The 57671-nt window shown below is 45.2% G+C and carries 49 protein-coding genes (1 of these 49 cut by a window edge); 10 read left to right on the top strand and 39 right to left on the bottom strand.

Annotated features, from left to right (window positions below; genetic code table 11):
* The 5 genes from ACJJIY_RS02810 to ACJJIY_RS02790 all read right to left on the bottom strand — a co-directional run.
* Window positions 1–231, bottom strand: partial view of a hypothetical protein gene (locus tag ACJJIY_RS02810; RefSeq protein ID WP_445359051.1) — the 5' portion only. Its footprint begins 69 nt before the window's first position; the window shows 231 of its 300 coding nt (coding positions 1–231); the start codon lies at window positions 229–231; the stop codon falls past the left edge of the window.
* A 287-nt stretch (window positions 232–518) separates the two neighbouring features.
* Complete coding sequence (locus ACJJIY_RS02805; RefSeq protein WP_445359050.1) at window positions 519–2198, bottom strand: VCBS domain-containing protein; 1680 nt, start codon at window positions 2196–2198, stop codon at window positions 519–521.
* Between the two features lie 289 nt (window positions 2199–2487).
* Complete coding sequence (locus ACJJIY_RS02800) at window positions 2488–4659, bottom strand: tetratricopeptide repeat protein (RefSeq protein ID WP_445359049.1); 2172 nt, start codon at window positions 4657–4659, stop codon at window positions 2488–2490.
* A 3-nt stretch (window positions 4660–4662) separates the two neighbouring features.
* Entirely contained in the window at window positions 4663–6660 is a 1998-nt protein-coding gene (locus ACJJIY_RS02795) for a DUF3857 domain-containing transglutaminase family protein (protein ID WP_444895938.1), read from the bottom strand.
* A gap of 398 nt (window positions 6661–7058) precedes the next feature.
* Window positions 7059–7907 carry a DUF3014 domain-containing protein gene (locus ACJJIY_RS02790; protein ID WP_413663508.1) on the bottom strand — a complete coding sequence of 283 codons (849 nt, stop codon included), beginning with the start codon at window positions 7905–7907 and terminating at the stop codon, window positions 7059–7061.
* Window positions 7908–8177: 270 nt separating this feature from the next.
* Here ACJJIY_RS02790 and ACJJIY_RS02785 point away from each other — a divergent pair, with 270 nt between their 5' ends.
* On the top strand, window positions 8178–9824 hold the full coding sequence (locus tag ACJJIY_RS02785; RefSeq protein WP_444895939.1) for an alpha-amylase family glycosyl hydrolase: 1647 nt from the start codon (window positions 8178–8180) through the stop codon (window positions 9822–9824).
* A gap of 67 nt (window positions 9825–9891) precedes the next feature.
* On the opposite strand, the gene ACJJIY_RS02780 is transcribed toward ACJJIY_RS02785, so the two are convergent.
* Window positions 9892–10743, bottom strand: coding sequence for a universal stress protein (locus tag ACJJIY_RS02780; protein ID WP_108734685.1), 852 nt, complete (start codon window positions 10741–10743; stop codon window positions 9892–9894).
* Between the two features lie 1576 nt (window positions 10744–12319).
* Here ACJJIY_RS02780 and ACJJIY_RS02775 point away from each other — a divergent pair.
* The gene (locus ACJJIY_RS02775; RefSeq protein ID WP_444895940.1) at window positions 12320–14869 is read left to right on the top strand and encodes an alpha amylase C-terminal domain-containing protein; all 2550 of its coding nucleotides are present in this window, start codon (window positions 12320–12322) and stop codon (window positions 14867–14869) included.
* 86 nt (window positions 14870–14955) lie between these two features.
* On the opposite strand, the gene ACJJIY_RS02770 is transcribed toward ACJJIY_RS02775, so the two are convergent.
* The 6 genes from ACJJIY_RS02770 to ACJJIY_RS02745 form a co-directional block, all read right to left on the bottom strand.
* The gene (locus ACJJIY_RS02770; RefSeq protein WP_444895941.1) at window positions 14956–18036 is read right to left on the bottom strand and encodes an FG-GAP repeat domain-containing protein; all 3081 of its coding nucleotides are present in this window, start codon (window positions 18034–18036) and stop codon (window positions 14956–14958) included.
* A gap of 509 nt (window positions 18037–18545) precedes the next feature.
* Complete coding sequence (locus tag ACJJIY_RS02765; protein ID WP_445359048.1) at window positions 18546–19496, bottom strand: IS5 family transposase; 951 nt, start codon at window positions 19494–19496, stop codon at window positions 18546–18548.
* 424 nt (window positions 19497–19920) lie between these two features.
* Window positions 19921–23034, bottom strand: coding sequence for a PQQ-binding-like beta-propeller repeat protein (locus tag ACJJIY_RS02760; RefSeq protein WP_444895942.1), 3114 nt, complete (start codon window positions 23032–23034; stop codon window positions 19921–19923).
* Between the two features lie 467 nt (window positions 23035–23501).
* Window positions 23502–24140: a hypothetical protein gene (locus ACJJIY_RS02755; RefSeq protein ID WP_445359047.1), complete on the bottom strand. Its 639-nt coding sequence runs from the start codon at window positions 24138–24140 to the stop codon at window positions 23502–23504.
* 215 nt (window positions 24141–24355) lie between these two features.
* On the bottom strand, window positions 24356–26269 hold the full coding sequence (locus ACJJIY_RS02750; protein ID WP_445359046.1) for an alpha-amylase family glycosyl hydrolase: 1914 nt from the start codon (window positions 26267–26269) through the stop codon (window positions 24356–24358).
* A 51-nt stretch (window positions 26270–26320) separates the two neighbouring features.
* The gene (locus ACJJIY_RS02745; RefSeq protein ID WP_445359045.1) at window positions 26321–28762 is read right to left on the bottom strand and encodes a glycoside hydrolase family 31 protein; all 2442 of its coding nucleotides are present in this window, start codon (window positions 28760–28762) and stop codon (window positions 26321–26323) included.
* Between the two features lie 186 nt (window positions 28763–28948).
* On the opposite strand from ACJJIY_RS02745, the gene ACJJIY_RS02740 reads away from it, so the two are divergent.
* Together ACJJIY_RS02740 and ACJJIY_RS02735 are read left to right on the top strand one after the other, a co-directional pair.
* Complete coding sequence (locus ACJJIY_RS02740; RefSeq protein ID WP_445359044.1) at window positions 28949–30466, top strand: MFS transporter; 1518 nt, start codon at window positions 28949–28951, stop codon at window positions 30464–30466.
* 177 nt (window positions 30467–30643) lie between these two features.
* Window positions 30644–32047 carry an alanine/glycine:cation symporter family protein gene (locus tag ACJJIY_RS02735; RefSeq protein WP_108734679.1) on the top strand — a complete coding sequence of 468 codons (1404 nt, stop codon included), beginning with the start codon at window positions 30644–30646 and terminating at the stop codon, window positions 32045–32047.
* Between the two features lie 67 nt (window positions 32048–32114).
* Here the strand turns inward: ACJJIY_RS02735 and ACJJIY_RS02730 are convergent, their stop codons facing one another.
* The 3 genes from ACJJIY_RS02730 to ACJJIY_RS02720 form a co-directional block, all read right to left on the bottom strand.
* Window positions 32115–32561, bottom strand: a complete 447-nt coding sequence (locus tag ACJJIY_RS02730; RefSeq protein ID WP_238152069.1) for a L,D-transpeptidase family protein — start codon at window positions 32559–32561, stop codon at window positions 32115–32117.
* On the bottom strand, window positions 32519–32791 hold the full coding sequence (locus ACJJIY_RS02725) for a hypothetical protein (protein ID WP_445359043.1): 273 nt from the start codon (window positions 32789–32791) through the stop codon (window positions 32519–32521). The genes ACJJIY_RS02730 and ACJJIY_RS02725 overlap by 43 nt, the downstream gene beginning before the upstream one ends.
* Before the next feature lie 636 nt (window positions 32792–33427).
* Window positions 33428–33679, bottom strand: coding sequence for a hypothetical protein (locus ACJJIY_RS02720; protein ID WP_445359042.1), 252 nt, complete (start codon window positions 33677–33679; stop codon window positions 33428–33430).
* A 43-nt stretch (window positions 33680–33722) separates the two neighbouring features.
* Between ACJJIY_RS02720 and ACJJIY_RS02715 the strand changes: the two genes are divergently transcribed.
* Entirely contained in the window at window positions 33723–35123 is a 1401-nt protein-coding gene (locus tag ACJJIY_RS02715) for an aryl-sulfate sulfotransferase (RefSeq protein WP_445359041.1), read from the top strand.
* Between the two features lie 80 nt (window positions 35124–35203).
* On the opposite strand, the gene ACJJIY_RS02710 is transcribed toward ACJJIY_RS02715, so the two are convergent.
* On the bottom strand, window positions 35204–36262 hold the full coding sequence (locus ACJJIY_RS02710) for a hypothetical protein (protein WP_445359040.1): 1059 nt from the start codon (window positions 36260–36262) through the stop codon (window positions 35204–35206).
* A gap of 299 nt (window positions 36263–36561) precedes the next feature.
* Between ACJJIY_RS02710 and ACJJIY_RS02705 the strand changes: the two genes are divergently transcribed.
* Together ACJJIY_RS02705 and ACJJIY_RS02700 are read left to right on the top strand one after the other, a co-directional pair.
* Window positions 36562–36876, top strand: coding sequence for a cupin domain-containing protein (locus ACJJIY_RS02705; RefSeq protein WP_445359039.1), 315 nt, complete (start codon window positions 36562–36564; stop codon window positions 36874–36876).
* Between the two features lie 884 nt (window positions 36877–37760).
* Window positions 37761–39566 (top strand): Ig-like domain-containing protein, encoded by a 1806-nt coding sequence (locus ACJJIY_RS02700; protein WP_445359038.1) that lies wholly within the window; start codon window positions 37761–37763, stop codon window positions 39564–39566.
* A gap of 90 nt (window positions 39567–39656) precedes the next feature.
* Here ACJJIY_RS02700 and ACJJIY_RS02695 read toward each other — a convergent pair whose 3' ends face one another.
* The 10 genes from ACJJIY_RS02695 to ACJJIY_RS02650 all read right to left on the bottom strand — a co-directional run bounded on the left by ACJJIY_RS02695 (window position 39657) and on the right by ACJJIY_RS02650 (window position 47716).
* On the bottom strand, window positions 39657–40490 hold the full coding sequence (locus tag ACJJIY_RS02695; protein WP_445359037.1) for a polyphosphate kinase 2 family protein: 834 nt from the start codon (window positions 40488–40490) through the stop codon (window positions 39657–39659).
* A 39-nt stretch (window positions 40491–40529) separates the two neighbouring features.
* Window positions 40530–43055, bottom strand: coding sequence for a plasma-membrane proton-efflux P-type ATPase (locus ACJJIY_RS02690; protein WP_445359036.1), 2526 nt, complete (start codon window positions 43053–43055; stop codon window positions 40530–40532).
* A 732-nt stretch (window positions 43056–43787) separates the two neighbouring features.
* Window positions 43788–44435, bottom strand: a complete 648-nt coding sequence (locus ACJJIY_RS02685) for an outer membrane beta-barrel protein (RefSeq protein WP_445359035.1) — start codon at window positions 44433–44435, stop codon at window positions 43788–43790.
* A gap of 693 nt (window positions 44436–45128) precedes the next feature.
* Window positions 45129–45551: a hypothetical protein gene (locus ACJJIY_RS02680; RefSeq protein ID WP_445359034.1), complete on the bottom strand. Its 423-nt coding sequence runs from the start codon at window positions 45549–45551 to the stop codon at window positions 45129–45131.
* 144 nt (window positions 45552–45695) lie between these two features.
* On the bottom strand, window positions 45696–45914 hold the full coding sequence (locus tag ACJJIY_RS02675; protein ID WP_445359033.1) for a hypothetical protein: 219 nt from the start codon (window positions 45912–45914) through the stop codon (window positions 45696–45698).
* 81 nt (window positions 45915–45995) lie between these two features.
* Window positions 45996–46274: a hypothetical protein gene (locus tag ACJJIY_RS02670; protein WP_445355571.1), complete on the bottom strand. Its 279-nt coding sequence runs from the start codon at window positions 46272–46274 to the stop codon at window positions 45996–45998.
* Between the two features lie 56 nt (window positions 46275–46330).
* Window positions 46331–46669, bottom strand: coding sequence for a hypothetical protein (locus ACJJIY_RS02665; RefSeq protein ID WP_445359032.1), 339 nt, complete (start codon window positions 46667–46669; stop codon window positions 46331–46333).
* A gap of 109 nt (window positions 46670–46778) precedes the next feature.
* Window positions 46779–47081, bottom strand: coding sequence for a hypothetical protein (locus ACJJIY_RS02660; protein ID WP_445355573.1), 303 nt, complete (start codon window positions 47079–47081; stop codon window positions 46779–46781).
* 46 nt (window positions 47082–47127) lie between these two features.
* Window positions 47128–47391 carry a hypothetical protein gene (locus tag ACJJIY_RS02655; RefSeq protein WP_445355574.1) on the bottom strand — a complete coding sequence of 88 codons (264 nt, stop codon included), beginning with the start codon at window positions 47389–47391 and terminating at the stop codon, window positions 47128–47130.
* Window positions 47392–47497: 106 nt separating this feature from the next.
* On the bottom strand, window positions 47498–47716 hold the full coding sequence (locus ACJJIY_RS02650) for a hypothetical protein (protein ID WP_445355575.1): 219 nt from the start codon (window positions 47714–47716) through the stop codon (window positions 47498–47500).
* A gap of 304 nt (window positions 47717–48020) precedes the next feature.
* Here ACJJIY_RS02650 and ACJJIY_RS02645 point away from each other — a divergent pair, with 304 nt between their 5' ends.
* Together ACJJIY_RS02645 and ACJJIY_RS02640 are read left to right on the top strand one after the other, a co-directional pair.
* Window positions 48021–48353 carry an IS110 family transposase gene (locus tag ACJJIY_RS02645; protein WP_444895963.1) on the top strand — a complete coding sequence of 111 codons (333 nt, stop codon included), beginning with the start codon at window positions 48021–48023 and terminating at the stop codon, window positions 48351–48353.
* A complete protein-coding gene (locus ACJJIY_RS02640; protein WP_444895964.1) occupies window positions 48323–48934 on the top strand; it encodes a transposase in 612 nt (203 codons plus the stop codon). The genes ACJJIY_RS02645 and ACJJIY_RS02640 overlap by 31 nt, the downstream gene beginning before the upstream one ends.
* Before the next feature lie 56 nt (window positions 48935–48990).
* On the opposite strand, the gene ACJJIY_RS02635 is transcribed toward ACJJIY_RS02640, so the two are convergent.
* From ACJJIY_RS02635 to ACJJIY_RS02585, 11 genes are all read right to left on the bottom strand, one after another.
* Window positions 48991–49353, bottom strand: coding sequence for a hypothetical protein (locus ACJJIY_RS02635; protein ID WP_445359031.1), 363 nt, complete (start codon window positions 49351–49353; stop codon window positions 48991–48993).
* A 91-nt stretch (window positions 49354–49444) separates the two neighbouring features.
* On the bottom strand, window positions 49445–49786 hold the full coding sequence (locus ACJJIY_RS02630; protein ID WP_444895966.1) for a hypothetical protein: 342 nt from the start codon (window positions 49784–49786) through the stop codon (window positions 49445–49447).
* Between the two features lie 74 nt (window positions 49787–49860).
* Window positions 49861–50181: a hypothetical protein gene (locus ACJJIY_RS02625; RefSeq protein ID WP_444895967.1), complete on the bottom strand. Its 321-nt coding sequence runs from the start codon at window positions 50179–50181 to the stop codon at window positions 49861–49863.
* Window positions 50182–50298: 117 nt separating this feature from the next.
* Window positions 50299–50697 carry a hypothetical protein gene (locus ACJJIY_RS02620; protein WP_444895968.1) on the bottom strand — a complete coding sequence of 133 codons (399 nt, stop codon included), beginning with the start codon at window positions 50695–50697 and terminating at the stop codon, window positions 50299–50301.
* Between the two features lie 476 nt (window positions 50698–51173).
* Window positions 51174–51575, bottom strand: coding sequence for a hypothetical protein (locus ACJJIY_RS02615; protein WP_444895969.1), 402 nt, complete (start codon window positions 51573–51575; stop codon window positions 51174–51176).
* Between the two features lie 51 nt (window positions 51576–51626).
* Window positions 51627–52472 (bottom strand): IS3 family transposase, encoded by an 846-nt coding sequence (locus ACJJIY_RS02610; RefSeq protein ID WP_445359030.1) that lies wholly within the window; start codon window positions 52470–52472, stop codon window positions 51627–51629.
* 8 nt (window positions 52473–52480) lie between these two features.
* The gene (locus ACJJIY_RS02605) at window positions 52481–52789 is read right to left on the bottom strand and encodes a transposase (protein ID WP_444895975.1); all 309 of its coding nucleotides are present in this window, start codon (window positions 52787–52789) and stop codon (window positions 52481–52483) included.
* A gap of 134 nt (window positions 52790–52923) precedes the next feature.
* Window positions 52924–53334, bottom strand: coding sequence for a DUF6896 domain-containing protein (locus tag ACJJIY_RS02600; RefSeq protein WP_444895976.1), 411 nt, complete (start codon window positions 53332–53334; stop codon window positions 52924–52926).
* A 115-nt stretch (window positions 53335–53449) separates the two neighbouring features.
* Window positions 53450–53728: a hypothetical protein gene (locus tag ACJJIY_RS02595; protein ID WP_444895977.1), complete on the bottom strand. Its 279-nt coding sequence runs from the start codon at window positions 53726–53728 to the stop codon at window positions 53450–53452.
* A 116-nt stretch (window positions 53729–53844) separates the two neighbouring features.
* On the bottom strand, window positions 53845–54225 hold the full coding sequence (locus tag ACJJIY_RS02590) for a hypothetical protein (protein ID WP_444895978.1): 381 nt from the start codon (window positions 54223–54225) through the stop codon (window positions 53845–53847).
* Between the two features lie 78 nt (window positions 54226–54303).
* On the bottom strand, window positions 54304–54726 hold the full coding sequence (locus ACJJIY_RS02585; RefSeq protein ID WP_444895979.1) for a hypothetical protein: 423 nt from the start codon (window positions 54724–54726) through the stop codon (window positions 54304–54306).
* Between the two features lie 330 nt (window positions 54727–55056).
* On the opposite strand from ACJJIY_RS02585, the gene ACJJIY_RS02580 reads away from it, so the two are divergent.
* Window positions 55057–55998 carry an IS110 family RNA-guided transposase gene (locus ACJJIY_RS02580; protein WP_444894991.1) on the top strand — a complete coding sequence of 314 codons (942 nt, stop codon included), beginning with the start codon at window positions 55057–55059 and terminating at the stop codon, window positions 55996–55998.
* Window positions 55999–56040: 42 nt separating this feature from the next.
* Here ACJJIY_RS02580 and ACJJIY_RS02575 read toward each other — a convergent pair whose 3' ends face one another.
* Window positions 56041–56310 carry a hypothetical protein gene (locus ACJJIY_RS02575; RefSeq protein WP_445359029.1) on the bottom strand — a complete coding sequence of 90 codons (270 nt, stop codon included), beginning with the start codon at window positions 56308–56310 and terminating at the stop codon, window positions 56041–56043.
* A 137-nt stretch (window positions 56311–56447) separates the two neighbouring features.
* Complete coding sequence (locus ACJJIY_RS02570) at window positions 56448–57026, bottom strand: hypothetical protein (protein ID WP_353376764.1); 579 nt, start codon at window positions 57024–57026, stop codon at window positions 56448–56450.
* Window positions 57027–57671: the final 645 nt, after the last annotated feature.

The following is a 57671-nucleotide window of genomic DNA, read 5'->3' as shown; positions in this document are numbered from 1 at the left end:
ACCACGAATTTTAACCCGATCTCCAGATTTCATACCTTTGAGCTTGGCCTCATCGGCATCCAGGAAAAAGTAGCGGCCAGTCTGCTCATCTTTCAGGGAAAACTTACGCTCGGATTTTCCCGTTTCAAAATCTTCAGAGATAATTTCTTCCAAGGTGCCAGTTACAATCTCCTCTGCTTGTACAAACAGGGAGAAGCTCAATGCAAACGCTATTAGAATGAACTTTTTCATAGTATTTATCCTACGGTAACGGATTTACAGTCTAATCACTGTAACTGACTAAGATAGTGGCCGACTGTTTGTCTGAGGCCACAGATTGAAACTCAATGGTTAAGCCAATATTTGAGTCGCTAAAGCTATCTCCTGGCTCCTTGAGTTCTGCTACATGGTTAAAGAGTCTATTATCGAGATAATGAACGGATACTGAATTTTCCATATGAGACGATGGGTTCAGTATGTCATGGCCTACATGGTAGTTCACGTAGTAGTAGTCTTCCCCATTCTGACTACCCGCACTCTCAACTTTCAGCTGCTGGGGCAGATTTCCTGAGAGCTTCTCCCGCAGTCAGCTCAATAGCCTCAATCTCCACCTCTTCTGTGCTGCCGGCGGTTTGGGTTACCGTTTGGGTATATTCGGGGAATAAATCATACCAGCCCATGTACTCTCGGTGACCACTGCCAAACAAGCGCGAAGTCCAGGCATTCCCCATAAAGCTCCCATCTGTTCCATACTCGCTTTCGCCACTATCGAGGGTATCGCCATCATTATTGTCGTCATTGCCGGCATGGCTGAGTCCAATATTGTGGCCGAGCTCATGGCCCATGATTATCTGGTCTGTATAAGCGGTAACGATGCTCCACTTACCACCAACAGAGGCGACACCAGCCCCAACCAGCCCAGCACTTTTGGCCTCCGGCGGGTAGATGTAAACACGGTGGCGCCAGTCGCTTAGGTTGATAGGGTTGTTATTGTCATCAACTAAATTGGCTTCCGCCCATTCTGTTGCATTGTCACGCCAAGTATATCCTCCGTCTGTATATTCTCCTCCCTGGCTGGAGCGGGCTGCCGCATTGTCAACACTTAAAGTGCCACCGTCTTGGTTATCTGGAATGTTGTAACTGATACAGTCAATGGAGCTATCTTCATTGCTAGCTTCCCCATAGCAGTAATGCTCCAGGGAGCTGTCGCTGATACGATGGCGCAGGAATTTTAGTTGTCCCAATGAATTCTTTAGGTAGGTATTGTCGAGAGAATCCTCATCGTTAAAGACCATATCTGCAATATCAGAGATATCAGTGGTATCTGTAGGTGCAGCATCAGAGAAGTTCATGAAAATGAATACGATACTGCTTTCATCTGGCTCTAAAGTGACGACTGAAAAGGTAATCGATTGAGTAGTGCCATCGCTAAGTTGAAATGAAATGGTATCTTCTGTCGTTTCACCATTGTTTAAACTGTCTGCAGAATCATTCAGGCTGTATTCCCAATCCCCGTTGCTGTATAACTTGAAATCGCCGTAGGATCCGTTAAGAGTTTCCTCGACAAACTCCGGAGTATTGCCATCGACATCCTCCAAAAGGAATGTTCCTGAAGAAAATTCCTTGCCTTCAACAATCAAAGTGGCCAGTGGGCTGGCGGGGTTGAACGTGTAGGCATCATCGTAACCGGTTATGGAAATGGATATAGTGGCTTCTGAATCACTGGAGCCGATACCTAAATTAAATGCGTCGGTCACTAACTCTGAGCCAGCAATTGGATCGGATAGTTCACTGTCCAGAGTATAGGTCCAGCTGCCATCGCTGGATATTTCCAGCTCTCCATAGGTCCCTTGGAAATTTCCGGATTCAAAGGTTTGATTTCTGTTTGAGTTATCGACTAGTTGCCCTGAAACTGTTGTCTCGACATCTTCGCTGACGCTGCCGCTGTCCCCGCTTATGCTGGGGGAATCATCGTTGTCAGAGTCGTCGTCATCCGAATCTGAATTGTCATTATCATCAGAACTGGAGCTGTCATCATCAGAGCCAGTATTGCCATCACCATCATCACCATCATCGCCGTCAGTGTTTGCTCCTGAATCGCTATCACTGCTTACTGGACTGCCGTCAGGCTCGTTGTCATCGGAGCTTCCGCCCCCACCGCAAGCACTAAGAAATACAGATAAACTGATAGCCGTGAGTAACTTCAGTGAATAGGTCATATCGCCTCGATAGATCCGTTAAATCAAATAGAATTGGCGCGGAGTATAAAGAGCTGTGAATCATATTCTGTGATGGCTGGCTTGCTTTTGAGGCCGGTTTTTTACTTGAATAAGAAATAGTGCTATCGATCGCACCTTGGAATTTTTTGCCAATAAAGATAGGAGAAATAGGCTGGGAAATAGTTGGAGGTTTATTAGGTGGGGAAAAGGATAATTTGGGAGCCTGTTGGCAAAGCAAAGTTGAAAGCGGTCAACTATTCACTGTGAATAGTTAACCGCATAAGGAATCTTACTCTGCAGGGAGTCCACTCAGGAACTGTTTTAAGTGTGAAACATTACAATCTCTTGTGTCGGCGCAGTTTTCCAGGATTTGTTTCAACTGCTGGTCGTCACTTTGTTCTGTAGCCAATTTCAAATAGTAAAGTATCTGATCCAGATTTTTATCTGGAGATTCGCCTTGGCTATAGGCCTCAGCAATTTTTAGTGAAGCTATACCATGCCCTCTCTTTGAGGCTTCCTCGTAAAGTGACATTGCGCGATCTAGATTAACGTCTACACCAAGCCCCTGTTCATACATGCGGGCTTGATTAAAGTATCCACACTTTGAATTTTGATTCGCTGCCTGTTCGAACCAATGAAGAGCCTCGGAATAGTCCTTGATAGAATCACTACTGGAGTCCAAATATATGAGCCCCAGCTTATTCATAGCGCTAGCTAACCCTCTCTCTGCTGCTTGAGAGTAATAATAGATCGCCTGTTTCAGGTCCTTTTCTACTCCGCTGCCTGTTTCATAGAGTCCGGCCAACCTGGCACTGGAGTTGGCTGAACCTTCCGCAGCTGCGAGCCTATAAAGTTGTGCTGCATGGGTCGGATTTTGTTCCACTCCATAACCATTTTCGGCGGAGTAACCCATATTGGTAATACACTCCAGGTGGCCGGCCCGTCCACACAATAAATACCAGGCATAGGCAATATCGGCGTTGGCATCTGCAATAATATTCTTGGAGTGCAGGATCCCCATTTTTAATTGTGCAGGAAGATGATTGCGATATGCCGCAGCTTGATAGTCCCTGATAGATTGTTTGATATTAACCGGTTGGTCATGGGCGCCTAGTTGTGTGATACGCCCTCTCTCAAAGAGTGCGGCGGGGTTGCCTGCAATTGCAGCCTCATTGAGAAGTGCCATGCCCTCACTGGCTTCTTTTTTCTCCTCCAGCAGGTAGCTGGCATAAAAAAACTGGGCTGGTGAAAAGCCGTTATCGGAAGCTTTTTGAATAAGCTGTTCAAATTGATAGTAATTATTCTGCTCAAGGTAACCAATAGCCTGGGTAAAGTGGGCTACGGGGTAACCTTTATTAGCGCTGGCTTGCAAGAATTGTGCAGCACCGGATTCGTTCGCTGAGTTAAATTCCTCTGACGCTAAAAGGGAGTAGAGTTCATACTCCGCCTGGCCTTTCTTCAAGTGTTGTTCGGCACTGGAGAGTAGTGAAGTTGCTAATTCTTTGTCCGGATCAATTCCCAGGCCCATAAAGGCTATATAGGCTAGGTAAACCTTCGCCTCTTCGAGCCCCAAGTCCGCAGCAGCAACAAATAATTGTGCGCACTCGTTAACTGCGAATTTTTCAGTTTTGCCACTAAGACACAGCCGCCCTAAACTGATATTGGCGGAAATGGATCCCATAATAATAGCGTCAAGATAAGCCTGTTCAGCCTGTGGATACTGCCCCTCCGCATGAAACACAATGCCTTCGGCGTATCGAGCAGCATAGTCTGTGGAGGCTAGTACCTGGATCACATCTGTATAGAGCTGATCTGATGTGCCGGCAAATGGATACCTGATCGCGAGCAGTCGGTGTAGAAAGCGGGCATTATCGAAGTAGATTTTCGATACCTGATAGCCGCCTACTTCCTTTACGTTATATACGCGGTATATAGCATTGCGACTATTTGCAAATTCAAAATAGCTATCAATAATTTCATAGCCGGATATGGTGAGCAGGTCTTCTGCATCTGCCCAGCTCCCGACCTCAAAGGCACTGTAGCTATACTCACCACTGCGTCCGGAGAGGATACCAGTAGCAATAAATTCAAACAGGTTTTTATGGTAGTTGGCGGCTTCTAACTGTCCCACAGACTCATAGCATTCTGCAGCGCTGAGATGGGGCGTCAGTGACAGGATGTTGTTGTTTGTTACGGCCTTCCAGTCCACGGCTTCACAAGACTTATCCCCAGATTCAATCGCGGATAGCTCCGCCTGGTAGCGCTCTCTGGCCGCGATATTATTCAGGGGTTGCTGAGATTCAAGATAGGCAACCCAGAAATCCTCATAAGCAACTGTATCTGGAGCGCTAGCAATTTGTTCGGTTAGCAGCCTTATTTCACTATCGCCGGGTTCGATGGAAGTGTGGGCCGCACAAGAGGCCAGTAAGTAAATAACGGGGGCAAAAAGGAATTTTTTCATTATTTACTTCCTGATCAGTGACTTAACCAGGTTTTTCATTGCCTTGCTGGTTTCCTGAGTATTCGAATTATCGCCCTTGGCCCAGAACTGATATTGAAGTGCTTCATCCAGTTTATCGAGTTGCTCCATATACTCGGCAATATCCGTATTGCGGACATGGTCCGCTTTGGATTTAAAGGCGTAGTTCACCGAGATGTTATTGCCAATATGATCGGAGGTTCTGGAGAAGGTGAACCAGGGATTGTCTATCTGTAGATCCTGGGATTCCTCTCTCCACAAAACCTCTCCAGTAATTTTGGCTACTGCTTTGTGGTTGATATCCACAGGATGTGCCAGCGCTAATGGGCTCTGGCGAATACGCTTCTGGGGGCTGGTAATATAAGAGGCGATACTGGAGCCATACAGTGAGAAAATCTTCCGGGCAGAGTTCAACTCGGCAAAATCACTGATCTCATATAGCTCCGATACCTGAAGTATATTTTCACCCCGATTGTCCTGGTGCTTGATATTGGATGTGATTTCAATACCGGGGTAGTAAGTTGCCATAAAGTTTGCGTAATTACTCTTTATGTATTCAGAGTCCGCTGACTGGAAAAATTGACGCATCTGCTCCGCTTTGAGAGCGCTGTAGGTGGACTCAACAGTTAGCCCTGCGGTATTGGCACTGGCATTGATTTCAAAATTTTCGGTGACATCCAGTTGCAGAGTGCCATTGGCGGGATAAATCGTGGTTACTTGTTTTAATGCTCGGGTTCCCTTTCGAATGGGGAGTGCCAATTCATAATCAAAGAAGCCTTTACTCTTGATATTAGAGCCCTGTCCGGAAGCGGTGCCGTCAACCCAATAATCTTGTCCATTGAGTTCAATGACGCTGATTACATGATCAAACGAACTGGGAGAGGGGATATCATTGGCAAGGTCACGCCCGCGTCCTGAAGACACCAAAGCGGGGTAAGAGTTAACCCCCAGGTGAGACAACATGGCGGTTATTAATATGGCCTTGTCTTTACAGTCGCCATAGCGCTTATCCAAAGTCTCTCTCGGCGTTCGCGGTTGGTGTGAGTTGATTCCAAACTCGATCCCAAAGTAGCGAATATCCTCCTGAACGTAGGTAATAGCCTTGCTGACCGCTCCCTCAAGGCCTTCCTCTACACGCCATTGATCCAATTGCCGGGTGAGTTCCTTTGGCAGGGAAAGGTCAATATCGTAGAGTGTCATTGCCCAGTCGTTCACTTCAGCCCAGCTGTTATAGCCTGAATATTGGATGTAGTTGAATGGGTCATGCCAGTGAGGGTATTCCCCCTCCTGAAGTATCGGAGACACCTGCTTCAGGTCCAGCGTGTACTGGTAAGTGCCGTTATTGCGGGTAACGTTCACCGGTACTTTTTCATTGTTAAAACGGTAGTTGAGCTTGTTGTCACTGGTAATTTTTACATGGCGCCTGTCGATGGCATCCGGCCATGACAGGTAGAAAGTACCAAAATCCCCGCGTTCAAAAATAGGATTGCTTCCCTCGAGTGTATAAGCGTAGGAGATTTTGTCACCGGGTCGGATATCCTCAAGAATGTAAAGCGCATTCCACATTTCAGAGTAGAGTTTGCTGGACAGCTCCTGCTCAGACTGGAATAACTTGAAGTCCTGTTTGTCCAGGCGATCAATCACTTGATCATTGCGGGTGACGGTAATTTCGTGAACGACCAGCTGCTGGAACGCGGGGTAAAAACTAATGTTCAGTTCCGATACCTGTTTAACCCCCTGCTGATTGAGGGGCTCCATCACCAACTGAAAATAGTATTGGTGTTGTTCGTTCGTATGGGATATCTGGGAGTTGCTCAGGTGATACCTAACACTGCCTTCGGGTGCAGTGACACTACTCGAGAGATCGACGGCATCCACCCAAGTGGGTGTTGGGGCTATGTTAATTTCAGGGGTAGCCTGGGCCAGCGACACAGCAAATAAGAGAGTCACAGCCAGAATTTGGCCGAAGGAACGATATTTCAAAATGAGCCTCGATTGTTATCTACAGCCTATACCGGCGGAGACAGAATAGATCTTGGGTGGGGAGTAAGCAGAAGAGGCACGCGGGGCACCCTACGATTGATTCGCTTCTGTTGAACCCTGGATCTTTCCCTATAGGGCAGTGCCTGTTGCCGTTTGGCAGCGGCGCTCCGTTACCGCTTGGTGTTGGGATCGTTAAGTGAACAGCCGGTAATATACCCCAATGGCTATGGGCTGAGTATCGAATGGCTATGACCGCTGGCGTTTTGAATAAGTTTTTCGGAGGTTCAAATTGATGAAGGCAGGGTTTGTTGTGTCCAGGCGATGAAATGGTTAAAAAACAACCGAATCTTGAAGGTGGGAGGCCACCCAGCTTGTAAGCTGAGTGACCTGAGATCTGCTTATTGGGTTTGCTCCTGAACGGGCATTTCTTCGAGCTTAGCCTTTATCTCTTTCAGCTTTTCCTTAACTCGGGCTGCATTGTCGGGGCCCATGCGGATCATCAGCTTTTGTATTCCAGGGAGTTTTTCCAGTTTTGGATCGGCAAATTTGTAATACACCGACGGGCGTATCAATTGAATAGGGCCTTCAACATCTGGCGCTGCCAGTACATTGTCGATTGCTCCAATCACCACCTGGTGGAATGACTTGTTGCGAATCCCCAGCTCGCCGTAGGCCTGAGCTAAACGGGGGTACCAGTATTGATACAAGGTGATGATTGCATCAGTGTTAGCCAGTGCGAACAATCGTACTGGTTGGTCGTAACGGCGATAGTTCTCCGGGGACAGCTGGTAGCCTTCAGCGGATGACCCGGTAACGGTGATGGGGCCGCGAATGGTTTTCAGCGGGCGATGCTTGTGAATCAACTCACCACGGGATGCTGCGTTGGCAGCGGCTACCCATTTACGTATTACTTCATCAGGTACCAGCCAGCGGGACAAGGCGCCGTCGGGTGCCAAGGACATTAATTCGTCATATGCGGCCTTATCGCTCTCGTTCAGGGGGGGAGGTGGCTCTCTGCCGGGCTCCTCTTCGATGACCGGCTCCTCGGGCGGTTGGGCTGGTTCCTGGCTCTCAGGTTGTGCCAGGGCTTCTGGCTCGGGAGCAGTTTGGGGTTCTTCGACAACACCGATGGTGGGAATTTCTTTTTTCTTTTCCTCGCCGGTCCAGAGCCAATAGGCTGCTGCAGCGACAACGACCACCACAATAATGCCGATGATCCACCCTTGCCTAGATTGTTGTTCCGACATTCCCTGCCTCCTTTGACTGCTAACAGAATGTGACGCTTGGACCACGACAAAGCGCTGCGGTTTCTCGCGATCTGCTGGTTTTACATTACTCTGCAAAAGCGCCGCTCGCAAAATAGTTTTACTATGGGGTAATTGCACAACCTTATTGCCGGTCTTGAACCCTGCGCAGTGCCTACGCCCCCGCGCGGGAGGATGTTTGATTTACTGGGCCTATTAGAGTGGCCTGGGGAGCTTCTGAATAATTCTGGGCGGCGAATAAAAGAGAGAACAATGGGAAAATTCACCAGCTTATTGATTGGCCTGATGCTGGGTGGTGTACAAGCTGCCGTGGCTGCAGAGCCGGTAGATCCTTTTTGGCGCAATGCGACGGTCTATTTTATGTTGCCGGACCGTTTTAATAACGGCGATAGCAGCAATGACTTCCCCTACGGCCGCAAAGACGATGCGGCATACCTGCGTGGCTTTGAGGGAGGGGATCTGCGCGGCGTTATCGAGAAAATTGAAGCGGGGTATTTTAATGATCTCGGAGTCGATGCTATCTGGATGGCCCCGGTGATTGAGAACATCCATGGCTACAATGAGTCCGATAAACGCACCTACGCTTTCCATGGCTACTGGCCTAAGGACTGGACTGCCGTAGATGCTAACTTTGGCACCGAAGCAGAACTGGCAGAATTGATTGAGGTAGCTCACAGCCAGGGGATTCGCGTATTGCTGGATGTAATTCTCAATCACACCGGGCCAGTCACTGAACAGGATTCCAGATGGCCCTCGAGTTGGCTGCGCAATAGCCAGCAATGCGACTGGTCTGACTATGCCGGCAATGTTGAGTGTGCAATTCACGCGAACCTGACGGATATCCTCACGGAGAGCGAGAAAGATGTCGAGTTGCCGCCGCAACTGGTGGCAAAGTGGAAAAAAGAAGGCCGCCTGCAGCAAGAGCAGCGTGAACTGGATGCCTTTTTCGAGCGCACTGGCTATCCCCGCGCCCCCAAATATTACCTGATCAAGTGGTTAACCGACTGGGTGCGTGAATACGGTGTCGATGGTTTTCGTGTGGACACCGTCAAACACGTAGAGCCACAAGCCTGGGCAATACTGAAAAACGAAGCGGATATAGCCCTGGCGGAGTGGAAGGCTGAGAACCCGAAGAAGAAATTGGACGATCGCAATTTCTTTATGGTGGGTGAGGTTTACCATTTCGGCGTTAACAACTTTGGTCCCAGTGTTGGTCGCTCTTACGATTATAGCGACCGGAAAGTGGACTTTTATCAGTATGGTTTTGACAGTCTGATTAACTTCGATTTTGCCCAGGTTGCGGGCAAGCCAGCGGACGATATTTTCTCCAGCTATTCTTCCGCCTTGAATAGTGGTGAACTAAAAGGGTTCGGTGTCCTAAATTATCTAGGTTCCCACGATGACCATCACTCATTTGACCGCGAGCGTCAGCACACACTGAGTGCCGCAAGTAAACTGATGTTGGCGCCCGGTGCAGTGCAGATATATTACGGTGATGAACTGGCGCGCCCCATGATTGATGATCGCGCATTCGGCGACGCCTCTATGCGCACCAATATGAACTGGGATGACTTGGAAAAGCCGGAAACCCGTGCATTGCTGGCTCATTGGCAGAAGCTTGGGCAGTTTCGTCGATCGCACCCGGCAGTTGGCGCTGGTGTACACCAGAAGCTGGCGGATAAGCCTTATACATTCTCCCGTACCTTATCTGGTGAGCAGCCAGTAGTTGTGGCGATGGAACTGCCTGCGGGTGAAAAGAGCGTATCAGTTGAAGGTGTGTTTGCCGATGGTATCGAACTGACCGATTACTACTCGGGCAAGCGAGCCAAAGTTGAGGATGGTCGGGTGACTTTTGATACTGAGGGAACTTTGCTACTGCTATCGGCTAAATTGCAGTAAATCCAAAAAAGAAAGCCCCTGCAGATAGCACTGCTGGGGCTTTCAGCATCCTTGAAAATGGGATGACTTAATCGTTGTTCATTGTTGTTGTGGTGAATTGGTTACATACCATCACATCAACGTCTAACTGGCCAATTACACGCTCGGCAGTATTGCCACGCAGGAATGAACCGGTCTCGCCGTACTGATTCATGGTTCCCATCACGACCAGGTCTGCATCGATCTCACGGGCCACTTCCTCAACAACATCACTGGTATAGCCGCGCTTTACGTGAATACGATGGGTGGGGACACCGGTTTTATCGGCAAGCTTGGCCAAAGCACCGCGATCTGGGTAGAGCATGGAATCCAGGAAAGCATTTACGAGGTGTAGCTCTGCTCCGTAATGACCTGCGATATAGGTCGCGCGTTCGCTGATCTGGCGATTGAGCTCGCGCTGCTCGAGGGTTTTTGCCTGGTAGTTAACGGTAGCCAACACTACTTTGCGCTCGTCCTTGGCGCCGGGGCGAATCAATACCACTGGGCAGCGCGCTGTTTTCAGGACTCGCCACTTGGACTCGGCGAAGGTAAAGCGACGGCTGTTCTTCGCGTGTACTGGTAGGTAGATCATTTCTGCGTTGCAACGCTTTGATTCCTGTACGATGGCCGCCTGCCAATCGCTGGACCAGCAAACAGTGATCTCACAGGAAAGACCAGCTTCTGAGATGGGTTCACGAATTTGTTCACGGAACCACGATTCATCGCGAAATAGGTGGTCGTTAACTGCACGGGTATCCACCGCTTCACCATCAACTGCGACGAATACAGCCAGTCGCGGCTGAGGATTGCGTCCACGTGAAGTGATCAGGGCTCGCTCCAGAGCTACATGCTTCTCATCGTTAGGGTCCACTACAACGAATACGGTGCTTTGCTGCTCCATTTTTTCTCCTCAACTAAGCGTGTTACTGGCCAGTGCGACCTGCAGTTGACCAAGAGGTCTAATCTACCATGATGGGGTGGTCAGCCCGAGTACCTGACTGTCCCATTTGTCGAATTTGGCGCCTATCTCATCGAATAATTTTGTTGCGCATAATGGCGAAGTTGGGGGTGGGGGTATTGAGGTAGATCAAGATTCTCAGATGTATGTCTGAGCTTGCTGTTATAGAAGTGAAGATGACTGGGTAGCGAGGTATATTCTCGTTACTAGCTTTACCGATGGTACTGAGGCCATGTTACTTTTTAGGAAATATAAACGTTGAGTAGATATTTCAGTTTCTTGTCAGGCCTTGCCTAGACTCTACTTATAAACGATGATACCCAAGATTGGTTTTTTATTTAGCTCAAACCTTTTCTCCACCTAAAGGGCCCCATACATTTTTGAAGCGTTAGAATCTGTATTACATCTTTTGTATACATCGCAGGATTTTGGGATTAACTTGATTTTCTCTGATTCTTTAGTCGGTACCATACTACTCATCTATATAATGGTTCCGTACAGTTATGGCAGTAGTTACTGACGTAAATCTCTCCTATCCGTTGAGGTTATTACAAGAGTGCCCCTGCGCTAACAATAAAATTGTCCCATTCTTTAAATTATTCCAAATTTTTATAAACTTCATTTTACACAAGGTAGATATTGTTACTAATAAAGTAGTAAGGGATAACTTCTTCGTTGGTTTAATAAATAGCTTTTCACAAAGCTACTATAGTTTTACCTTGTGTATTTTGTTGCTGGGTGTATAGCGTCTATAGGCTTATCTACAGTGTCTGAGGGAGTTGGCTCGTCTACTATTCTTACTAGTAATTTTATAAATTAGTTTGTCGGACTTAGTGATGAAATTTAATGGCCACTAAGCACTTCCTCTTATTTAAGCAGTTCTACATTGCTTAATTTTTAGCCTTTCAAACTAAGTCATGCCGAAGATCAATATTTCAAGCACAAATTTCTACTACGCCCCCTACAGGGAGGATGTGCTCTCAAGCACTGATTATTAGCCTTCCAAAAGCCCGAAAGTTGTGATTTTGGGGTTGCAGTAGCACAGGAGGTGCATATTACCGCTGTTGTTCGGTATTTGTTCACATATTACCGGTTTATTGATGCCTTTGGTGGTCTGTGGATATCTCAGGATGAGTGATCAATTGGTCGGGTATAGCAATCCAAAAGTTTAGATACTGTTAGTTTGGTTCCTAAATGTCCGGCTTGAATTGCAAAAAATAATAAATGGTCACCTGTGATGATAAGCCTAAACTTTTCTTCGCCGCTTGCGGTGCTTCTTACAAATTCTTTTCTTGAGCGAATGTCTATTGGTTGTGTCGCCTGAGGAGAATATTTCTAGCTCCTACTGTGGGGCGAATGCAATCCAAGTATTTGCAAGCGCCTGGGAAAAGGCGTGCTTATAGGTTGACCCTACTTATGTAGAAATGGAGAGCCATTAATCATTGGTGGGCAACTGCCCCTGGGGTTCTCCTTATACAAAAAAATAACGGCTACAGATGAGAGAAAAAGGAAAGCTAAAATGAAAAAACAATTTCCGTTAAAAGGACTTCTGGGAGGTGCGAGTATCGTACTCGGAGCCATATCCAGCACCCATGCCAGTGCAGGCACAGCCTTTGTGCATATGTTCGAATGGAGCTGGAATGATATTGCCAATGAGTGTGAGAATTTCCTGGGTCCAAAAGGTTTTGACGCAGTACAGATCTCTCCTCCCCAAGAGCACATTTCTTACCATACCTGGTGGGCGCGCTACCAACCGGTAACCTATACCAACCTCACTAGCCGTAGTGGTACTGAGGGAGAGTTGCAGGATATGATTAATCGCTGTCATGCGGCAGGGGTTAAAGTTTATGCGGATGCAGTGATCAACCATACTGCAGTCTGGGACGGGAGTGGCACAGGTTGGGGAGGAACTGATTGGTCCGAGGCTAACCATCCGGAATTTTCCTCATGGGATTATCATGATAACTGTACAATTGACGGCTATGGTGATGCTAATACTGTTTGGAATTGCAGATTGGAAGGCATGCCAGACCTAAACACAGGCAATGACTATGTTCAGCAAACAATAGCGGATTATCTGAATAAATTGCAGGGTATGGGTGTTGATGGCTTCCGTGTGGATGGTGTTAAACATATGTCCCCCAGCGACATGTACGGAATAATGAGCAAGGCCGGCAATCCGTGGATTTTTTCTGAGGTAATCGGCGCAGCTGGCGAAGCTTCTGAGATCCAGCCGTACAATTACACTTTCCTGGGCCATGTGACTGAATTTAAGTATGGCACTGATGTGGCCAGTAATTTTAATGGACAGATAAAGAATCTCTCCAGTCTCGGTGAAAGTTGGGGGCTGCTTAACTCTGGCGAGGCCGTTACTTTTATTGATAATCATGATCGTGAGCGCGGTCATGGTGGTGGGGGCAACCTTACTTATAAGGACGGGGCGAAATACAATTTGGCTAATGTATTTATGTTGGCACACCCTTACGGCTATCCCAAAGTGATGTCTGGTTACGAATTTACCGATGAAAATGCCGGGCCACCGAGTAATGGTCCCGATAGTTGTGAAAATGATGAGTGGGTCTGCCAACACCGATGGGGCAATATTGCCAATATGGTGGGTTTCCGTAACTATACCGATGGCACCAGTATGGAAAATTGGTGGGATAACGGAGATAACCAGATTGCCTTTGGACGCGGTGATAAAGGCTATGTCGTTATCAATAATGAGGGTAATTCTTTCAGCCAGACACTGTATACAGGCCTTCCTGCAGGGGACTACTGCAATGTCCTGGCGGGAGATGATGAGTGCAGTGGCGATGTTATTTCCGTAGGCAGCAATGGCTATGCCACCTTCAATGTTGCAGCTTATTCCGCTGCTGCCATTCACGGTGGGCAGCTATCTGGTTCCTGTGGTGAAGAATGTTCTGGGACGGGTTTCCCCAGCCTTTATTTCCGTGGCACAGCTAATAATTGGGAAGCAACAGCTTTTGAATTGGTAGCAGATAATACCTGGCAATTGGTGGTTAATTTTGATGGCCAGGCAGACCAACGCTTTAAGTTGGATATCTATGGTGACTGGGCCGAAAATTACGGTGACGATGGTGCTGATGGCACGTTGGATCAAACCGGAGAAGATATTTATACCTCTGTAACCGGTAACTACCTCATTGAAGTAAATGATGAGACTCTGGCCTATTCGATCACCGAGGTCTCTTCCCAGCAGGCACCCACTGCAACTGTGACTCCAGTATCCAGCACAGTAGAAGTCAATCAGAGTGTCACCCTGGATGCCAGCAGCTCTACTGATAGCGACGGTAGTGTGATTTCCTATAGCTGGAGCAGTGGTGGTAGTTCTTCCTCGACGACTTTGAGCTTCGCCAGTGCGGGCACTTATACCGAGACAGTCACTGTTACTGACAATGATGGCCTGACCGATAGTGTTACGGCAACCATTACCGTGACTGATCCCAATGCTGGTTATGCTCAAAACTTTACGGCATTAAATTTCCGCGGTACGCCCAATAGCTGGAGCACCCAGGCGATGACCCTGGTTGCAGACAATACCTGGCGTGCCACTGTAGTGTTTGATGGCAGCAGTAACCAGCGCTTTAAGTTTGATGTCAGCAGTGACTGGGCTGAAAACTACGGGGATAACAATGCGGACGGCTCTCTGGAGGAGGGTGGGGATGATATCTACACCGATGTATCAGGTACCTATATTGTTGAGGTAAATGATGAAACCCTGAGCTACAGCCTGACCTGTGCAGACTGCGGTAGTTACGCATCCAACTTTTCCTCACTTTATTTCCGTGGCACACCAAATAGTTGGGGTGCTGAGGCTATGGAATTAGTTGCCGACAATACCTGGGAAATCCAGGTAAATTTTGATGGTCAATCTCAGCAGCGTTTCAAGTTTGATGTTAATGCTGACTGGAGTGAAAACTATGGCAATAACGACTCCGATGGCGACTTGGAGCAGGGTGGATCTGATATCTACACTTCTGTAAGCGGAAGCTACAAGGTGCAGGTGAATGATCAAACTATGATGTACACACTGATCACTTTATAGCTTCTGGAGCCAAGCAAGTTGGAATTACGACCTGCTTGGCTTGTAGTATTTAAAGTGTGGAGGCTGGTTAATTAAGAAGTAGAATTCTATCGTGTGATATTTATCGAGCCCTCTTCAGTGAGCCAGCCTAACTCATAAATACCATCATTGTTGCTATCGACAAATCTCAAGCTATTTTCGATCATCATAGGGCCTAGTTCCGGCGATGTGGAAATGATTTTTCCGGTCCATGGGTCCATTTCGACAATATGATGCCTCTCGTTTTTTTCGATATTCAGAATTATATTTCGGTGTGAAACACCGTAATTTTGTACGGCAATAGAACGAACTTCATATCCGTCTAGATAAGTTAGTCTCATAAACTCCAGTTTATTATTGAGTAACATAATCCATGTCTCGGATCTATATGATATTACGGCAAAAATTTCATCGATGAAATCTCCATCTAAATCCCCTGTGCTTATTTTAGTAATACCTGCATATTCACTAAGGGAGGGAGTTTGATTTTCAGGAATGTCAGTAAAAATATTGAACTGTGCAGAAATTGATTGGTAATCATCATCGCTAGTGAGGAGGCTGAGAATTTCCTCATCAGCCACTACAATGTCTAAATACCCATTGTTGCTAGCATCAAATAGCTTTATATCGACACCACCACCAGACTCATGATTCCAGAGTAATTCGTAGTTTTCCATATCGTAAGCGTAGATATGAGCGTCTTTAGTGGTTGCTATCATACTGGTATTTTCATTGCTACCAAGCTTGCCTGCTGTGAGAGCAACTATTTTTTCACTCATGGGGCTGCCGGACCAAATAATAGATTCCGAAAAAATGTCATAAAGCCCGGGGGTTTTCTCATTAACAAAAGCAATTTCTTTAGTGTTGTCCTTTTGAAGGTCTAGCGTAATACCTGCTGTTGTTTCATTTTCAATCTCCGGTATTGCAGCGCTAAAAGTGATAATATTTGTTTTGGGGTTTAAAGACATTATGTGAGAGTTTTCCCAAGGGATCATCCCTAAACTTAAAGAAGATATTTCAGGGTTATCTGCGGATATTGATTGTATATCAACAAGTTCATCTTCGAGGAATCTGGGATTAATTCCAATTTCCCACTCTAGTTCTAAATTATCGTCACCAGATAGATTTGAATAGATTTTTAATTCATGGCGATTGTTAAAGAAATATTCTAGTTCCGGATCATTGTCCAGATTGGCCACTCTCATATTGTCCCCCCAAACTGAGGGCGATGAAGTCCAGTTAGGGATAAGTTTATTGGAATCCATATCAAAAGAATAGAGTTGCGGTCTACTAGCACTATTCTCCGTTGCAAGAATCCTTGGAGTTGCATCATCTGGAGATAAAAAAGTCGTGAAGTAATAAGAATTGACTTCATTTTCAATTTTAATTGTCTGAGTATTGGCGTCGAAAAGAGTTAAGAAACCTGAGGTTGGGTGGACGCTGATTATTTCACCGATCCCATCCATGTTGATATCTACAATATCAAGATTTGGATTGTCCTTATCAGCATCTGTAAATCCATCTTCATAGCGCCAGCTTAAAGCATAATTGCCATCGATGTAGTCAAACACATAACCGCCGCCAAGTACAATTTCTAACTCGCTGTCACTATCTAGATTACCAACAGCAAATATTTGGCCTAACTCGAGAATTTCAGATTTCCATTCTACCGAATAGTTATCAGTGTTAAGAATAACCAGTTGCATTTTATCTTTCATTACATTGTACATTCTGATTAGGACAATAACTTCTAGATCCTGATCGTTATCTATATCTGTAACGAATATTTGTTCTACTCCATTACCTGTGAGAGTAGCTACTCTTTTTGGTTTTAAGTTATCATCAAATAGAAATAGCCCTGTCGTATCATGGGCGGTATAATTGTCTCCAATAAGGCCAGCAAAAAGATCATCTTTCCCGTCGTTATTCATGTCTGCAAGGGTTAGGCTAGATATATATAAATTATTATCATCTTCTTCTGAGTTAGTGCTTTCACCATTAATTAAAACATAGGGGTGCTCCCACTTAATGGAATATTCGCTCCCATTATAGCCAAAGGCAAACAATCTACGTTTACTATTAGTAGCTACAATTTCCTTGACTCCATCGCCATCAATGTCTCCAATTGCCACATGCTGTGGTCTGGCCGTAGTTATAATATAACCATTTGATAAAGGTATTTTTCGTTCTTCATCTACGACTTTTAATGTTCTACTTTCATTGTGAATGTAATCATTTTGTGACAATGAAATTTCCCAATGAACGTCCATTTCTGTATCAAACATCGGCCCAGTAGGCGTCCAATCAACATTACCCTCTTCATCAATTTCCATGCCATTTGGACGAGCTAGAAACTCTAAGTTATAGGGATCGTTATCGAGGTCCTCTACTATCACCTGAAAGGCTGTTGGAATTCCATACTGGACAACGTCCGGCATATTGACAATAGACATTACAGGTAGTGTATCTTGAATCTCCGTACTAGTCGTTGCTTCACTTGTAAGCTCTCCATCCGAAACAATCACTTTTACTGCTACTTCATCATTCTTCAAGAAATGAGTAGAGGATAAAAGATTAGTTGTGATATCAGAAACTTCCTCATTGTTGACAGTCCAATAATATTCAATATTTAAGGGGTCGTTATCTATATCTGAAATACTGATTATGGCTTCAATATCAGTATTCGTGAAAGCAGGTAAGTCTGAGAAACTTAAACTTTCAATTATGGGGGCTCTATTTTGAATAATGATGGAAGTAGTTTGCGAAACAGAATCTTCACCGTCAGTGATATAAGCTTCTATACTAATTGTATCCCCGTGATTAAAATGGGATGCAGCTAGTTTAGATTCTGTTACTTCACTGATAGTTTGATTGTTATTTTTCCAGGTATATGTAACTTCCAGTTGATCTCCGTCTTCGTCTGAGGCGTCAAGTTGAACAGACAGAACACTATCGTTATAGGCTGGGTTTGGAGTGATAGATAAACTGTTTATAACCGGAGGTGCATTACTAGCTCCACCGCCTTGTCCCGATCCTCCACTATTTGAATCACTACTGGATGATCCTCCGCCTCCACATGCGGTAAGTATGGAAGAAATTAGCATGATGCCTACGGTGTTAGTAATAAGTTTATCATGAAAAATACACACATCACTCTCCATATGTAAGTGTCAAGTTTAGTTCTTTGAGCTGATAAAGAATTGGTATTTTAGTTCCGGTTCTGATGGGCTTGGAAGTACACATTATGAACAGATAACAATTTAATTTATATGCGTGTTGATTGGATAATTGTGGGACTTATCACACTTTATTAATGAGTTTAATTTTGGGTGATGTTTATTGGTACGTTTGCCTTATATATTTGCGTAGTGAATTAAACTAATCTGAGCGTAATCTGGATAAGTTAAGTGACTGATTTTTACCTAAGTGTTGCTTTTTAATAATTGTTCTGTGCTTTTCTAAATCGTTAAATTCATCAGTCTTATTTATTATTAGCTGTCTCATTTAGGGACCCTCTGATCAACGAAGCATTTTTCCAGAATTAAGCTGAGCTGCTTGAAAAATTCACTTTATTACGCACAAACGCGTAATTTGCGCGTAATAGTCCACTAATTTTTCATCTGAAACCCTCAATAGGTGGATTTCAGGCGAACCACCCCTAGGCAGCCAAGTATTTTCTCCCTATTATTAAGTTGGTAAAGCCTGCCAGTAAGCACAGCCTCTCAGTATTTTTTACCAGTCCCCGATAGCGGACCTTGTCATAACCAAATACCCGTTTGATGTAGCGGAAGGGGTGCTCGACCTTCGCTCTTATCTGCGCCTTGATCTTTTCCGCTTTACGAAGTGCATCACGCCCTGGAAGAGTTTTTAGCTTGCTCGGCTTCATTGCTATATACCAATCCGCCTCCCGCTCTTTCAACTCTTCACGTTTCTCCGCACCAATGTACCCAGAGTCTCCCCAGATTCTTTTCTCCTCCCCGTGGAGAACTCGCTCTGTAGTTGTGACATCATGCGAATTCGCTGCTGTTGTATCTATGCTATGTATTACTCCGAGCACATCATCAACCCCGATATGCATTTTCATTCCAAAATGCCACTGATTGCCTTTCTTTGTTTGATGCATTTCTGGATCACGTTTTTTCTTTTTATTCTTGGTTGAAGTTGGCGCAGAGATAATAGTGGCATCTACAATCGTGCCTTCACGCAGTACCATGCCATTCTCAGCAAGATGCTTGTTGATTCCATCAAAAAGAGCTGCACCTAGCTGATTGAGCTCCAGTAAGTGGCGAAAGTTAAGAATCGTTGTTTCATCGGGAATTGGGCCGCTCAAAGTCAATCCAGCAAAACTACGCATGGATTCAATTTCATACAGTGCATCCTCCATAGCGGGATCACTGAGATTATAAAATAGCTGCATGCAATGAATACGGAGCATGACACTCAATGGATATGGCTGTCGGCCACGTTTGCCTTGTGGATAGCAAGGAGTGATCTGAGCTTCTAGTCGCTGCCATGGGATGAGGGCTTCCATTTGAGAAAGAAACTTCTCTCGGCGAGTTATACGGCGCTTTAGCTTATATTCTGCTTCGGCAAAGGTGACTTGGTGCATAATTCATCGTAGTCTTGATGGGTAGGTGAATATTACCAATATTGGCTTGGAATTATTCAGAGGTTCCTTAGATGTGTAATTCTATAAATATTGAAGCTGCCCGGAAGTATAGTTGGCGGAATGATATTCTTGAGTTTGTGACGGCAGCACTAAGGATTGATGGATTGAGGTTAGCGGTTAATATCAGTATAAGTTTAAATCTGAAGTGGGTTATGACTGAGATTAAACTATTGTGATAAGGACACCGACGCTGACTTAAACTAGGGCTTGATATCTGCGCTTCTATAAGCATGAATTGCAAAATGTGGGTAAATGATTCAACCATCTATTAATTATGTAGCTCGTTCTGAAATCAAGCAGACCTGAATTATGATCTGCTTGGCTTTTGAAATGTATAGAATTTTATTAGTTTAGCAATTGCATTCTACCGCGTTATAGTTACCGATCCTTCTTCCGTCAACCAGCCTAATTCATATTGTCCATCATTGTTGCTGTCGATAAAGCGTAAACTATCATGAACCATTCTGGGGCCTAGCTCAGGTGAGGTCGAAATTACTTTTCCGGTCCATGGATCAATTTCTATAATATAGCGCCGGCCATCATTTTCAGAACTGAATAGTATATTTCGATGTTGGGTGCCGTAATTTTGCACTACAAAAGAGCGAACATCATGCTCTCCTAGATAAATTAGATTCTCGAACTTTAGGTTGCCGTCTAGCACCATAAGCCATGACTTGTAAACTCTTTTTATTAAAACAATAATTTCATCCACAGAATCTCCATCTAAATCAGCTATGTTTATTTGGGAATTCTTTGAGAATTCATAAATGGGTGTTTCTTGACCTTCAGGGATATCATTGAAAATGTTGAACTTTGTTGAAAATGATTGGTAATTATCATCGCTGGTTAGCAGCCTGATGTTTTCATTGTCAGCCGCGACTACATTGAATTGTTCTGTGTTTTTTGTGTCAATTAGTTTTATATCGACACCGCCACCAGTATTATGGCTCCAGAGTAATTCGTAGTTATCAATGTCATAAGCATATATGCCATTATCTTTAGTAGTTGCAATCATGCTGGTTTTTCTATCATTGCCGAGTTGGCCAGTGGTGAGGGAAACTATTTCTTCATTTATAGGGTTGCCAGACCAAATAATAGACTCTGAAAAAATATCGTAAAGGCCTGGGGTTTTTCCGGTTACAAAAGCAATTTCATTAGTGTTATCTTTTTGAAGGTCTAATAAAACAGCAGCTGTTGTCTCATTTTTAATCCCCGGTATTGTGGGGCTAAAAGAAAAGCTATTCGTAACAGGATTAAAGGCCATTAAATGCGAATTGCCCGAGGAAATTGTTGCTAGACCTAAGGCGTACAAGCTGGAAGTGTTTGTAAGTGTAGATTTCACATCAACAAGTGTGTCTTTCAAATTTGTTGTATGTTGTTTAGGTTGCCACTCTATTTCTAGCTCACCATCATCTGAAGAGTTTGAGTAAATTATAACGTCGTTTCTATTGGTAAAGTAAAATTCCAGTTCTGGATCATCATCCAGATTGCCTACTCTCATATTCTCACTAAAGACCGAAGGTGATGAAATCCACTTAGGGATCAATTTTTGTGAGTCTATGTCAAATGAGTAGAGTTGTAGCTTTATAGGAGAGGTCTCTCTTACGAGGATTCTTGGTGTTGCGTCCTCAGGAGAAAGAAAAGTTACAAAATTACTATGTTTAATTTCATTCTCAAGTTTAATTTCTTGAGTGTTTGCATTGTAAAAAGTCAAAACTTTGGAAGTTGGATGAGTGCCGATGATTTCACCGATTCCATCCATGTCGATATCTGCGATATCAAGACTTGCACTATCATTATTTGATGTAAATCCTTCTTCATAATGCCAGCTTAAAGTATAACTACCATTGATATAGTCAAATACGTAACCTCCGCCAAGTACAATCTCTAGTTCACTATCGCTATCGAGATTTCCGACAGTAAATGTTGCACCTAATTGAAGAATTTCGGATTGCCATTCCACTGAGTAGTCATCAGTACTTAAGATAACCAGTTGCATTTGATCTTTAAAGTCATCTGGCTCTTCCCCTCGAAAAGAATTGTATAAATCAACAAGGGCAATAATTTCTAGAGTCTGGTCGTTATCTAGATCTGTCACATAAATTTGTTGAACTTCGTTGCCTGTGAGAGTAGCTACTCTTTTGGGTCTTAAGTTATCATCGAATAAAAATATACCTGTCGTATCATGCGACCATATAGCGTGTCCTTGCAATCCTGCTAGGATCTCTTCCCTTCCATCATCGTTGAGATCTATGAGGGTTAGGCAGGAGTAATATAAATCGTTGTAATCATGATAGGTGGGGCCTTCGCCCTCAACTAATGCATAGGGGTGCTCCCACTTAATAGCATATTCATCACCGTCAGAGCCTAGTGCAAATAATCTACGTCGACCATTGGTAGCCACAATCTCCTTGATTCCGTCTCCATCAATGTCTCCAACAGCTAAATCTGGAGAGTCAAACGTAGTTTCAATATATCCATTTGATAAAGGCACTTTTCGCTCTTCATCCAAAACTTTTATCATCCTACCTTCGCTATGTGAGTAGTCCTCTTGTAACAGTGAAAGCTCCCATTGGATATCCATCTCTTTTTCGAACATTGGTCCAGTCGGTGTCCAACTGATATTATCATCTTCATCAATCTTCATACCATTTGGGCGGGCTAGAAACTCTAGGTGATAGGGATCGTTATCTGGATCTTCTACTACTACCTGGAATCCTACAGGTTCACCATACTGAACAGTGTCTGGCATGTTAATGACAGACATTACTGGTAGTGTATCCTGGATATGAGTGCTAGTCGTTACCTCAACGGTTAAATCTCCATCTGAAACGACTGCTTTTACAGCCACTTCATCTCCTTTCAAAAAATGATTGGAGGGCAAAATATTAGTTATGACATCGGAAACTAACTCTTGATTTACAGTCCAATGATACTCAATTGTTAGGGGGTCATTATCTACGTTTGAAATATCGATAGTGGCTTCGATATCGGTAGTGGTAAATATAGGTAAGTTTAGAAAGCTTAGGCTCTCAATAATGGGGGCTCTATTTTGAATTGTAATAGATGTGCTTTGTGATACAGAGTCTTCACCGTCTGTGATGGCTACTTCTACACTGATTGAATCGCCATGATTAAAATAGGATGGGGCTAGATAAGGTTCTGTTACTTCATTGATCACTTGATCATTGTTTTTCCAGGTATATGTAACTTCTAGCAGATCTCCGTCTTCGTCTGAGACATCCAGTAGAACAGATAAAGTGCTGTCATTATAGGCTTGGTCTGGTGTGATGGATAAATTATTAATAACTGGGAGAGTATTATTGTTAGTGCCCCCTTGACCTGGATCGCCACTAGAAGGAGTTTCGGTGCTTGAGTCATCGCTGGAGGAGCCCCCGCCTCCGCAGGCAACTAGTATCAATGAAATTAGTATAATGCAAAGGTTATTCACTATACTCTTATAGTAAGAAATAGACACATCACTCTCCATATGTAGGTGCCAATTTTAGATTTTTTCACCTATTAATAGGTGGTAAATGGGTACCAATTTTTTTGGTGTTAATTCTCTCTATTATGGATAGGTAAAAATATAAATCATATGGAAGGCAACTAGGTATTTGCGGGGTTTATCACATTTTTTAATAATTTTTACTTATTTGTAAATGTTGGTACGATCGCTTTGTGAGTATTCTGATAAGGCTGTGTCGTTTAAATCTACGGAGGGATATTGGCCGATAGGATTAATAGTATGGTCTTTAAGTGTATAATTTTTAAAAAGCTACTAACCAGTTGGTTGGGTAGCTTTGTTGGTAAGAGTTCTTTCTAATTCACGTTAATGGTTTGAATTATTTTTCAATAATATTGAATAAGCAAGTTGTGACCTTAGGTTGCTTACTCTTTTCTTGTTTAAAGTTTAAGTTTTACTAAATGAATTTTATGGATAAATTACTTGCTCACTTTATCCTTAGCCAGCAGAGCTTGTTGTAGCGCCTGCAATTTTGCAATCTCTTCTTGATTTAACTTTGGGTTCGATTCACAACGAGGATCGGTTTTTTGCAGCAAGGCCAGTATTTCTTTTGTTAATGGTATGGGTTCACAGCCGTGTCCGGTCTCGCAAATTAAATCCCACTGCGGTTTGGCCTGGACATGACAGGCAAAGCAGTTACCTCCAAAACGGTTAACTACATCAACAAAACCTCGCTTACGGATTTTGCTGCCTTCCTCAGAAACATCCAGTTCAAAAAACTCCCAATCTTTAGTGGCGGGGTTAAAGCCTTTTTGGTGTTTGATCATCACTTCCCCGGGTACTAACTGGACCACTGATCCAGGAGGATAAACACCTCCAGTGCTGGAGTTTGCGACCTCTAGAGTCCCATCCAGATCTCCCAGTAAATTATCCACATAAAACCCCCGCACCTTGGTCATATCTCGGATGCAGTTAAAAGTCTCGTCTGTTACCTGGATAGGTGCTTCGCCCTGTTCAGCCTTGTTAGTTTCAGCCATTGTAGGAAGTGCTACTGATGCTAAAAGTGCAGCCAAAATTAGGTTTAGTGGTGAAAAATAGCGGCTATGTTGTCGGTTCATAATGTCCCCTTGCATATCAATTTCGGCTTTTATTTAAATTGTGCACAATATAATTGTGAGCAATATACATGGGGTAGTGTTTATGTCAAGCGAGTTACCTGATGAGTATGGTTAGGGATTGTCGGGAATATGTTGTGAGAAAGGGGATAAGGTGGGTATAAATTGCTGTGCTTAAGCGTTCTTGGAGGGGAGTAATCCCCTCCAGGGCTGAGTGGCTATTTCTGGGGAACAGCGGATATTGCAAAGATATGGCTTTCGTAGGGTGCCAACTGGATCTTTGTGGAGGCTTGGTCTTTTTCCAAGATAAGGTTTGCCACCTTATTGGATATCTGGCTTTCAGCCAGGTAGCTGCCCGGTTGTAGTTTCCAGGCCTCTAGAAGTGCTGTAGGCAACTGAAAATCAAACTCCACTGCCCTGTTATCGAAGTTGGCGATTACCAACAATTTTTCATGTTCGCTCCAGCGGGCAAAGGAAAATTGTTTTTCACCATAGCCAGAGTTTTGCTTGCGGTTGTAGCTGTGCAAGTCCAGGTAATCGCCAAGTAAGGCCGGGCTCTGTTTGGAGAAATTAAGCAGGCGCTGGTAGAAGCTGCGCAGCTCTTTTTCTTCTTTTGTCAGCAGTGCAGTGTCAAAAGCGCCCTCATTGTTCCAGCGGCGCACACTGGGTACTGACCAGTAGTCGAAAATGGTGGTGCGGCTGGCTTTGCCGAAGCCGGTATCTTTGTTGGCGGGTTCTCCTAACTCCTGGCCAAAGTAAACCAAGGTAGGGGCTGGAGAGAGCGCGGCAGACACCAGCATTGCAGGTTTGCCTGCCTCTGGGTTGCCAGAAAATTGTGCGCTGGCAATACGCTGCTCGTCGTGGTTCTCCATAAAGCGCAACATATGAGAGGAAATATCTACCAGGCTTGCCTGTACCTCTGCGATTTTATCTGCGCTGCCCTTGTTCTCCATGACCGCACGAATAGCGTCGTAAGTACCGACTTTATCGTAGAGATAATCCATTTTGCCCAGGTGCAGATAATCCCGATAGCGCTCTGGAGTATAGATTTCGGCAAGTAACAGTGTGTTGGGGTTGCGCATTTTGATGGAGGAATTCAGGTAGCTCCAGAATTCTACCGGCACCATACCGGCCATATCATAGCGGAATCCGTCCACGCCAAAGTCCAGCCAGTAGTGGGCGATATCGCGGAATTTTTTCCAGGTATCCGGGACTTTCTTGTCTGCCCAAAACTGGGCGTGGGCCCGGTAGTCGCGCTCGGCATACTCCTGGGGTAGCTCAGAAAAGTTCTTGCTGTTATCGGGACGAACGCCAAAATTAATTTTGACGGTTTCATACCAGTCGTGCATGGCAGGTTGTGCACTGCGCGCGCCATTACCGGTCCATTTAGCTGGACTCTCTACAAACTGCCCATCGACAAGATCATTGGCTTCGCCATTGAGTGGCTGATAACTGTCTTCTGCAACGGGCACGCGGAAGTCTTCGCCCACCACATAGTAGAAATTGTTGTTGCGGGCGTAGGTGACCTGGGTGTTGTCGCCAGCTCCAAAATCCTGCACGCCTTGGGGTTTATCGAGAGAATGATAGGCGCGGGCTACATGGTTGGGCACTATATCGATAATTACTTTCAGGCCGGCCGCGTGGCTGCGTTCCACCAGTGCGCGGAATTCCTGTAATCGCTCTGCTGGGTTATTGGCCAGGTCTGGGTTTACGCTGTAGTAATCCTTGATGGCATAGGGAGAGCCGGCGCGGCCTTTGACCACATCTGGATCATCGTTACTGATACCGTATTCCGTATAGTCGCCAACGAGGGCGTGGTGCAGGGCGCCGGTGTACCAGATATGGGTGGCGCCCAGCGCGTGGATTTCATTCAGTGCTTTTGGGGTAAAGTCGGAGAACTTGCCCACACCATTCTCTTTGAGTGTGCCCCAGGGTTTGTTGGTACTGTTAGTGTTGCCAAATAAGCGCGGTAGCACTTGATAGATAACGGCTTTTTTCTCCGCAACTTTTTCAGCGGGCTGTAATTCTTCCGGGCTGCTCTCCTGGCTGCAGCCGGCAGTGCCGAATAGAGCAGCGCCCAGTAGGGAAGCCGAAAGGAGTTTGGCAATAAACAGGGAATGTAACTTCTTCATTGTTTCCTGATGACTTTAAATTTTTTTGTCAGTGAACAGCGGTTTGCTGAATTATTGATTTTTGAGCACTAGATCCAGCGGTTCTTTGTGCCAGTCAAATTTAACCAGCAGTTGCTGCTTGCTCTTGTTGTACCAGGCCCCACGGGGTGCCTGAGCAAAGTCTTTTTCACTGTCGAAAATAGGCAGGGATTCGCCGGTAACATCAAGCTGCGCAGGCACTTGTTGCCAGTTGTGGATCTTTAAATTGACCTTGCGGGATTCCGGCATACCGGTATAACCGTCTCCTTCTCGATTAAAGGCGAAGGTTAAACCCTGCTGTTTGTTTTCAGCTGAGAAATGCAGCTTCTCGTATTTGCCTTTTTCAAAAGCCTGCGCGGTAGCGCCATCATCTTCATAAACATAGCGCTCGGACTTTGCTGCTGATGGGTGCGCGTAGTAGTCCAGGATCAGGTTTTTACTGGAGTAATCGCGGCTGCTGTGAATATCGTCAATGGTGGGAATAATGGCGCCGGCCCGCACCAGTACAGGAATCGTTTTCAGGTTCACTTCTACCAGGGCCTGATCGCCAGAATATTGTTCATCAGTCCAGTAATCGAACCAGGTGCCACCGGGCAGTTTTACCGCGACCTCATCCACATCCTCCTCCACGACTGGGGCAACGAGGAAATCCTGACCCCATAGGTAGGCATCCTTGTAGTCCAGTAGAGACAGATCACTTTCGTTTTCGAAAAACAGCGGACGCATCAGTGGCATGCCGGTCTGGCTGTTTTCGAAGGCGAGGGTGTAGTTGTAGGGCAGCAGGCGATAGCGCAGTTTTACATACTCGCGCAGGATATCGCGGGTGCGGCGATCGTGGAAAACCGGTTCGGAAGCAATATGCTCCTGGGCGTGCGGGCGGTAAACCGGTTGGAATACGCCGTACTGTAACCAGCGGATGTAGAGTTCGCGGTCAAATTTCTCACCGCCGGCAAAGCCGCCCAGGTCTGAATGGGTGTAGCCAAAGCCCAGCAAGCCCATACTCAGAGCCAATTCCACCTGGGGCTGTAAGCCACCCCATTCCCGAGAGACGTCGCCGGTCCAGGGGATCATTCCGTAGCGCTGGGAGCCGGCAAAACCGGAGCGCATCATAATAAAGGGGCGACGCTCAGGGTGCTTTGCCGTTTGGCGTTCGTGCAGTAATTGCGCCCAGGCGTGGCCGAAGGCGTTGTGGATTTCATCGGCCATACCGATTGCGTGAACGGTATCGGAGGGGTGAACTTCCGGTTCACCCAAGTCGCCCCACCAGCCGGCTACGCCCTGTTTCAATAACCCGTCGTAAATATTCCAGAACCAGTCGCGGCCATCTTCGGAGAAGACATCGATCAGGCCGGTATTGCCGAAATAGAAATTAAAACGCTTGGGCTCTCCGGCCAGGTTTTTGGCCAGGGCATTATTCGCCACGGCTTCCTGCCAGCGCTCGGAGGTGGAGAGGACAAAAGGCTCGGTCACCAGGATGGTATTGATGCCGCGTTCTTTAAGGTCGGCCATCATCTTTTCTGGTTCGGGAAAGGCTTCCTTGTCCCAGGCAAGATTGCCCATATGACCTTTTATATCTGGGCCAAACCAGTAGAGGTCCAACACCAGGGCGTCCAGGGGGAAATCTTCTTCGGCAAACTTATCCACGGTTGCGCGGACTTCAGCTTCGCTGCGATAGCCAAAGCGCGAGGCGAAGTTACCCAGGGCCCAACGGGGTGGCAGGGGCTGTTTGCCGGTGGTGGATACATAATTTTCCAGCAACTGTGGATAAGTATCACCGGCTACCACGATGTAAGCGGTGCGCCCGGCTACAGCTTCAAATTGCAGGATATCTTCTTCGTTTGCGCCCAGATCCAGGGTGCCGGTGGCAGAGTTGTCGAACAGCAGAATGTATTTGTTGCTGGACAGTACTGCTGGCAGGGAAAAATACATCTGGTTGGATTCGGAGGTGTATCCGTAATGGGCACGGTTATACAGGGGCAGGCGTTGACCGCGACGGTCCATCCCCATAACCCGCTCTCCGCCACCCAGCAGTTTTTCCTCTGGCGACAGTGCGAAACGGAATCCGCGCATCGTCTCGGTGGCAAAGAAACCACTCTCTTCACTCAGGATTTGTTCGCTACCGCGCAAGTACTCGATTCGGAAGGGAGACTTGTGGATGACTGCAGTAAGCGAGCCAGTGCGGTAAACGAGCTTGTCCCCTTTTTGCTTCAGCGTAGCCTCGGGTCGGCCGGCAGAATCGCTGGCCAACGCAAATGAGGGCAACTGCTTCAGGCCCTCGCGGCGATAGTGCACCGATAGCGCTGACGGACCAACCGGGGTGAGGGTGACCTCGCCCTCACTCGTCTGTACAGTTAGTGAGTCTTCGCTCATGGTGTGATCGCGGTAGTTGCGCTGTTCAGCGGCCAGGGATTGAGCGCTCAGGCAGAGTGTAGCTGCGAGACACACCAGGCGCAGGAGTGGGAGTTTTAGGATCATCGCGCGGGACTTCAGTTGCTTGATTAGGATTCACAGTTTCGTGTTGGCCCGGCGTATACGCATGGGCCTGAGTTTATCCTAAAGCGAAGGATCTGGCCCGCATCCTCCCCTATGGGGGAGGATGGATGCTCCGGGAGTGCGTGTGAGAATGGCAGAATAAGCATAACTAGTGATGCGGTGACCTCTATGACCCAATCAGCAAGCAGCGCCGTTGCGCCGCAAGCCCAGCAACCGCGCTTGCCCTTTTGGCAGGTGTGGAATGTCAGTCTCGGTTTTCTCGGGGTGCAATTTGGCTTTTCTCTGCAAAATGCCAATGCCAGTAGAATCTTGTCTGATCTGGGGGCGGACCTTCACTCCCTGTCTCTATTCTGGATAGTGGCACCGCTAATGGGACTGATCGTACAGCCGATCGTGGGTTCAGCTTCGGACCGGACCTGGAGTCGCTTCGGTCGCCGCAACCCCTTTATCCTTTTTGGTGCCATCGCAGCAGCCTTGGGGATGGCTTTTATGCCCAATGCCGGGATTGTGGTGGCGATAGTAGCCCCCATTATTTTTGGCGGCGTTATGTTGGCCCTGATGGACGCGGCCTTTAACGTGACCATGCAGCCTTTCCGCGCGCTGGTGTCCGATATGGTGCCATCAGAGCAGCGCACCCTGGGTTACTCGATTCAGTCTTTGCTGATTAACATTGGCGCCATCTTCGGTTCCATGTTGCCATTCATCCTGACTAATGTGATTGGTCTGGAAAATACTGCCCGTGCGGGAGAGGTGGCGCCCTCCGTTATATGGGCTTTCTATATCGGCGCCACAGTGCTTCTGGGCAGTGTGTTGTGGACTGTGCTGCGCACCAAGGAGTATCCTCCGGAGCAGTACAATGCCTATAAAGGTCTCGACTCCGCGCAAATTGAGCGGGAGAGACAGCAAAAAGCCCCACTGGCAAAGCGCTTGATTGGTTTTTTCCAGCTGCTAATTAAAATGCCGCGCACCATGCGCCAGCTGGCCCTGGTGCAATTCTTCTCCTGGTTTGCCCTGTTTATTATGTGGGTTTACACCACGCCTGCGATCACTCAGCATGTTTGGGGAGTGGAAGCCAAGTGGTTTGATCCCGCCTATCTGGAAAGCGTCAAAGAAATTCCCGCACATATCGCTGCTGCCAAGGGTGCTGCTGGTGACTGGGTAGGAATTATTTTTGCTGCTTACTCCCTGTTCGCAGCGATCTTCTCCATTGTCCTGGCCCGTTTGTCTCAGGTACTGGGGCGTAAGCTCACCTATTCCCTATCGCTGGCACTGGGCGGTTTGGGATACATCAGCTTCCTGTTCTTCCAGGGGGGCGATCCCACACAGGTGAATCTGTTGATTACAGAAGTTTCCGTACCCAGTGGCGCCCTGGGATTATTGATACCGATGGTGGGTGTGGGCATTGCCTGGGCCGCTATTCTGGCGATGCCCTATGCGATCCTCTCCGACTCGCTGCCGGCGGATAAGACCGGTGTTTATATGGGGATTTTTAATTTTACTATCGCCGCACCGCAGATTGTCTCCGCCCTGGTAGCTGGCTTGATATTGAAAACAGTTTTCGAAAACCAGGCAATTTACATCATTGTTCTGGCGGGGGTGTGTATGTTGCTTGGCGCTATATCGGTGGCGCTGGTGAGGGAGAGTTCAGAACCCGAGCCCGCATTAAAGGCAACTACTACAGCTTGATAAAAAGTTGTAAAAGATTGTTAAAAAAGCCCCTATTTGGGGCTTTTTTATTGCCGGGATTCCAGGTTTTCCCAAATTTTTCGCATTTATGAGGCTGCGGAGTTTTATGGCGGCATTTTGACAGTCTGGTGTGAGCGTACCTAGACTGGGCGGATCTCACCGGAAATGAATTAAATTATGTCGATATTCCCTGCTATTGATCAGGCATTAGAGGCTTTTGCCAGTTTTGTCTGGGGTCCCCCCTTATTGGTGCTACTCGTTGGTGGAGGCCTCGCGCTATTAATCTATTCTCGTGGCCGTCCCTACCGCCATCTTGGGCACAGTATTGGGCTTTTAAGTGGCCGATACGATGACCCCAATGACCCTGGACAAGTGAATCACAGCCAAGCGCTATCCACAGCGCTGTCGGGAACCCTAGGGTTGGGCAATATTTCCGGGGTTGCCATCGCAATTACGATTGGTGGACCTGGGGCGATTTTCTGGATGTGGGTAACTGCCCTGGTTGGGGTGGCTACCAAGTTCTATACAGCGACGCTGGCGGTGATGTTTCGCGGTCGCGATGCCTCCGGGGAACTGCAAGGTGGCCCCATGTATGTTATTCGCGAGGGGTTGGGCCGACGCTGGATGCCGCTCGCAGTACTGTTTGCCGTGGCGGGACTCTGCGGTATGTTGCCGGTGTTTCAGTCCAATCAAACCACGCAGCTACTGCGGGAGTCTTTTGCTGAGCCCTTGGGTTGGGTAGCGCCCGGAGGTTCATTCACTTTTGATTTTGTTATTGGCCTATTAATTGCTGTTGCATCGGCCTATGTTATAGCCGGTCGTATCCAGCGTATCGGTAAATTCTCCGCAAGAGTAGTGCCGGGCATGGTGCTATTTTATCTGGGCATGACCCTTGTGGTAATTGCCAGCTTCTGGGAGCAGGTACCGGCAGCATTTGCGTTAATTTTCTCGGACGCTTTCAGCGGTCAAGCTATTGCTGGAGGTACTCTGGGTTCGGTCATCACAGTAGGGGTGAGCCGGGGCGCATTTTCTAATGAAGCGGGTATAGGCACAGAGTCTTTGGCCCATGGTGCAGCTAAAACCCGTGAGCCCGTTCGAGAAGGCGTGGTTGCCATGCTGGGCCCCATTGTAGACACACTGGTTATCTGCACTTGTACTGCCCTGGTGATACTACTGACTGGCGCTTGGCAGCAGGAAGGGGATATTGCCGGCGTTACCCTGACTGCACAGGCATTTTCTCAGGTGTTTGGGCAGTTCGGCCCAATTTTGCTACTGCTAATGGTCCTTCCGCTGGCTTTCAGCACTATCGTTACCTGCTGGTATTACGGCATGAAATGCTATGTTTTTCTTTTCGGTGGCCGCTGGCAGGGTCTTTATACCGGACTCTACATGGTGCTGATTATATTGGGTGCGGTGGCTTCTTTAAGTGCCGTAAACAGCATCATCATCGGGATGTATGCAGTAATGGCGATTCCAACAATGGTGTCTACTTTATTACTGGCGAGGCATGTTAATCGAGCGGCTCACGATTATTTTACCCGTATGGATTTAACAAAGAGAAAAGAGGCCGAGGCTTCCTAATTAAAAAAGGCGGACTAAATAGTCCGCCTTTTTTATGGTTGGTAAAAATTTACCTGTTACTTCCAATTCAAGGCACCACGGACACTTTGGTACCAACCTTGGCGTGGGCATAAAAAATCTTAGCCATATGCCAGGGGATACGAATACAGCCATGAGAGGCGGGATATCCCGGGACGTGGCCAGCATGCATGGTAACGGGGCCATTGATACGCATCATGTAATCCATAGATGCCCCGCGGAATCGAGAACCCGCAGGTTTGCGGTGGCGGCGCACATCCACATTGCTGCGCATTACATAGCCCCGTGGGCTGATGTAGTGACCGTACAGATTTGATCGATGGCTGTATTTCTTCTGTGAAATACGGAAGTTACCGGTAGGTGTGCGGTGTCCGGGTTTACCAGTAGATACTGGGGACATACCGGCCAGGCGCCCGCCTTTATAGAAGTATGCCATTTGATCACTGAGGTCGATCACAATACGCGGTGTTCCCTGAATATTGGACTTAAACCACATATGGCGGCTATGTCGTGGATTCGCCGCGTATCTGGAATGTGTTCCGTATCTGGAGTGAGCCCGATAATTCCTGTTGTATCGGGAATGCGCCCTGTAATTTCTGTTGTATCGGGGGTGTGCTCTGTAGTCCCGGTTGTGCCTTGAGTGCGATCTGTAATTCCTGCTATGCCGTGAATTTGCTCGGTAGTCCCTGCTATACCTGGAGTGTGCTCCGTAGTTTCCATGTCCATGTTGAGCGCTGTATCTCGAGTTATAGCGGGAATTGGAATAATCCACGGCATAGGTCAGTGGGGCAAGAATTGCAGATCCCACAATCACTACGGCAGCGGCGAATGATGATTTTTTGCGTAGAGATCCCTTCTGTTTCGTGGAAATGGATTGATGATTTTGCAGCGAAGATCGGCTATGCATTACACACCTCTCTACTACCAGTGGGCCGTGTAAACAACCGTGGATTTTGAATCCAGCTACAGTTTGTCTTAGGGCAAGTATTTCTGCCCTACTACAGGGACAAGTCCATAGCTGGTGATTTCCCCAAAGCAGATAACCGTATACTCGGCCTCGGCTGCGGGTTGGTACTGCGGCGGCATGAACCACTACAAGTCCAAGGGATGGTAAGGTGGGTCTTAAGGGCTGGTGACAACAAAAAGGAATATACTGAGGTTCTCTTAGAGGATGCTCTTCTATTTGTTAGTGATTTTTAGGGATTTTGTCTTAGTTGCTAAGGTTTTATGAGTAATCTACCGTAACTTGCGAGTCAATTTCCAGCGTTCTTGAACCACGCCAGAATAATAGAAATAGCGTTCAAAAAGTTTTTATTATTTATTTCATCTTAGTAAGTGTCGCGACTATATCGTTATCCAAAATTATCCCCATTTCTCATTCTTGTTGTGCGGGCCATTGCGCATTAGAAAATTTAATAAAGAAATTTCCTTTTCGGGATCGCTAAAATATTTCTTTCTGGTTTGAAAACCAAGTAAACGAATCCACCCTTTTTGCGTTATGTGATAGCTGATTATTGGAAGCTCCCCTGAAAATGAAATACCAGGGTAGGGATGATTACTTTTAATATTTATTAAATAGGATTTGGCTATGACTGGAAGATCGACGTTACCCATATTTTTTCTAGTATGTATTGTAATGCTGTACAGCAATCCGGGCGTGAGTGTTGAGGTAGAGCAAGCGAATGAAGCTCTGCTTGCTTTGGATGACGAAGTAGAATTAACCCTTTCGATGCATCCACTAAATAGTTTAATGGTGAATGCGCAAGTATCGACTAGCAGTGAGTCGCGAGTGGCGATCAGGATCAACTCGGCGGTAACCGACCGTCGGCGAACAAATTATACCGACTGGGGCACAGAGCATGATATGACCCTAGTAGGTTTAAGGGCCGATACCACTTACCGTTTTACTGCACTGGCAATGCTGGAAAGTGGAGACGTTGTGCAGAGTTCGACTATTTCTTTCAAGACTGGTTCGTTACCTGAAGGCGCTCCCCCAGTTGAGGTAACTACATTTACAGAGCAAAGCGAAGGAGGTGTAACTATTTTTGCACCTTCAGGTGACAGGGATAATACCTTTTGGGGATTCGATGAGGAGGGTGAGGTTGTCTGGTACCTTCACGGAGATGTTCCTCTAACCGGAGCTCCGGTAGTGCGCAATTTACAGGATGGCAATTTAATGTTGCTGTTGGATCAGGAAGCAAGGATTATCTCCTTTGCCGGTGAAACGCTCCAATCATTTGAGCTGCCAGCCTATCACCACGATGCAATTCTTCTTGAAAATGGAAACTTACTGGTATTAACAAACGCCTATGAAACAATTGATGGTCAATTGATAAAAGGAGATGCGATTTTTGAAGTGGATGGGCAGGGCAATACTGTATGGGAATGGTCTGCATTCGATCATCTCGATACTCAGCGTTTCCCCGGTGAGTTAGCCAATCGAGAAGCGAGCAATGGTGCGCTGGATTGGACTCACTCTAACTCATTACACTATATTTCTGAGGATAATTCGATTTTACTGTCAAGTCGCTCTCAAAGCTGGGTGGTCAATATTGATCATAATAGTGGCGAAGTAAACTGGATTATGGGTAGGGATTTGGATACTTCCGAGGGATTTCTTGAGAAATTATTTTCATTGCAAGCTGGCACCTGGATGGCTTCTCAGCATGCAGCTATGCTTGCTTCAGACGGAGATATTCTGATTTACGATAATAGGAATGAGTCCGAATACAGTGGTGAGATCTATAATAGCCGCGCAGTGAAATTCTCTTTGAACACAGAGGAAATGGTGGCAGTGCAGACTTGGGAGTACGTTGCACCAAAGTACACGAATTCTTTAGGGGATGTAGATGAACTTTCCGGAGGGAATATTCTACTTTGCGCGGGCGGCCCATCCAGTGCTAGTACCGGCAACAATAGAGATGCATATATTGTTGAAGTCGCCGGCGATCAGACTGCAGAGACGGTTTGGGAGATGGTAGTCAATGATACGAGTGTATATCGTGCTGAGCGTTTTTCTTGGAATGATATATCAGCGGTAAGTGATTTATCACTTTAGATCCTCTAAATAGTTAGGCGCCAGTAGCATACTTTGTTGCTGGCGATTCTTTTTAAAGGACTTCTAACCAGATTTGGCAATCAGTGCTCTATAGCATTGATTATGTTTCTAAAGCGGTATTCCCCCAGTAACTGTTTAATATCACTAGATAGGGCTTGAAGTGTTTTAATTAAATATGGCTGTAGTGTGATAATGTTAGCCTTTTTTTGGGGAGATGTATGGTTTGACGGAAAAAGCTCTTTACCTCCATTGAGGAATTCATCGTTTATTTTTTTGTTTTCCTGTGAATATCGATCTAAAAAATTAGCTCTATCTTCATCAGAGTTCCATAGGTGTGATGATCTTGGTAGTGTTCGCTTGATTATGTTTTGCGTACTGCCAGATTTTATCCATTTTAATAGTTTTATATTTTCAGCTTTTGAGTGTATTTGCTGGTTCAATATTTGCTTTAAAACGGCCTCTTCATTGGAGAGACTCTCCCTTATGATCTTGTTAGAGTTTGGTAAGCCGGAAACCCCTAGCGAGCGGAAAAAATTAACTGGTAGGTCGCCATTACATAGCTGCTCGTAAATGAGTATTTGTATATTGGGGAAGAATTTTTTGAATGCTGCTATATTTTTATAAAAGTTCAGGTTTCTCCCTTCTATCTTTGATAGGAACTCCTTAAATGACAGTTTCGCTAGTGGAGATACTCCTTTCATAATATGTTCTTTGTAGAGAGACTGGGCAAAATTATCTTGTCTGCGCAAGGTTAAGATGATTTTGGTTTGCTCTGGGGGTATTGTATTGGAGAGTTGTTTTAAATAATGGTGCCGAGCCTCAATCCAGGAGCAATCTTTTGTTTTGTAAGTATGTCGACAAATAGGCTCTGCACTAATTAATAGATCAAGGTTATTTTTCTGCGATTTTGACTTCCAATCATATGCTAGCAACTTTCCTTTGGATATAGGCGGGCTCTCAGGGTGATCGGAAAATGAGTGTGCAAAAAGATGGTGACCCTTATCTATGCTAATTAAATTTCGATGAATAATGGGATATAAAATACCTTTACTTCTTAATAGCTTTCTATATTTATAGGCGTAGCATTGTATTGCTGTGGTGCCTGTTTTATGTAGCCCTGAATGTAAATATATAGTCATTATATGTTCTTTGTGTTTTATAGGTCGTGATCTGGTATCTGCTGCTTTTTAATAGGTGCTCATATCTATTTCGAATGATCTATTTTATATTTTATGTGAGTGTTGTGTTTTTGGGGGCGTCAAAGAGCCAATATTGAAGGTTTAGTAAAAGATATTCTATTTTCTGGTCTCGGGCTCATTTTGATTTCGGTTGGCGTATGTTTTTCTATATTAATCCCAATTGTAGAGTCTATTGGTTTTAGTATAGTTGTATTTTTGTAAATTGTTTTTTCATGCCGATTTAATGTTAGGGGAGACTTATGGGTAATTTTTTCACTCAGCTACCAGGTGATCACTCTAGGGAGCATTTTGAGAGTTTGCTAGAGGGGAAAAGCTGCAGGGTTGAGCGGATTGTATCTTACGGGCAGTCCTCGCCTGAAACAGGGTGGTATGATCAAGATGAGCATGAGTGGGTGTTAGTACTTTCCGGTTATGGTGTTATTGAAATGGAAAATGGTGAGAGGCACCACCTGGGGGAGGGGGATAACTTGTTGATTAGGGCAAATCAAAGGCACCGGGTGGTGGAGACAGCTGCAGATGAGGCCACTATATGGTTGGCAGTTTTCTTTCAGTGAAGCAGTTATCTTTTAAGATATAAATCTTATGAGCTCTTATCGAGAGTTCTTTATCTATTAATGTAAATCGGATCTAAAGTCCACTGACGAGTTAACATCGTTATTTTTAAAAGTAGAGAGGCCGCTGACTAGCAGGTCAGCCTGTGCATATCTCCATATACCGTAGAGGCCTGTTAAAATTTTCGGCGCTTTGGTTAAATTGAACGGCTTTAATTTGGTCTGATCGTTTGATACCAAGTCAAATCCTTTTCTGCCAGGTAGTGTATGCTACCTGGTTTTTTCTTATAGTGTTATCTTAAGTAATACTGCCCGAAAATAATTAATCAAATTTTTAGCTTTCTATAACTAGGTCAGCGGCTGGGTAATCTGGTGGTTATACCCTGTGTATGTTTATTCTAGAGGTTTTCTTTTTTGAATGAGACTTCTGGAAAAGTTAGCTTGTAAAAGCTTCACTATTCATAAAGAATCTCTACGCTCTTCTTACTTAGTCCTGGTAAATGTAATTTAAAATATTTTATATGTCGGTGAAGTAAATCCTAGATTTATTATTTTAGATAATATATTTGTAGTAGATTATGTTGTTCATTTTAATGGTGAGTCAATTAAGAATTGACAGTTCCCTGGATGTGATCGCGTTTATGTTGAAATTAGTGATCTGAAGTTAATTTCTTCGTGCCAGGAGAAAACTCTTTCATTAAAAGCCAAATATGATTGTTGGGCATTAGTACTAATTGGAAGAATTTACTTAAAGTTGCGCCAATTCCCGCCATAAAACGCGTTACTTCTGACAATCGATATAAATTGCTTGTTCTCGTGTCATTTCTTTGTGAGAAATAAATTAGCATGGTCCTGTGTTGATAAGTAACCATTTTCTTGGGGAAGAAATGAAAGTTCAGTTTTTAAAAGCAACTCTTTGCCTTGCTATTGTCTCATCGCTATACGGTTGTAACGGAGGATCAGGTGGAGGAAAATCTCCTGAAGAGACTGGTGATATTACTGCACCAAGTTTGACCCTTATTCCTGCAGGTGGTAGTACTATCGAAGAAGGTGATAGGGTATTACTGACTTTTGATGAGCCAGTAGAGCTAGGTGATATCTCACTGTCTGGTTCTATGCAGGAACTCGGGGAGCTATACCAAGTTAGTGAAGATTCATTAGAGCTGAGGCCGAACGATATTTGGGGGGAAGGGGAAGAGCTATCCCTAGTAATCAATGCTCAGGACGGCGCTGGTAATCAAATGACGGAGATTGCCGTCAAGTATCAAGTTGAGAGCATTGCCCCTACTGTAAATAGTATACTTCCACAGAATATTCGCCTGGAAAAGAATGATTCTTTCGAAGTGCAATTTTCTGAGACTATGGATATAGATAGTCTTCAGTTAGGTGGGATATTACTTGAAGATGACTATAAGGTTGTTTGGTCTGCTACCGCCGTTGAAAATGATACGCTAACTATTACTCCAAAAGAATACTGGATCGCCGGGCAGAAACGCACAATCAATGTAGATGTAATGGATTTAGTAGGAAATCCCATTCCTACAGTAAACAGCAGTTTTACTGTGCCGATGTATTTCGAGAACTTTGCTCCGGCGTCAGTGGTGATTGGCCAGGATAATTTTTCAGATATAGACGCAGGGCTAAGTGCTAAAAATATTGGAGACTTTCCTATTGGTAGTCCTGCCGTTAGTTCTGATGGAAAACTATTTATAACGGATCGAGAAAACAATCGTGTCTTGGTCTTTAATGAAATACCTTCCTCGAACGGGGCTTCTGCTGATTTTGCTCTAGGTGTCGATAGCCTGGATAGCTCCGATTCATCTAATGATAGAAAGACGCTTCAATGGCCAGTTCAAGCTAGTATTAATGACGGTAAGTTAGTTGTTTCTCAGATAAAGGGGGAAAGACGGATTTCGCTTTATAATCAAATCCCTATGGAGGGGGCGGCAGCCCCTGAAGTGGTTTTAGGACCATGGGGTGAGGGAGACGATGGGTGTAATAGCTTTAATACACCAGTATCTGCCATTTTAGTTGACGGGAAAATTATAGCGGTAGATGAAGTTAACTCTCGCGCATTGGTTTGGAATAGCATTCCCACAGAAGATAATACAATTGCAAGCTTAGTTATTGGTCAGCCTACAATGGAGAGCTGCTCTGCTAATACCAGTTTGGATGGTAATAGTGGGGGGGCAACAGCTCAAACTCTTGCTTACCCTAGTGCAGTTTGGAGTGATGGAGATAAGCTTGCAATTTTAGACTCTGAAAACAATCGAATTTTGCTCTGGAATGAATTCCCCACAGAAAACTATGTTGCGGCAGATGTTGTACTCGGGCAGGAAAATTTTGGTGCTGAGGAATGGCCGGATGATGCAACGGAGAAAGATTTACGTTATCCATGGTTTGGAATTTGGTCAAATGGAATTCAGCTATTCGTAACTGATACAGAGAATAACCGAGTGTTAATTTGGAATCAGTGGCCTGAAGAAAATTATGCTGCTGCGGATTCTGTCTTGGGGCAAAGTGATTTTGTGAAATCTGCTTATAATGATTCTAACCAAAATGGAGTTAATGATACCGATGAACTACCCAGTGCGTCTACTTTAGGTTCTCCAACAGGAATCTTTGGTTATAAAGATAATCTGTTTATTACTGACTCAAGGAACAATAGGGTGTTGGTATTTAAGTCGCACTAGAGCTTTCTAGATTGACTTGACTAGATTGGAACTATAGCTAAGGGAGATGGTAAATAAATTTATCATCTCCTTGCTTTTTAGGGTTTTAGTTTATTGCGAATTCTTAAGTTGATGATACTTGATTTTTATCTCTTCCAGGTTAACAGTGGGGGCAGGAAACTGGGGGTTTAATTTCTTTAATGCTTCAGAAATAATTGAAGCTACGGCCAAGTCCCGGAACCATTTGTGGTTTGCGGGGATAACAAACCAGGGTGCGGATTCGGTGCTGCATTGATTTAGCATATCTTCAAAAGCACAGATATACTCATCCCAATATTTTGCCTCAGTATAATCACTTTCGCTGATTTTCCACTGTTTGGCGGGATCGTCAATACGCTGCTTGAATCTCTCTAACTGCTCATCCTGGCTGATATAAAGAAAAAATTTCAGTATTATTGTGTTGCTTTCAGAGAGTAATTTTTCAAAGTTGTTAATTTGTTCATAGCGTTCACTCCAAATCTCCATTGGAACCAGGCTATGCACTCGTTCAATCAGTACGCCCTCATACTGAGAGCGGTTAAAGATTGATATATGCCCTCGCGCAGGGGTTACTTTGTGATATCGCCATAAGAAATCATGCTCGCTCTCTTCTTTTGAAGGTTCCTTAAAGGAAATCGCTCTACACATTTGTGGATTTGTTGCGCCTAATACATGCTTGATGGTGCCATCTTTCCCCGAGGCATCTATCCCCTGCAAGCAGATAAGTAGAGATGTTTTACGCTCAGCGTAAAGCTTGTAAGTGAATGAACGTATCTGCTCATCTATACGCTGGGTATCTGGGAGTGCCTCTTCACGACTTTCGTAACAATGTTTGAAACCCGGATCTATATCGGAGAGCTTTATCTTGCTGTCAGGCTTTACCCTGAAATCTTCGAAACAATTCATAGTTCGACTGCCTACCTTTTTTAGGCTTTTGTAGATGGCTCAGATATCACTTAATCTTCGATAAAGAAGTTTCTTGACCAGGTCCAGGAAAAACATCCAGATAATCATGTATAGCCATACCAGACCGATTATAGTCCAGGGTATTGCCGGCACCAGCCAGCCGAATCCACACATCAGCACGGTAAATGCTTGGGTGCCAACAATTGCGATAAACAGAGGGAAAGCGGGTAGTGGTTTGGAAAAGAAAGCTGTACGAGAGCGCACAACGAATAACAGTAGATGTCCACCCGCTACGATCTGTAAAAATACGATAGTTTGAATTTGCTCTTTATTTAATGCGATCCAGGATTGCCAGTTGGTGTTATTGAGCCATTCCATTCCAATAAAGAGAATACCCATTGTTTGAGCAATAGAAAAAAGGCCGATAATGCTGGAGCCCAGTAATAGATCTCGCATTTGCCAATGCACAGGTTCCTTGGGAAGCAGAGTATTATCGTAGGCAATGGTCATAATGGGGATGTCATCAAGAAGAGCCACTAGTACGATCATAACTGGGGTTAGGGGCGAGAAGCCGAACATTATGGTAGCAAAGACAACCACGACCATAATATCCAGGGTCATGGATACCCGGAAAAGTACGTAGTTAATAATGCGTTCAAATATTTTTCGGGCTTCATCGATGGCATCGACGATGGTTGATAGTCCGGGAGAGGTCAGGATAATGGCTGCAGCCGCGCGTGCGGCGTCGGTTGCTCCGCTAACGGCGATACCGCAGTCAGCTTGCTTAAGGGCCGGCGCATCGTTTACACCATCGCCAGTCATGGCAACCTGGTGACCTCTGCCTTGCAATGCTTTCACAATGGCATATTTATGTTCGGGAAAAACCCGCCCAAACCCATCTGCACGTTCAACGGTGTCGACAATAGTAGATGGCAGGTGGTCCATATCCTGGGACTTTGTAAACACACTACTGGCAGCGAAAATATTTGTTCCAATATCGACTTGGGTGGCGATTTCCTTGCCGATAGCCACATCGTCGCCCGTAATCATTTTTACTTGAAGCCCGTGTTCCCGTGCGCGCTGAATAGTGTCTTTGGAGTCATCCCGAGGTGGGTCTTCAAGAGACAGAATACCCAGGAATTGCCACGGTGAGCCGTTTGCCTTCTGCGCAACGCCCAGGGAGCGCAGTCCCCTGGAGGCCTGTTGTTGCACACAAGCAGCGGCTTTGTCGGCCTTCGCACCACTCAAGTTACATAAGTCGACAATAGCCTGGGGGGCCCCTTTGCTGAAATATAGGGTTTGCCCATCCTGATTCTGAACCATGACTTCAGTGCGTTTGCTCACCGGATCAAAGGGAGTGAATTCCTCAACCTTATATTTCTTCAGTTCTTCCTTATTTTTCAGGCCGGCAAAAATTGCTTGATCAATTGGATCACTGGCGCCTGCTTCAGATGCGATAGCGGCGGCAAGAATTAACTGGTCGTTCTTTTTCGCGCTGAATAAGGTAGGTTCTTCGAGACACAATTGGTTCTTGGTGAGGGTGCCGGTTTTGTCTGAGCAGAGGATATCAACACCAGCCAACTCTTCGATGGACTCCAGCCGCGAGACGATCGCTTTTTTACGGGATAGCGCCAGGGCACCGAGAGCATTGGTCACTGTGATGACCGAAGGCATGGCAACGGGAATCGATGCGATCAGCAACACCAGTACAGTGCGAAGAATATTGATGATATCTGACCAGTGCCATGTTTCGGCGACCACGATATCGCGGTATAACTCTGTGCCCACCAGAATAACGGCCAGCACCAAACACAGCACGATGAGGAAGTCGCCGATATGGGTGACGGCTTTCTGCGAATGTGAGGCACTTTGCCCTGCGCCGGCAACAAGTTGGGCGGTGCGCCCAAAGAATGTATTGTGCCCGGTACCAATGACAACAGCGGTCATCTCCCCGCGTTTGGCGATACTGCTGGAATAGCCAATATCACCGATGCTCTTACTGACGGGTAGAGATTCCCCGGTAAGGGCGGCCTGATCAATACTGATGGATTTCCCTTCGGTAAAGCGCACATCAGCAGGCACGACTTGCCCTAGCTTGATTCGCACTATATCGCCTGGGACCACCATTGCCGCATCGATAGATTGATACTCCCCATCCCTTAATACATTGGCTTTGGGGGCCATGCTGGCCTTCAGTGCTGCCAGCGCATTGGCAGCTTTGTGTTCCTGCCAAAACCCGGCAATCGCGTTGTACAACAGCAGGGCCACAATGATGGCGAAATCGGGCCAGTGGCCAATTAATGCAGAGAGCAATGCGGCCGCTTCAATCATCCAGGGAATGGGGCCCCAGAAAAATCGCAAAAACTTAGCGAGTGCGCTTTGCTCCTTCTCCTGAATGGCATTGGGACCATATTTTTGCAGGCGGGCGCTGGCTTCATGTTTGGTGAGGCCGGCGGGTGATGTGTTTAGTTCAGTATAAACTGCATCAATATCAGCGTTCTGCAAATCCAGCGATTGCTGGTCGCTGTTGTTTTGATTATTTGGCGATGATTCTTGACCTTGCACTTTGGGTTTCCCAATGACAAAGGTTTACCTGTGGAGTCTGTTCCAGCACTGGATATTTCAATTTAGCAGTTTGCGCCACTCGCTATGTGAAAATTTATGACGGTGGTAAGGGAAATTTGAAGGCGTGGAATTAAAGGTCTAAAAGCCGGCATTGAGCTGACGTGAAAACCATTATTCCTGTGAGCCATTGAAAGGGGTATATCAGTGACAACTGATCAAGTGCAGGATCAGTCTGTCTCGATAACGTCGCGGTTTTTCTCCGGGGTTTCGAATATCAATCCTTGCTGTAGTCCTTGGCCAACAGGCCTAGGTATAGGCCATATGCAGGTGCTTTCCGCATATGCCTAAGTTCTCTTTAGCTTATAGTGCACTTCACGATAGGCCGAAACCTAACTATATAGGGTATCTACTATTAGTGGGTAAGTTCTAACCCTAGTGCTTAGGCGAACAGCACTAATTTGTTAAGCATCTACCTATCAAGAGCAACATTGACTCAAGGATGCCACGTACCCATCTCAGTTGCTTGAACTACTGGCTGTTAAGTGAGGACTTACAGCGATAACGGTGTACATTTAGATTGCTACACAGCGCCTAGTTTTTTCTAGACTTATTATCATATCACTCGATCTATCCGTGAGAATTGGGCGGGATAGAGATATATTAAGGATTTGAGACTATTTAAAAATAGCGCGGCCCTCGATGAAGCCGCCTTCGAATCTGTAAACTGATTATTCAGAAATTATAGCTAAGCGCTAATGCAGAGAAAGATGGGGTTTCATTATCGACGTTATAGATTGTGTGTTCCAGGCTTATGGCCCAATTCTGATAATTCCAACCTGCTGCTATCCCATAGTACCAATCGTAACCATCGTTGCGCCATTTGCTTGATTCTGAGTATTCAACAGGTCCCCCAGTACCTGGAGCTCCAATAACAGTTGGAGCTGCAAGGTACTCCAAATACTCCCCTTTGAATTTATATTTAACATCCCAGCGCTGATATCCAAATCGAAGCCCTGTATATAATGCTTTTTTCGTATCAGTAGAAATAGATAAGCCTAGTGTCTTTAACTTAATCTCTGAGCTGAGGTTTTCTGTAATGCTAAAGTTAGTATCTGTACTTGAGTAGCGGTACATTCCACTAGATTTTCCTAAATCGCTAAATCCACCTTCTAAAGCGAGAAACCTATTGATCCGGTAACCGGCTGAAAAGCTCCAGCCTTCTGAATCTGACAGTGAATAATCATAACTATCTATAACTTCTTGGGCTTCAATATCTGTGTCAACGCTGCCATAAGATATTCTTAAGTAGTGATTGTCTTCCTGAGCGATGGTATTACTTGTGGCAAATAGAGCGAATAAAAAAAAGGTTGTTTTTTTCAAGAGTTTCTCCGTAAGTAACGCTTCGCACAAAGACAGTCAAATAGCGTAGCGTTTTGACTGTCTTTGAGATCAAAGAGAGCGATTGCTGCGACTTGTATAGTTGTTCTTAATCGATTCTGATGTTGAAAATCCTTTTCGCTAACGGGTAAATTGAAATCCACCTTCTGCGGCCACCGAAGGCCTTGCTTGTCACAGTTCGTTGCTGCGCCGGTTTATAAAACAAGTAGGAACGTGACAGACACTCACTAGGCATAACTTGAATAGTCATGTGGGCCTCTAGCCCGGATAGCAAGGCGGAGATAGCTTATCTTATGGAACCTCAAGAGATCAATGTCAGTATCGATACCGGTAGCAAACAACTGGATATTTATGTGAGATCTACTGATTAATTCTTTAGTTTTACCAGTGATAAAAATGGTATTAAGGATACCATTAAACAACTACAAACTCTTCGCCATACAATATGATCCCACACTAAAGCCGATGTATAAGCGATTAGTCGACTCTGGCAAACCTAAAAAGGTGGCTCTGATTTTCTACATGAGAAAGCAGATTACGACCCTGAATATGATGGTAAAAAATAACACCTATTGGAATGAAAGTATGGCTTAAAAGCTTGATGAGCGACCATAGTCTCTTATTATGAGCTACTGTACTCTCGGCTAAAATCTATACCTCCGCGTAATTTGTAATTCAAAGCTTTCCTACTCTGCAAAATTGGTGCTTTACGAACGTACATTTTGAAACCAGTGCGCTTATTTTAAATTCCTCTTCCTGGCAGTCAAAACGAAAATCGTGCTCATCGAAGCGACCATTCTTTGTTTTTCTCTCATTCACCATATGCAAGTCGGCGACTTCTAGCTCACCTTGCCTGGATTCAATGTCAAGTAAAATATCGTAAGCATTTTCAAATACCATCGTAACGGGAGCAACCCAGAACTTAAAATATTTTTCCCCTTTTCTTGGATGAATCCATTGAAAAATGTAATCGAGATCTATCATAAACTCGAAATTCTCCGTATCAGCCAGGAAACCCCATATTTTGGAATCGTGCCACCCCATTATGGAGAAGTCTTTCTCAGACCAAATCTTCTTTTTAAGTTCGTAGGTATGCATTCTCAAGCCTCATACTCCCCGCAATATGCAGGGCTTTAAAATGAAGACGAAGCCGAAATGAAAAAGTCGTCGCTTTGCCTGTGATTGTTATGTGGCTGCCTCTCTATCAGCTTGTAACTTTGGTAAGATTTGGAGTTGTCATCACTAACTATTGTCTGAACTTCTCGATTTACCATAAACCAGCCCCAAATAAGCTACCGGCCAAACGAGGGGGCCAATAATGTATCCTTTTAAAATGAGCGAGTAGTTGGTTTTTTCCTTTATCCAATCACCAAATAGGGCAAAGAGCATCGCAATTGCCATAACACTTAAAAAATACATCAGGAAGGCTTTTACTACTGGATGTACCGATTTAATTTGCATCGAAAGCCCTTAGATAGTTAACATTCACCAAATGGCGAAGGTCCAGCAAATATGTGGTACTTGCAATTCTGCCTACGCTTATCATATTTGATTATGATTAGCTTTATTCATGACAAAATGAATAAAGCTACGTGCAAATACTACGATAGCAAAGGCCAAAATTGAAATACCTAAAGTAGCACTATCGCCAACTATACCTACATCATAAATTGGGTTACTTTCACACTCAGTTTGCAAGAAAAAGATAAGCCATAACAAAAACCATACGGCAGTACAATAAATCAGTAGTTTTTGACCCCAAGGCAATACTAATGGGAAAAATACTGTCACCGAAAGAATGCCCAATATGAAAAATGCCATAAAATCCTTTTACACATTACGCCTGTATAAACTGTGCCGAAGCGATAGTGTAGGCATCAATTTGATACATTTGCTCTGTGTTGATCTAGTTTGCAATAATAATTATAAGCTGGACCAGGATTAATTGGATTCCAGCCTTCGTTTATTGCACTCTTAATACATGACTCAATTAACTTTGGCATCACAGAGTTTGGATAGCTAGTTATTGCAACATCTGGACGCAGCCACTTGAATTCAACCGATAACGTAGAACCTTTTTGGCTATCTAATTCAATAGCAGCAAGCATTTTCCCACCTTGAAAAGCTTGTGTGTAAGTCGGCCGGTCTCGTACGATCCAACGGTACGAATTTCCTTCTACTACAATTTTTCTACTTCCCTTTTTAGGTATACTCACGATAACTCCTTTGACACAGAACGTTCCACTTAGCGGGAGTAGACAGCCCGGCTAAAATTGCGAGGCACGTGCAGAGCCGGGCTGGCTGAAATCCGCCTACAGTGCCTTGTTATCTTTCGCCTGCGCTGGGTAAGAAGAACTCAACTTTGCCGCAGGATGCACAAGCAAACATATCGAGCACTTGTTTATCTACAAACAACTCCCCGAGATTTCCAATTGCGCCCCATCGAGTGCCCTCGTGAAACTCTTTGGAACCTAGCTCTAGCATCGCCGAATCACAGCGAAGGCATTTAAGGGCCTGGGTCTTCGATTCAGGTGGCTTTGCTTGCCCTCTCTCACAGCCGCAATTCCAGCAAACTTCAAAGCTGGATTCTTCGATCTCTGTACTACAGTTTTGGCATTTCCAAGCCACAGAACCTCCTAGAAAAATAACGCTCGTTAAGTATTTGGCACATTGTTTAGTCACTATCTCCATCGCCGCTACAATTGTCTGATGAACACTCACCGGACTCTTTGTCTGCATAAGCATCACTTTCGGTACTAAACATTTCAGGAAACGAGAATAGAACGAGTGGTATACCGGCACCAAACCCTAAGAAAATTATAGGTACTCGCCACCTGACTTCTTCTCCTGCTTTGAATTGCTCTGCAACGTCTATTACTCCAAAGATAAAGAGAATAAATGCCAATATGAAAAATATTCCTCTAGTTACAGATTGCATGTTCATCTCCTTTGAACGTTGCCAGCAAGGGCAGCTGAAGCGAAGCGTAGGCTGTCCAGTCCAGCCCTCGGCTGGGCGATCTTGCCTGGCTTGGTTATAAACTGAATTACGCACTTGCTTGGCTACTATTACTAATGTCTCGTTTGAACATCAAGACCACCACATACACAAGTCCGAACACGGGAACAATTGAGAATACAGCGCCGAGAAACGCTGCAAGTATTGGAGTTTTCGTCTTCCTGCGGCCAAGGTAGTAACTGATAATGCCGATAAAAATTGCAAAGATAGTAATAAACTGACCGATCAATGAATTATTAATGTTCATTCAGGTAATTCCCTTTAGGTTTACAATGCCAAGCTCACCTGCGGAGGCGCGATAGCGCCGGAGTCGGGTGCAGCGCCTTGTATGGTTGTTCTTGCCTGATTCTGATGTTGAAAATCCTTTTCTCTAACGGGTAAATTGAGCCCCACCTTCGACGGCCACCGAAGGCCTTGTTTGTCACAGTTCGTTGTTGCGCCGGTTTATAAAGACCGTTAACAAGTAGGAGCGTGACAGGCACTCACTAGGCATAACTCGAATAGTCATGTGGTCCTCGAGCCCGAATAGCAAGGCGGAGATAGCTTATCTTATGGAACCTCAAGAGATCAATGTCGGTATCGATACCAGCAGTAAACAACTCGATATTTATGTGAGACCTACTGGCCAATTCTTTAGTGTTGCCAATGATAAAAATGGCATTAAGGATGCCATTAAACAATTACAACCTCTTAAACCTCAAAGAGTATTAATAGAGTCTATAGGAAGACTCGAATTAGAGTTTGTTTGCGCCGCTGACAAAGCAGGATTACCTGTTGTTGTTTGCAACCCTTCACAGATAAGAAGCTTCGCTAAATCCGCAGGGCGCCTCGCCAAAACTGACAGGCTAGGTGCATGGATATTGCACATTTTGGTGAGACAATGAAGCCAAGACTATCGGCGCTAAAGCCAGAAAAACTCTGGGATATCAGTGACTTACTGGCGGCAAGAAGTCAGTGTTTAGAAATGAGTGCAAAGCAAAAGAATCGGCTTCAGAGAATGCCGAAATCAGTGCACAAACCTATACAGGCCATTCTAAACACCATCAAGAAAGAGTTACAAGGTATCGACAAGCAACTGGATAAACTGGTTAACAGTGTGTCTGAGTGGCGGCAAAGGCGCGACCTATTGTTGAGTGCTAAAGGAGTTGGAAATGTATTGGCTTATACGCTGATGAGTGAACTTCCCGAACTAGGAAAATTGAACCGTAAAGAAATCGCTGCACTTTCCGGTATCGCTCCGATGAACCGTGATAGCGGCAGCTTCCAGGGAAAGAGATATATTCGAGGAGGAAGGCATCGTGTACGAACGGTTTTGTTTGTCGTCATCATGGCATTCATTCAGCATCATCCCAAATTAAAGCCGATGTATAAGCGATTAGTCGACGCTGGTAAACCTAAAAAGGTTGCTCTGATTGTCTGCATGAGAAAGCAGATTACGCATCCTGAATGCGATGGTGAAAAATAACACCTATTGGGATGAAAGTATGGCTTAAAAACTTGACGAGTAACCATAGTCACTTGTTACATACTGATACTGACTGCAATTTTGGGATCACAGATTCCTTCCCCATAATAAGCAACAATTTCAACACTTTTCCAGTTTCCAGAGATATCAGACTCTCCTTCAGCCTTCCCTCCTTGAAGAGTGAATTTCATCGGGATCGAAGCACCAGGATTTTTATTGCCTGCATCAAGGAAAATAACCACTTCCTTTATTTTAAAGCCCTTGTATTGGCTTACGGCATAGAACTTATGGCCAAGGCCTCCATATAACTCCCATGAGTGTAGAGTTTCTTTACTTCCATGAATGGGATCTGAACACCTTACAGAACCAAGTGCTATCTGCGTAAAAGCTAGAAAAATAATAAATAGTAATAACTTCATAGACATGTAACGACCACAGCACGGGCGGCTGGAGCGCAGCGTAGGCCGTCCCGCGTAGGACCGAAGGGCCGTAGCAACGTGCCTGTGATTGTTAGCTGCCTTTACGTAATTGCTCATTATATATTTCCTGTATCTCAGCATGGCCAACTGCTCTTGAGCCTTCTAGAACCTCCAGATTAGCACCAGTCTCTAGGCAATTTGGGTATGCCTCTGGCGTGATAAATTTAACAAATGCTAGAGTGTGCCTGTTAGGTTCCGCAATCCCCGCATCAATAAACCAATGAATTGTAGTCGTGAGGTAGTCGACTTTAACCCTGTAATGAGGTTGGTATCCATTCTTTACGATAATATCTTTACCGGAAAGACATACCTGCACAAGAGCATCAGGCTCCCAGTCTGGATTTTCAATTCTATCGAATTTATCAGATATCACATTTGTCTCTTACAATAGTTAACGCTCAGCTAAGGGGCGAAGTGCGCAGCACTTTGTCCCGCTTGAGCGCCTTGTTATGGTGCATAACCTAGAGGCACCACAAAAAATAAGGTTAGAAAACCCATCATGTAAACAGCAAAGAAAACCAACATAGACTTTCCTAGCGTAGCCAAACCCGAATCTCCAAGGTCTCGCCACTCTCTTTTGAAGAGAAACTTCATAAACGAAATATTGCTAGAAATAGAATTGTTCATGATGAGGCTTGGCTTTCCCATCGAGGCATATTTATCAGGGTGCCTGGTTTCTAATATTTTAAATAGTCGGTAGCAGAGGAAGAACCAAACAAATACCGAACAAAATAACACTCCAAAAATGATTGGGAAGACTTCCTTCACTTCATGCTCCTTGCACCATAACGCCGTTGGTTTGTTTGCGGTAGCGTAGCGTTAAACCATAAACGAAGCAACGGAGTGGAGGTCCAGCTCGCTCGCGGGCGATGCTTGATAACTTTGTTAAGGCACATTTAGCTTACGCAACCCTTGAAGGAAGGTGGTGGTACCGCCGAAGAGCCCTACAAAAACAAAATATGCTTGAAAAGCATTGCCATAAGGGATAAATAGAAGTGCTACACCAATTAAGAATAGGAATGAGCCAATAGTCATAATTGCAACCCCACTAGGTTTCGACGCGCGACTTACACATGCACGAATCAACGCCCAAAGGGATAGAAGGAAAGTTACATAGAAAAACGAGTAGCTTAAAAATGAAGCTTCTCCATTAAGGAACATAAGCATCCCGAAGTAAGATACTGTTCCAGTAAATGTGCAGATAATGAGGGAAACTACGATTGTAAATATACGCTCCTTTTTAGTTGGAACACGATCAATATCCCAATTTCCTCGCAATCTCATAGGGAGCCTTAACGCTGGCCGCACAGGCGAGCCACGCAGTGGCGAGTCCAGCCGCCAGAGGCGGTGAGGTGCCGGCCCTTGTTAAGTGTTTTACGCACGTGCTTGCACCTCATGGTGCTTACCTTGCAGCCACACGTGCAAATATTCTTGGTCAGCACGAACCTCAATAGTTGGCTCATTAGTTGATGAAAGCACTTCATACTCGTAACCAGGGGAGCCTGACAAGCTAACTACTTGTGCAATGCCTCTTTCAAAGCGAACATGATTGCCGTTGCCACATTTACTACACAAGCACCAAACCATTTGGCGGAGAGGCCAGGAAAACTCCGCACTATCTATGGCAGATTGTAATTCTATTTCTGATTCGCAGTGCTTACATTTCATAGGACACTTAACGCCAAGCTTTGGGGCGGACCACGCAGTGGGCGAAGGTTTCGGCCGTCCCAGCAGCCGAAGGCTGCGACAACAGCGCCTTATTATATTTTGATTGTTTCAACTAACCGCTCAAATATAAAAGTAGTTGGACCGTATTTTTGTTTTACGCAAATCTCGAATGTTTCAATCGCCAGCCTAGTACCTACAGCGACGGCTTCACTATCCCAGTAGCCGCAGCGATCATACTCTATTAGCGAACCATCAAGATCAATTTCTACAGCATCGTATTGTTCGTTAAACTGGTCGATTCTCTCGCCGACAAAAGTGACAACACTGCTCTTTTTTTTATGGGGTATAGTACCAGCTTCATAGCTCTGCCACCACTGACGAGAACCTACAACCCCATTGGATTCAATATACTCTGGCCAATCCGCCTCAAGAACTTCGTTAACTGAAGATGCCCATGGTGACTTAGATTCCTTTAAATCAAATATTACTGGCATTATCTAAATTTCGGTGAAACTGGTCTTGCCCACAAAAAGTAGACACTCTAACTATACGTATTTTCGCTCATACTCTGCTGGACTTACATAGCCCAATGCAGAGTGCCTACGAACCCTATTGTAGAAAATCTCAATGTATTCAAACACCTCAGATTTTGCTTGCTCTTCGCTTTCGAATGTTCTGGCATAGACCAGCTCGACTTTTAGCCTGCTAAAGAATGATTCCATTGCCGCATTATCCCAACAGTTAGCCTGGCGACTCATGCTCGGCTTGCACTTGCTTTCGGACAAGAGATCCTGGTATTTCTGCGATCGATATTGCACACCCCTGTCAGAGTGAACTAGCAGTCCAGGCTTTATTGGTCGTCGCTCTAGGGCCATTTTCAATGCTCGACGTGTCAATTCATCGGTCATCTGGGAGTCGAATGCCCAACCTACAATACGTCGAGAGTACAGATCCATAACTACCGCGAGGTATAGCCACCTATCCAGAACCCAGATATACGTAATGTCACTGGTCCAGCGGCAATTTGGTCGATCCACATCAAAGCAACGCTTAAGTAAGTTGGCGGAGACGTTAATGCTCCCCTCCACGGGCTGACTATATCGAAAGCCTTTGCCGTTTCTCGCTTTAATATGTTCCTGTTGCATAAGCTTAGCGACGTAGTTCCGCGAGCATGGCTCACCTAACTCTTGAAGCTCGCAAGCAATTCTAGGCGCGCCATAACGACCTTTAAACTCAGCAAACGTCTCTCGGATTTTCTCGATTGTTCGTATCTCTCTAATCGTGCGAGCAGATGGCAATCGCCCCCGCCATCGATAATAACCCGATCTTGAGACTTCTAAACACCGACACATCAAGCTAACCGGGAGTGACCCTACATGCTCTTGTATCAATGCGTACTTTACTCTTGGTGGTTCGCAAAGTACGCAGCTGCCTTTTTTAGAAACTCAACCTCCTGACGAGCTTCATGCAGCTCCTTCTTGAGTTTGCGAACTTCAGCGCTTTCCTGTTTGGAATAGTCGACACCGTCTAAACTATTGAACTGCTTATCAGACAGTCGATTAAATTGACGACGCCAGTTGTAGATCTGCTGTGCGCTGACGCCTAGCTCTCGCGCCACAGAAGCCGTTGTTGCTCCAGGCTTTTCCGCTCTCTTAACTGCTTCTCTGCGGAACTCCTCCGTATACGCCTGAGTTCTTTTCTTACCCATGATACACCTCCGTGTTAGGCCTAAACCTAACTATACAGGGTGTCTACTAAACGTGGGTAAGTCTTAGTCATAACGCCGCAAGCAAAGGCGCGCGTTAGCGCGTCCAGCCCGCAGGGCGATTTTGCCTTGCTTTGTTATGTGTTTTGCACGAGATAGTACAAATTGCCATATTCTCTCGGATCCGCTTTCTTTATTTCTTTGGCTTCAATAGCCTCTTGAAACCATTGTTTAATATCACTTTCTTTTACATTGGGATATTGCTTGCTACGAGTACGAACGAAGCCACATAGTCTCCACTCATCGAAACCATCAATACGACCATTGGCTCCATAGTCGAAGTCAACAGTGTCTTTTTTACTGATATGAACTTTACAGCCAATACCGTGAAAAAAGTACTTATGCTTCCCTCCAAGCATGCCAACCTGCTCAATAGGCGGCCCCCAATTATGAGGTTCATCAATCTCAAGATACCTCTTTAGTAGCTCATTGGCCTCTTCAACTTTTTCTTTGAAGTCGGAGATGATTTTTCGAAGTTCAGTATTCATGATTTACACATAACGCCCAGCACACGGGCGGCCGAAACAGAGCGAAGCGGCGTGTAGGCCGTCCAGCCCGGTGCTTTTTGCCGGGCTATCGTGCTGCTGTTTGTTATGAGCTTGGCTACGATAGAGCATCGAAGAAAATTTCTGTGTAATATTCATGAGATACACCCAGTTTATATACTCCAAACTCAACTTGGGTTTCTTCCATTTTTTCCACCCACAATCTATCAGCTCTTAATATCTCACACAGATCCTCTGAATCGCGAACACCCGATAGTTTGGTACTGATGGCTTCTCCAGAAGCAACAAAATCGAATGAAACTAGAAAAGAATCACCGTCACGTACGACGTGGAGCTCATCAACGGAGACACCCTTATATATTTTTCCTAGCTCCATGGTCTAGTGTTCCTTTGACTCATAACGCCCGGCTCACCGAGCAAATTTTTGTTGGCGGCTTTTGTGCGTATTTTGCACAAAAGATGACAGCGGAATTTGTCCGATGCAGCCGCTTGTTATGAGTTTGTCAGTTCCCAATTATTTATAGAGGACCAATCAAGCACGGACTCAACAACGTTACCTTTGGCATGAAACTCTTTTCGGTAAGAGAAGACTCCATTTGCTAATTTAAAGCTAGAAACGAAACCCTTTTCTACGGTTTTGAGCCTACTGACCAGACCATTTTCCAAGTCAAATATTGCAACTCTAGTAATTGGACCTTTCTGATAATCCGTTGTAAGCCACTCTTCGATTGCCAAATATCGGCCACCTTCGAGTTCGGCTCGATTAAAGCCATAGAAGTATTTGGGGATTTTAACTCCCTGAATTTCTAACTCGAAATACTGTGGGCCAAATCTAATTTCGCCAGCAATATCTAGGTTGTACTTTCTATCCATGATTACTCATAACGCCCGCAGGATGCTACGGCCAAAGCGCAGCTTAGGCCGTAGCATCCTGCCTGCGATTGTTATATTTCATTTGATGGGCTTGATTGGATTTGGGATCTGGGCTTGAGGTTTCTGAACTGTTCGAGCCCCCTCATCTAGAACATCCTCAGTAGGGAAAAGCACTGGTACTGAAAATTGCACTCTGCTTGCCAGTATATTTTTCGAGCCTTTTTCTCCACCAATATCACCACCGAAAATTCCCGAAAGAACTTTTACTTTAGCGCCACCTTTTGCAGAGTCTTCAGCGGTTATTGCGATGTCAAAGGCAACTGATTGAGCGTAGTTATTATTTCGGTTGTCCCATATGGAGTTTTCACTCACAGAGTCTTTATTTCTCATGAGGCCGCCAGGATTCACAGATGCACCAAGCTCTCTAGATCGCTCTTGGGCAGCCCTTACCCCATCAACAATGGAAACAAGTGTTTCTGAAACAAATTCTTTAAGGTCCAAACTTCTCTCCTTGAAATATAACGCCACTAACACGGGCCGAAATGGAGCTGCGAAGCAGCGGAATGTAGGTCCAGCCAGCTTTGCTGGCGGCCGTGCTTGGCTTTGTATGGTTGTTCTTGCCCGATTCTGATGTTGAAAATCCTTTTCGTTAACGGGTAAATTGAGACCCACCTTCGGCGGCCACCGAAGGCCTTGTTTATCACAGTTCGCTGCTTGGCTGGTTCGTAAAAGACCGATAACAAGTATGAACGTGATAAGCACTCACTAGGCATAACTCGGATAGTCATGTGGGCCTCGAGCCCGAATAGCAAGGCGGAGATAGCTTATCTTATGGAACCTCAAGAGATCAATGTCGGTATCGATACCAGCAGTAAACAACTCGATATTTATGTGAGACCTACTGGCCAGTTCTTTAGTGTTGCCAATGATAAAAATGGCATTAAAGATGCCATTAAACAACTACAACCTCTTAAACCTCAAAGAGTATTAATAGAGTCTACGGGAAGGCTCGAGTTAGAGTTTGTTTGCGCCGCCGACAAAGCCGGATTACCTATTGTTGTTTGCAATCCTTCGCAGATAAGGAGCTTCGCTAAATCTGCAGGGCGCCTCGCCAAAACTGACAAGCTAGATGCAATGGATATTGCACATTTTGGTGAGGCCATGAAGCCAGGGCTGTCGGTGCTAAAACCAGAAAAGCTTAGGGCGATCAGTGACTTACTGGCTGTAAGAAGTCAGTGTTTAGAGATGAGTACAATGCAAAAGAATCGGCTTCAGAGGATGCCGAAATCAGTACACAAACCTATCCAGACCATTCTAAACACCATCAAGAAAGAGTTACAAGGTATCGACAAGCAACTGGAAAAACTGGTTAACAGTGTGTCCGAGTGGCGGCAAAGGCGTGACCTATTGTTGAGTGCCAAAGGGGTCGGAAATGTATTGGCCTATACGTTAATGAGTGAACTTCCTGAGCTAGGACAATTGAACCGTAAAGAAATCGCTGCACTTGTCGGTATCGCCCCGATGAACCGTGATAGCGGCAACTTCCAGGGCAAACGATATATTCGAGGTGGAAGGCATCGCGTACGCACGGTTCTTTTTGTTTCCATCATGTCGGCCATACAACATCATCCCAAACTAAAGCCCATGTATAAGCGATTAGTCGACGCTGGCAAACCTAAAAAGGTTGCTCTGGTTGCCTGCATGAGAAAGCAGATTACGATCCTGAATACAATGGTGAAAAACAACACCTACTGGGATGAAAGTATGGCTTAAAAACTTGACGAGTAACCATAGTCACTTGTTATGTTTTCTCACTTAGCGAAGTGAATTTTGTATCATGATATTTAGAACACCTCGTTTTACATGGTGGTCGTAGTTTGTTATCAGCAAATCGGCTGCCTTTAGATAATTATCATAATCAATCGTAGAATAGTCTCCAGGTACAAACTTATCGAATGTCTCCTTAGCTAAACGGGTCAGCTGTATCGCAGCGGTTACCGCATCGCGATACTCTGAGTCCGAATAGCCTGGAGCCATTTCCTTTATCTTTTCGAAGGCTTCTTCAGATCCATAGCGCGAGCTCAAGAATCCCGTTGCTAAAGAACTGAATGCGCTAACGAATTTATAATGTTCTGGAAGAATCATATGGATACATAACGCTTGCAGCTGGGGCGGAAAAACCAGAGCGAAGCGGCGGTTTTTGCGTCCCTAGCCTGCACTTGTTAGCTGCGGACCTCTACCACAGCTACGGATTTACATACTACAAAGCATGTATCAAACACCAATGCCTTGCACCCACCCTCAGGATTATATGAGGGAATAAAATTAGTTTTAATGTGATTACCAACTGCACTTTGATAAAGCTCCATTAGCGGTTTTGGCCCCTGCGCTAGTTGCCCATTAGAGCCTTTACAGAACTCTATGAACTGGCCTGCGTTATATGTATTGGCAAAGTCAGTAAGGGGACGCCAGCCACCAAATAGTTTTTCATGAGCCTCCCAAACTCGCCCTAGTATTTCATACCTATTTTCTGGCTGTGAGGAGTAATAAAGATACCCATGAGGCTCATTGTGATTCCATAGTAACTGGTGAGAATCCGTAAATTCGATCTCGCCAGACACAGAAGGCCGCACTTCGCTTTCTGTTACTCCATGACACGTAATCTTGAAATAGCGGGTAACATCATAGTCGTTCCAATCATCACACTGGAAATCGATTATTAAATCATCTGAATAATCTACGGCGGTGATTCGACCGTTAAGATCTTCGTATAGCTTCTCTGATAATTCTTTGATGTTCATATTTACGCGCAGCTAACGAAAATAGATATGCGGAACCGTTAAGAAAGTTGGCAGTGCCTTTGTGCAAGCAAAGGGAATGACAATTTTTAGGTTTCCGCATAATCGGGTTGTTATTTGTTGCTCGTGGCACTGTGTACAAATCCACTACAAATATCTTTCTTTTATTGTCTACCACGATTCGGAGAGAGAAACTAGCAGCACTAGGTTCGCGGCCTTGCTTCGAAGCGGCTGCGCCGTCCGCATTAACTTCGTTATGCGAGCGTCGCTGAAGCTTCGAAGCTTACATGAAGGTCGAACCGTTGGCTATGGGCTTTCCCGCCAATACTGTTTTTTTATACAGCAACCTAATAATTACCTGCTATTCTTTATTGAACCCCCGCAAAACTGGAGCGAGCGACCAATAACAGTTAATTCAAAAGAAGCGTCTTTATATCACCCTTCTATATATTTCTGCTGCAGTCATCCAATATTACCCAAAAAACATGGCAATATCAGTAGGTTAGAGGCTCTGGCGCAATCCTCAACAGGTAGATATATAGCTGCGGCTATATATCTACCTGCTTTTCTTGCTCGTGACAATAGTGCCCCCCCTTTAAAGTCAATGACTTAGCTCGCTCTATCCAGAAATAGGAGAAGCTTCTCTTG

It is taken from the genome of Microbulbifer maximicatervae (SeqCode), from assembly GCF_052468155.1.
The sequence above is the reverse complement of the archived record's forward strand: the minus strand, read 5'-3'. Positions and strand labels throughout refer to the sequence as shown.

Coding starts and splice junctions, on each gene's coding strand:
- ACJJIY_RS02640 (WP_444895964.1), top strand. CDS start 48,323: ATGGATATTGCACATTTTGGTGAGACAATGAAGCCAAGACTATCGGCG.
- ACJJIY_RS02725 (WP_445359043.1), bottom strand. CDS start 32,791: ATGGACATGGAAACTACGGAGCACACTCCAGGTATAGCAGGGACTACC.
- ACJJIY_RS02645 (WP_444895963.1), top strand. CDS start 48,021: ATGGAACCTCAAGAGATCAATGTCGGTATCGATACCAGCAGTAAACAA.
- ACJJIY_RS02600 (WP_444895976.1), bottom strand. CDS start 53,334: ATGAATACTGAACTTCGAAAAATCATCTCCGACTTCAAAGAAAAAGTT.
- ACJJIY_RS02595 (WP_444895977.1), bottom strand. CDS start 53,728: ATGGAGCTAGGAAAAATATATAAGGGTGTCTCCGTTGATGAGCTCCAC.
- ACJJIY_RS02730 (WP_238152069.1), bottom strand. CDS start 32,561: ATGTGGTTTAAGTCCAATATTCAGGGAACACCGCGTATTGTGATCGAC.
- ACJJIY_RS02800 (WP_445359049.1), bottom strand. CDS start 4,659: ATGAAAAAATTCCTTTTTGCCCCCGTTATTTACTTACTGGCCTCTTGT.
- ACJJIY_RS02635 (WP_445359031.1), bottom strand. CDS start 49,353: ATGAAGTTATTACTATTTATTATTTTTCTAGCTTTTACGCAGATAGCA.
- ACJJIY_RS02735 (WP_108734679.1), top strand. CDS start 30,644: ATGTCGATATTCCCTGCTATTGATCAGGCATTAGAGGCTTTTGCCAGT.
- ACJJIY_RS02675 (WP_445359033.1), bottom strand. CDS start 45,914: ATGCAAATTAAATCGGTACATCCAGTAGTAAAAGCCTTCCTGATGTAT.
- ACJJIY_RS02620 (WP_444895968.1), bottom strand. CDS start 50,697: ATGAGATTGCGAGGAAATTGGGATATTGATCGTGTTCCAACTAAAAAG.
- ACJJIY_RS02695 (WP_445359037.1), bottom strand. CDS start 40,490: ATGAATTGTTTCGAAGATTTCAGGGTAAAGCCTGACAGCAAGATAAAG.
- ACJJIY_RS02745 (WP_445359045.1), bottom strand. CDS start 28,762: ATGATCCTAAAACTCCCACTCCTGCGCCTGGTGTGTCTCGCAGCTACA.
- ACJJIY_RS02710 (WP_445359040.1), bottom strand. CDS start 36,262: ATGACTATATATTTACATTCAGGGCTACATAAAACAGGCACCACAGCA.
- ACJJIY_RS02680 (WP_445359034.1), bottom strand. CDS start 45,551: ATGCATACCTACGAACTTAAAAAGAAGATTTGGTCTGAGAAAGACTTC.
- ACJJIY_RS02650 (WP_445355575.1), bottom strand. CDS start 47,716: ATGAACATTAATAATTCATTGATCGGTCAGTTTATTACTATCTTTGCA.
- ACJJIY_RS02720 (WP_445359042.1), bottom strand. CDS start 33,679: ATGGGTAACGTCGATCTTCCAGTCATAGCCAAATCCTATTTAATAAAT.
- ACJJIY_RS02785 (WP_444895939.1), top strand. CDS start 8,178: ATGGGAAAATTCACCAGCTTATTGATTGGCCTGATGCTGGGTGGTGTA.
- ACJJIY_RS02740 (WP_445359044.1), top strand. CDS start 28,949: ATGACCCAATCAGCAAGCAGCGCCGTTGCGCCGCAAGCCCAGCAACCG.
- ACJJIY_RS02670 (WP_445355571.1), bottom strand. CDS start 46,274: ATGGCATTTTTCATATTGGGCATTCTTTCGGTGACAGTATTTTTCCCA.
- ACJJIY_RS02590 (WP_444895978.1), bottom strand. CDS start 54,225: ATGGATAGAAAGTACAACCTAGATATTGCTGGCGAAATTAGATTTGGC.
- ACJJIY_RS02790 (WP_413663508.1), bottom strand. CDS start 7,907: ATGTCGGAACAACAATCTAGGCAAGGGTGGATCATCGGCATTATTGTG.
- ACJJIY_RS02605 (WP_444895975.1), bottom strand. CDS start 52,789: ATGGGTAAGAAAAGAACTCAGGCGTATACGGAGGAGTTCCGCAGAGAA.
- ACJJIY_RS02655 (WP_445355574.1), bottom strand. CDS start 47,391: ATGCAATCTGTAACTAGAGGAATATTTTTCATATTGGCATTTATTCTC.
- ACJJIY_RS02755 (WP_445359047.1), bottom strand. CDS start 24,140: ATGAACCGACAACATAGCCGCTATTTTTCACCACTAAACCTAATTTTG.
- ACJJIY_RS02805 (WP_445359050.1), bottom strand. CDS start 2,198: ATGACCTATTCACTGAAGTTACTCACGGCTATCAGTTTATCTGTATTT.
- ACJJIY_RS02765 (WP_445359048.1), bottom strand. CDS start 19,496: ATGCACCAAGTCACCTTTGCCGAAGCAGAATATAAGCTAAAGCGCCGT.
- ACJJIY_RS02780 (WP_108734685.1), bottom strand. CDS start 10,743: ATGGAGCAGCAAAGCACCGTATTCGTTGTAGTGGACCCTAACGATGAG.
- ACJJIY_RS02775 (WP_444895940.1), top strand. CDS start 12,320: ATGAAAAAACAATTTCCGTTAAAAGGACTTCTGGGAGGTGCGAGTATC.
- ACJJIY_RS02750 (WP_445359046.1), bottom strand. CDS start 26,269: ATGAAGAAGTTACATTCCCTGTTTATTGCCAAACTCCTTTCGGCTTCC.
- ACJJIY_RS02700 (WP_445359038.1), top strand. CDS start 37,761: ATGAAAGTTCAGTTTTTAAAAGCAACTCTTTGCCTTGCTATTGTCTCA.
- ACJJIY_RS02580 (WP_444894991.1), top strand. CDS start 55,057: ATGGAACCTCAAGAGATCAATGTCGGTATCGATACCAGCAGTAAACAA.
- ACJJIY_RS02615 (WP_444895969.1), bottom strand. CDS start 51,575: ATGCCAGTAATATTTGATTTAAAGGAATCTAAGTCACCATGGGCATCT.
- ACJJIY_RS02570 (WP_353376764.1), bottom strand. CDS start 57,026: ATGAACATCAAAGAATTATCAGAGAAGCTATACGAAGATCTTAACGGT.
- ACJJIY_RS02705 (WP_445359039.1), top strand. CDS start 36,562: ATGGGTAATTTTTTCACTCAGCTACCAGGTGATCACTCTAGGGAGCAT.